The sequence below is a fragment of the Marinobacter mobilis genome, from assembly GCF_900106945.1.
GTDB lineage: Bacteria > Pseudomonadota > Gammaproteobacteria > Pseudomonadales > Oleiphilaceae > Marinobacter > Marinobacter mobilis.
Genome location: NZ_FNNE01000003.1, coordinates 114,316 through 170,704 on the forward strand (window position 1 = coordinate 114,316; position 56,389 = coordinate 170,704).

At 56.8% G+C, this 56,389-nt stretch carries 56 protein-coding genes (1 of these 56 cut by a window edge); 18 read left to right on the forward strand and 38 right to left on the reverse strand.

The window, feature by feature from the left end; genetic code table 11:
• Positions 1–117 precede the first annotated feature (117 nt).
• Genes BLV11_RS05370 through BLV11_RS05385 form a run of 4 tightly spaced genes read left to right on the forward strand, consistent with a single transcriptional unit; the run spans position 118 to position 4,766 of the window.
• Positions 118–915: a C39 family peptidase gene (locus BLV11_RS05370; RefSeq protein ID WP_091811948.1), complete on the forward strand. Its 798-nt coding sequence runs from the start codon at positions 118–120 to the stop codon at positions 913–915.
• Positions 916–972: 57 nt separating this feature from the next.
• Positions 973–1,983: a flagellar protein FilC gene (locus BLV11_RS05375; RefSeq protein ID WP_091811949.1), complete on the forward strand. Its 1,011-nt coding sequence runs from the start codon at positions 973–975 to the stop codon at positions 1,981–1,983.
• A 38-nt stretch (positions 1,984–2,021) separates the two neighbouring features.
• Positions 2,022–3,647, forward strand: coding sequence for an OmpP1/FadL family transporter (locus BLV11_RS05380; protein ID WP_091811950.1), 1,626 nt, complete (start codon positions 2,022–2,024; stop codon positions 3,645–3,647).
• A gap of 36 nt (positions 3,648–3,683) precedes the next feature.
• Positions 3,684–4,766 carry a MalM family protein gene (locus tag BLV11_RS05385; RefSeq protein ID WP_091811951.1) on the forward strand — a complete coding sequence of 361 codons (1,083 nt, stop codon included), beginning with the start codon at positions 3,684–3,686 and terminating at the stop codon, positions 4,764–4,766.
• Between the two features lie 2 nt (positions 4,767–4,768).
• On the opposite strand, the gene BLV11_RS05390 is transcribed toward BLV11_RS05385, so the two are convergent.
• From BLV11_RS05390 to BLV11_RS05400, 3 genes are read right to left on the reverse strand one after another with little or no spacing between them, the layout of a single operon-like run.
• Positions 4,769–5,806 (reverse strand): polysaccharide deacetylase family protein, encoded by a 1,038-nt coding sequence (locus tag BLV11_RS05390; protein ID WP_091811952.1) that lies wholly within the window; start codon positions 5,804–5,806, stop codon positions 4,769–4,771.
• 40 nt (positions 5,807–5,846) lie between these two features.
• On the reverse strand, positions 5,847–6,524 hold the full coding sequence (locus tag BLV11_RS05395) for a DNA-J related domain-containing protein (protein WP_091811953.1): 678 nt from the start codon (positions 6,522–6,524) through the stop codon (positions 5,847–5,849).
• A gap of 27 nt (positions 6,525–6,551) precedes the next feature.
• Entirely contained in the window at positions 6,552–7,196 is a 645-nt protein-coding gene (locus BLV11_RS05400; protein WP_091811954.1) for a TetR/AcrR family transcriptional regulator, read from the reverse strand.
• A 71-nt stretch (positions 7,197–7,267) separates the two neighbouring features.
• Between BLV11_RS05400 and ttcA the strand changes: the two genes are divergently transcribed.
• Positions 7,268–8,221 (forward strand): tRNA 2-thiocytidine(32) synthetase TtcA, encoded by a 954-nt coding sequence (ttcA, locus tag BLV11_RS05405; protein ID WP_091811955.1) that lies wholly within the window; start codon positions 7,268–7,270, stop codon positions 8,219–8,221.
• Positions 8,222–8,597: 376 nt separating this feature from the next.
• Positions 8,598–10,418 (forward strand): phosphogluconate dehydratase, encoded by a 1,821-nt coding sequence (edd, locus tag BLV11_RS05410; protein ID WP_091811956.1) that lies wholly within the window; start codon positions 8,598–8,600, stop codon positions 10,416–10,418.
• Between the two features lie 27 nt (positions 10,419–10,445).
• On the opposite strand, the gene BLV11_RS05415 is transcribed toward edd, so the two are convergent.
• From BLV11_RS05415 to ccoN, 9 genes are all read right to left on the reverse strand, one after another.
• Positions 10,446–11,129 carry a sulfite exporter TauE/SafE family protein gene (locus BLV11_RS05415; RefSeq protein WP_091811957.1) on the reverse strand — a complete coding sequence of 228 codons (684 nt, stop codon included), beginning with the start codon at positions 11,127–11,129 and terminating at the stop codon, positions 10,446–10,448.
• Positions 11,129–11,359, reverse strand: coding sequence for a cbb3-type cytochrome oxidase assembly protein CcoS (ccoS, locus tag BLV11_RS05420; RefSeq protein ID WP_091811958.1), 231 nt, complete (start codon positions 11,357–11,359; stop codon positions 11,129–11,131). Before ccoS ends, BLV11_RS05415 begins: the two co-directional genes overlap by 1 nt.
• Positions 11,360–11,406: 47 nt before the next feature.
• Positions 11,407–13,851: a heavy metal translocating P-type ATPase gene (locus BLV11_RS05425; protein ID WP_091811959.1), complete on the reverse strand. Its 2,445-nt coding sequence runs from the start codon at positions 13,849–13,851 to the stop codon at positions 11,407–11,409.
• 6 nt (positions 13,852–13,857) lie between these two features.
• Positions 13,858–14,373, reverse strand: a complete 516-nt coding sequence (locus BLV11_RS05430) for a FixH family protein (RefSeq protein ID WP_091811960.1) — start codon at positions 14,371–14,373, stop codon at positions 13,858–13,860.
• A gap of 39 nt (positions 14,374–14,412) precedes the next feature.
• The gene (gene ccoG / locus BLV11_RS05435) at positions 14,413–15,843 is read right to left on the reverse strand and encodes a cytochrome c oxidase accessory protein CcoG (RefSeq protein WP_091811961.1); all 1,431 of its coding nucleotides are present in this window, start codon (positions 15,841–15,843) and stop codon (positions 14,413–14,415) included.
• Positions 15,844–15,989: 146 nt separating this feature from the next.
• Entirely contained in the window at positions 15,990–16,880 is an 891-nt protein-coding gene (gene ccoP, locus BLV11_RS05440) for a cytochrome-c oxidase, cbb3-type subunit III (RefSeq protein WP_091811962.1), read from the reverse strand.
• Complete coding sequence (locus BLV11_RS05445) at positions 16,877–17,062, reverse strand: cbb3-type cytochrome oxidase subunit 3 (protein WP_091811963.1); 186 nt, start codon at positions 17,060–17,062, stop codon at positions 16,877–16,879. Before BLV11_RS05445 ends, ccoP begins: the two co-directional genes overlap by 4 nt.
• A 5-nt stretch (positions 17,063–17,067) precedes the next feature.
• A complete protein-coding gene (gene ccoO / locus BLV11_RS05450; RefSeq protein WP_091811964.1) occupies positions 17,068–17,676 on the reverse strand; it encodes a cytochrome-c oxidase, cbb3-type subunit II in 609 nt (202 codons plus the stop codon).
• A 17-nt stretch (positions 17,677–17,693) separates the two neighbouring features.
• Entirely contained in the window at positions 17,694–19,124 is a 1,431-nt protein-coding gene (gene ccoN, locus BLV11_RS05455; protein ID WP_091811965.1) for a cytochrome-c oxidase, cbb3-type subunit I, read from the reverse strand.
• A gap of 229 nt (positions 19,125–19,353) precedes the next feature.
• Between ccoN and BLV11_RS05460 the strand changes: the two genes are divergently transcribed.
• The gene (locus BLV11_RS05460; protein WP_342707416.1) at positions 19,354–20,016 is read left to right on the forward strand and encodes an alpha/beta family hydrolase; all 663 of its coding nucleotides are present in this window, start codon (positions 19,354–19,356) and stop codon (positions 20,014–20,016) included.
• On the opposite strand, the gene BLV11_RS05465 is transcribed toward BLV11_RS05460, so the two are convergent.
• Together BLV11_RS05465 and BLV11_RS05470 are read right to left on the reverse strand one after the other, a co-directional pair.
• Positions 20,002–21,864, reverse strand: coding sequence for a sensor domain-containing diguanylate cyclase (locus BLV11_RS05465; protein WP_091811966.1), 1,863 nt, complete (start codon positions 21,862–21,864; stop codon positions 20,002–20,004). The two genes, BLV11_RS05460 and BLV11_RS05465, sit on opposite strands and share 15 nt — an antisense overlap.
• A gap of 105 nt (positions 21,865–21,969) precedes the next feature.
• Positions 21,970–22,254: an antibiotic biosynthesis monooxygenase family protein gene (locus tag BLV11_RS05470; RefSeq protein WP_091811967.1), complete on the reverse strand. Its 285-nt coding sequence runs from the start codon at positions 22,252–22,254 to the stop codon at positions 21,970–21,972.
• 129 nt (positions 22,255–22,383) lie between these two features.
• On the opposite strand from BLV11_RS05470, the gene tusA reads away from it, so the two are divergent.
• Positions 22,384–22,623, forward strand: a complete 240-nt coding sequence (gene tusA, locus BLV11_RS05475) for a sulfurtransferase TusA (protein ID WP_091811968.1) — start codon at positions 22,384–22,386, stop codon at positions 22,621–22,623.
• Positions 22,624–22,660: 37 nt separating this feature from the next.
• On the opposite strand, the gene dsbD is transcribed toward tusA, so the two are convergent.
• Positions 22,661–24,577 (reverse strand): protein-disulfide reductase DsbD, encoded by a 1,917-nt coding sequence (dsbD, locus tag BLV11_RS05480; RefSeq protein ID WP_091811969.1) that lies wholly within the window; start codon positions 24,575–24,577, stop codon positions 22,661–22,663.
• 139 nt (positions 24,578–24,716) lie between these two features.
• Here dsbD and BLV11_RS05485 point away from each other — a divergent pair, with 139 nt between their 5' ends.
• From BLV11_RS05485 to pdxB, 3 genes are read left to right on the forward strand one after another with little or no spacing between them, the layout of a single operon-like run.
• Positions 24,717–25,274, forward strand: a complete 558-nt coding sequence (locus BLV11_RS05485; protein WP_091811970.1) for an elongation factor P hydroxylase — start codon at positions 24,717–24,719, stop codon at positions 25,272–25,274.
• A gap of 22 nt (positions 25,275–25,296) precedes the next feature.
• Complete coding sequence (locus BLV11_RS05490; protein WP_091811971.1) at positions 25,297–26,637, forward strand: DEAD/DEAH box helicase; 1,341 nt, start codon at positions 25,297–25,299, stop codon at positions 26,635–26,637.
• Positions 26,638–26,661: 24 nt separating this feature from the next.
• Positions 26,662–27,810 (forward strand): 4-phosphoerythronate dehydrogenase PdxB, encoded by a 1,149-nt coding sequence (gene pdxB / locus BLV11_RS05495; RefSeq protein ID WP_091811972.1) that lies wholly within the window; start codon positions 26,662–26,664, stop codon positions 27,808–27,810.
• A gap of 10 nt (positions 27,811–27,820) precedes the next feature.
• Here pdxB and BLV11_RS05500 read toward each other — a convergent pair whose 3' ends face one another.
• The 4 genes from BLV11_RS05500 to BLV11_RS05515 all read right to left on the reverse strand — a co-directional run bounded on the left by BLV11_RS05500 (position 27,821) and on the right by BLV11_RS05515 (position 30,974).
• Positions 27,821–28,003 carry a PA1571 family protein gene (locus tag BLV11_RS05500; RefSeq protein WP_091811973.1) on the reverse strand — a complete coding sequence of 61 codons (183 nt, stop codon included), beginning with the start codon at positions 28,001–28,003 and terminating at the stop codon, positions 27,821–27,823.
• 268 nt (positions 28,004–28,271) lie between these two features.
• Positions 28,272–29,153, reverse strand: coding sequence for a protease HtpX (gene htpX, locus BLV11_RS05505; RefSeq protein ID WP_091811974.1), 882 nt, complete (start codon positions 29,151–29,153; stop codon positions 28,272–28,274).
• Positions 29,154–29,276: 123 nt separating this feature from the next.
• The gene (locus BLV11_RS05510) at positions 29,277–29,747 is read right to left on the reverse strand and encodes a hypothetical protein (protein WP_091811975.1); all 471 of its coding nucleotides are present in this window, start codon (positions 29,745–29,747) and stop codon (positions 29,277–29,279) included.
• Positions 29,748–29,759: 12 nt separating this feature from the next.
• A complete protein-coding gene (locus BLV11_RS05515; RefSeq protein WP_091812242.1) occupies positions 29,760–30,974 on the reverse strand; it encodes a pyridoxal phosphate-dependent aminotransferase in 1,215 nt (404 codons plus the stop codon).
• 257 nt (positions 30,975–31,231) lie between these two features.
• On the opposite strand from BLV11_RS05515, the gene BLV11_RS05520 reads away from it, so the two are divergent.
• The gene (locus BLV11_RS05520) at positions 31,232–31,717 is read left to right on the forward strand and encodes a glutathione peroxidase (RefSeq protein WP_091811976.1); all 486 of its coding nucleotides are present in this window, start codon (positions 31,232–31,234) and stop codon (positions 31,715–31,717) included.
• On the forward strand, positions 31,714–32,190 hold the full coding sequence (locus BLV11_RS05525; RefSeq protein WP_091811977.1) for a MarR family winged helix-turn-helix transcriptional regulator: 477 nt from the start codon (positions 31,714–31,716) through the stop codon (positions 32,188–32,190). Before BLV11_RS05520 ends, BLV11_RS05525 begins: the two co-directional genes overlap by 4 nt.
• Here BLV11_RS05525 and BLV11_RS05530 read toward each other — a convergent pair.
• Entirely contained in the window at positions 32,144–34,405 is a 2,262-nt protein-coding gene (locus BLV11_RS05530; protein ID WP_091812243.1) for a hybrid sensor histidine kinase/response regulator, read from the reverse strand. The two genes, BLV11_RS05525 and BLV11_RS05530, sit on opposite strands and share 47 nt — an antisense overlap.
• A gap of 99 nt (positions 34,406–34,504) precedes the next feature.
• A complete protein-coding gene (locus tag BLV11_RS05535; protein ID WP_091812244.1) occupies positions 34,505–35,281 on the reverse strand; it encodes a hypothetical protein in 777 nt (258 codons plus the stop codon).
• A 287-nt stretch (positions 35,282–35,568) separates the two neighbouring features.
• On the opposite strand from BLV11_RS05535, the gene BLV11_RS05540 reads away from it, so the two are divergent.
• Complete coding sequence (locus tag BLV11_RS05540) at positions 35,569–36,564, forward strand: LysR family transcriptional regulator (RefSeq protein WP_091811978.1); 996 nt, start codon at positions 35,569–35,571, stop codon at positions 36,562–36,564.
• Between the two features lie 30 nt (positions 36,565–36,594).
• Here BLV11_RS05540 and BLV11_RS05545 read toward each other — a convergent pair whose 3' ends face one another.
• The 8 genes from BLV11_RS05545 to cspD all read right to left on the reverse strand — a co-directional run bounded on the left by BLV11_RS05545 (position 36,595) and on the right by cspD (position 43,603).
• Positions 36,595–37,560: a GNAT family N-acetyltransferase gene (locus BLV11_RS05545; protein ID WP_091811979.1), complete on the reverse strand. Its 966-nt coding sequence runs from the start codon at positions 37,558–37,560 to the stop codon at positions 36,595–36,597.
• Positions 37,557–38,708: a cupin domain-containing protein gene (locus BLV11_RS05550; RefSeq protein WP_091811980.1), complete on the reverse strand. Its 1,152-nt coding sequence runs from the start codon at positions 38,706–38,708 to the stop codon at positions 37,557–37,559. Before BLV11_RS05550 ends, BLV11_RS05545 begins: the two co-directional genes overlap by 4 nt.
• A 2-nt stretch (positions 38,709–38,710) precedes the next feature.
• A complete protein-coding gene (gene purB, locus BLV11_RS05555) occupies positions 38,711–40,078 on the reverse strand; it encodes an adenylosuccinate lyase (RefSeq protein WP_091811981.1) in 1,368 nt (455 codons plus the stop codon).
• 65 nt (positions 40,079–40,143) lie between these two features.
• The gene (gene hflD, locus BLV11_RS05560; RefSeq protein ID WP_091811982.1) at positions 40,144–40,785 is read right to left on the reverse strand and encodes a high frequency lysogenization protein HflD; all 642 of its coding nucleotides are present in this window, start codon (positions 40,783–40,785) and stop codon (positions 40,144–40,146) included.
• Positions 40,782–41,912 carry a tRNA 2-thiouridine(34) synthase MnmA gene (gene mnmA, locus BLV11_RS05565; protein ID WP_091811983.1) on the reverse strand — a complete coding sequence of 377 codons (1,131 nt, stop codon included), beginning with the start codon at positions 41,910–41,912 and terminating at the stop codon, positions 40,782–40,784. Before mnmA ends, hflD begins: the two co-directional genes overlap by 4 nt.
• Before the next feature lie 48 nt (positions 41,913–41,960).
• On the reverse strand, positions 41,961–42,410 hold the full coding sequence (locus tag BLV11_RS05570; RefSeq protein ID WP_091811984.1) for an NUDIX hydrolase: 450 nt from the start codon (positions 42,408–42,410) through the stop codon (positions 41,961–41,963).
• Complete coding sequence (locus BLV11_RS05575) at positions 42,407–43,051, reverse strand: pseudouridine synthase (RefSeq protein WP_091812245.1); 645 nt, start codon at positions 43,049–43,051, stop codon at positions 42,407–42,409. Before BLV11_RS05575 ends, BLV11_RS05570 begins: the two co-directional genes overlap by 4 nt.
• Positions 43,052–43,312: 261 nt before the next feature.
• Positions 43,313–43,603, reverse strand: a complete 291-nt coding sequence (gene cspD, locus BLV11_RS18615) for a cold shock domain-containing protein CspD (protein ID WP_091811985.1) — start codon at positions 43,601–43,603, stop codon at positions 43,313–43,315.
• Positions 43,604–44,091: 488 nt separating this feature from the next.
• Between cspD and clpS the strand changes: the two genes are divergently transcribed.
• The 3 genes from clpS to BLV11_RS05595 all read left to right on the forward strand — a co-directional run bounded on the left by clpS (position 44,092) and on the right by BLV11_RS05595 (position 48,004).
• On the forward strand, positions 44,092–44,451 hold the full coding sequence (gene clpS, locus BLV11_RS05585) for an ATP-dependent Clp protease adapter ClpS (protein WP_091811986.1): 360 nt from the start codon (positions 44,092–44,094) through the stop codon (positions 44,449–44,451).
• A gap of 18 nt (positions 44,452–44,469) precedes the next feature.
• Positions 44,470–46,740 carry an ATP-dependent Clp protease ATP-binding subunit ClpA gene (clpA, locus tag BLV11_RS05590; protein WP_091811987.1) on the forward strand — a complete coding sequence of 757 codons (2,271 nt, stop codon included), beginning with the start codon at positions 44,470–44,472 and terminating at the stop codon, positions 46,738–46,740.
• 232 nt (positions 46,741–46,972) lie between these two features.
• Positions 46,973–48,004, forward strand: coding sequence for a putative solute-binding protein (locus BLV11_RS05595; RefSeq protein ID WP_091811988.1), 1,032 nt, complete (start codon positions 46,973–46,975; stop codon positions 48,002–48,004).
• An 87-nt stretch (positions 48,005–48,091) separates the two neighbouring features.
• Here BLV11_RS05595 and infA read toward each other — a convergent pair whose 3' ends face one another.
• From infA to BLV11_RS05640, 9 genes are all read right to left on the reverse strand, one after another.
• Positions 48,092–48,310 (reverse strand): translation initiation factor IF-1, encoded by a 219-nt coding sequence (gene infA / locus BLV11_RS05600; protein WP_014421226.1) that lies wholly within the window; start codon positions 48,308–48,310, stop codon positions 48,092–48,094.
• A gap of 146 nt (positions 48,311–48,456) precedes the next feature.
• Positions 48,457–49,170 (reverse strand): arginyltransferase, encoded by a 714-nt coding sequence (locus tag BLV11_RS05605; protein WP_091811989.1) that lies wholly within the window; start codon positions 49,168–49,170, stop codon positions 48,457–48,459.
• Complete coding sequence (gene aat, locus BLV11_RS05610; RefSeq protein ID WP_091811990.1) at positions 49,171–49,884, reverse strand: leucyl/phenylalanyl-tRNA--protein transferase; 714 nt, start codon at positions 49,882–49,884, stop codon at positions 49,171–49,173.
• A gap of 69 nt (positions 49,885–49,953) precedes the next feature.
• Entirely contained in the window at positions 49,954–50,907 is a 954-nt protein-coding gene (gene trxB, locus BLV11_RS05615) for a thioredoxin-disulfide reductase (RefSeq protein ID WP_091811991.1), read from the reverse strand.
• A gap of 198 nt (positions 50,908–51,105) precedes the next feature.
• Positions 51,106–52,017: an AAA family ATPase gene (locus BLV11_RS05620; RefSeq protein WP_091811992.1), complete on the reverse strand. Its 912-nt coding sequence runs from the start codon at positions 52,015–52,017 to the stop codon at positions 51,106–51,108.
• A gap of 6 nt (positions 52,018–52,023) precedes the next feature.
• On the reverse strand, positions 52,024–52,938 hold the full coding sequence (locus tag BLV11_RS05625) for a carbon-nitrogen hydrolase (RefSeq protein ID WP_091811993.1): 915 nt from the start codon (positions 52,936–52,938) through the stop codon (positions 52,024–52,026).
• A gap of 6 nt (positions 52,939–52,944) precedes the next feature.
• Positions 52,945–53,934, reverse strand: a complete 990-nt coding sequence (locus BLV11_RS05630) for an agmatine deiminase family protein (protein WP_245725926.1) — start codon at positions 53,932–53,934, stop codon at positions 52,945–52,947.
• A 245-nt stretch (positions 53,935–54,179) separates the two neighbouring features.
• Complete coding sequence (locus BLV11_RS05635; protein WP_091811995.1) at positions 54,180–54,482, reverse strand: hypothetical protein; 303 nt, start codon at positions 54,480–54,482, stop codon at positions 54,180–54,182.
• Positions 54,483–54,561: 79 nt separating this feature from the next.
• Positions 54,562–55,134, reverse strand: coding sequence for a PilZ domain-containing protein (locus tag BLV11_RS05640; RefSeq protein ID WP_091811996.1), 573 nt, complete (start codon positions 55,132–55,134; stop codon positions 54,562–54,564).
• A gap of 113 nt (positions 55,135–55,247) precedes the next feature.
• Here BLV11_RS05640 and BLV11_RS05645 point away from each other — a divergent pair, with 113 nt between their 5' ends.
• Positions 55,248–56,389: the 5' portion of a lipoprotein-releasing ABC transporter permease subunit gene (locus BLV11_RS05645; protein ID WP_091811997.1), read on the forward strand. The gene runs 103 nt beyond the window's last position; 1,142 of the gene's 1,245 nt are visible here — the first part of the coding sequence; its start codon is at positions 55,248–55,250; its stop codon lies off the right edge, out of view.

The following is a 56,389-nucleotide window of genomic DNA, read 5'->3' on the forward strand; positions in this document are numbered from 1 at the left end:
GTGGGCTCGGTATCCATGCCGTTGTCTGGCAGTGCCAGACATCCCGATACAAATAATAAAACTGGTCGATCAATGGACTCGATCCGACCAAAACGGCTGCGGAGTTTTCCCTAAGACATGTTCCTGGTGCTCGCTGGTTCCCTGATGACTCTGGCAATAGTGGAAAAGATCACTGTTGTTGAGCCTATTGAACGGGATGTTGTTGTCATTGAACAGACTGTTGCGCCGGGTATCGAGTTGCGTACTGACACCCGGGTTGAACCGCTGGTCGAGCAGCGCTACCGGAATATCGTCCGTCAGGCCTATGACTACAGTTGTGGCAGTGCGGCACTGACAACGGTGCTGGCCTATTACCTGGGGCGTAACCTGGGGGAACGGCAGGTCATGGAGGGGCTGCTCCATTACGGCGAAAGTGATCGGATCGTTGAACGCCGGGCATTCTCAATGTTGGACATGAAGCGGCTGGTCACAGCGCTGGGATACCCCTCTGGCGGGTTCCGGGCAACCATTGATGATTTGCTTGAGCTTGATCACCCCGCCATCGTTCCGATTCACCATGCCGGTTTCAAACATTTCGTGGTTTTGCGGACCATCCGGGATGGCCGTGTTTATCTGGCCGACCCCTCGGTGGGCAATATCTCTTTCACGCTCAGTCAGTTCGAAGAGAAGTGGGACGACAACGTGCTGTTTATTGTCTTTCCCGGCAGCGAGAAACCGGTTGATGCGTTGGAGCTGAGGGAAGAAGACCTTCGTTTCATCGATGACCAGACCATCACCGAGCTGACGTTTCAACAAATGCCAGAGTTCTACGAAGCGACTGAACGCCGGATACAGAACTTGCTGGAAATGCAGAAGAACAACCCCGACGGCAGTGTGGAAAACACCCGCAAGCAACTTTACTACCGTCGCAACTAAAAGCCCGGAATCCAGACCCGGGTCAGGACAAAAAACAAGCAGGAATAGGGAGCTGGGATGAATCGTTGGTTCGTGCGAGGATGTGTCCTATGGTCGATGACCGGGCTGGCACCGGTCATGGCTGTGGCCCAGGAAAACAGTGTTGACCGGGCCCGGGAGGCGTTGGCGCAACAGGAAGGAGATGAGGACTCATCCCAACAGTTGGAAGAGGTGTTTCAGGCCGCGGAAAAAAACTACTCGCTGCAGAAAAAAGGCACCCATTCACTTAACTATTCGCTGGATTACTCCTACACCGGCGACCAGCGCCTGGATATCGAGATTACCGATGGTTCGGTCCGTAACCTGGATATCGTGCCATCAGCGACCCATAGCTTCACCAATGCGTTTTCCTACGACTATGGCCTGTTTGATAACCTCACTGTAGGCACCCGCGTACCCCTGGTGGTCAAGTACGATACCCAGGATGAGCTGAATGTTTACGATTTTGGTGATATTTCCTTTACCGCGCGCTGGCAGCCACTGGCCTATGTGCCCGGCAAGATGTCGACCACGCTGTTTACCAGCTTCTCCACCAAGACCGGTGTCAGCCCCTACGAAATCGACATCAAGCGTCAGCTTTCCACCGGCAGTGGGTACTATTCGATTTCCGGTGGCGCCAGTCTCTCCAAGGTGCTTGATCCGGTCGTGATTTTTGGCTCGACCAGCCTGAGCTATAACCTGCCGGCCGAAGACCTGGATCAGGTCCGTGGCGCCCGGATTCTGGAGCAGGTGGATCCAGGCTTCAGTCTGTCCGGTTCCGCCGGATTTGCCTATTCACTGTCCTACGACATCTCCCTCAGTGTCTCTGCCCAGATCAGCTACAGCGATGAGACCGTGCTGTCGTTCAACGATGGTACCGAGGCTGTTGCCCAGGATCAGGTAACCGGTTTTCTCAGTATGTCGCTGGGAACCCGGGTCAGCGATACCACCATTATCAACACCAGTCTGGGTATCGGTCTGACTGAAGACGCTCCGGACTTCTCTCTAGGGTTGTCCCTACCCATTAACATCTCGGGCCTGCGTGACTGATCGCAGCCCATGACGCTATTCGGGAAGGGAAGTATTTCATGGGAATTGTGAGCCACAAGAAACGGATTCTCGGGGCGATGGCCGTGTCGGTCCTGTCCTGTGCTGCCCACGGACAGCTGGCACAGAACCTGACCATTCATCCAAAGGCCCTGGCTCTGGGAAATGCGGTCACCGCTGATCCACCGGGAATCATGGCGATTCACTATAACCCTGCGGGTCTGACCAAGCTGGATGACCGCCAGCTGGAAGTCAACCTGATGGGAGTTTACCTTGACGTTGACGCTGATTTTCACGCACCGGATGGGTATGAAATCTTCGGTATTGACGGATTGGAAACCGATCCTCTGACGGGAAAGCAGAGAGACCCGGTCGCCAACACCAGCAGCCACACCAACAACGTCGCCCTGTATGTTCCGGGGTACGGCATCCTGCGGACCCCACCGGGGCCGGCGGTCGCGCCGTCTGCAGGGTTCACCATTAATCCCCCCGGATCAAAGCTGACCTGGGGTACCGCTTTCTACCTGCCTATGGCTGCGGGTTTCTATCGCGACAAGGACGATCCTGGTCGGTACCAGCCGCAGGCAACTGCGCTGCAGCGCACGACCTACCTGTCGCCGACGGTGGCCTATGAGATCAACGACGACTGGTCGGTGGGTATGGGTATCCACCTGTCTCACATGGGGATCGCGGCCGACCAGTACATGCGCGCGCCGAATATGCTGCTCGGGGTGGCAGAGATCCTGCAGGACGCCTTCAACTGTGAATCCGGTGACGAGCCACTGCAGCCCTGGATCGCACTTTGTGGGGGGAACGTCGGACCCTGGGATGACATCGGGGCGCTCAGCGTCAACCTGCAGGAAACCATTTCGCCGACCTATGCCCTCGGTGTGATGTGGGAGCCGACCGACTGGTTCAGTTGGGGCGCGAGCTACACATCAGAAGCGGAAATGAATCTCAAGGGCACTTTTGAGATCGAGTACACCGAGGATTGGTCCGGCTTCTGGCAGCGCCTGAACGGATCGGTGCTGGGGGCGATCACCTCGGCCATTCTGAGCCTGCCGTCCGGTGCCCCGAGAGAGGCGGGTAACGTCAGCATGGACCTGGTCTATCCCCAGCATTTCCAGACCGGTATCAGTGTCGATGTTCACCCGAAGCTGACCCTGAACGCGGACATCGGCTGGACTGATTACAAGCAGTGGGACGCCTTTGTCTTCCAGTTTGACCGGAACCTGGAATTCCTCAACGCGGCGCGGATCCTGTCTCCGGAAAATGCTACCTCGAACAGCCTGCGATTGCCTCTGGGCTTCAAGGATCAGTGGAACTGGGCGTTCGGTATGGAATTTCATGCCTCCTCGCGGCTGGATCTGCGGGCAGGTGTGGAAATCCGGGATTCCGTAATTCCGGATGACCAGCGCTCCATCATGGCTCCGTTTGGCGGTGCCAACCTGTACAGTGTGGGCATGGGCTATCAGTGGGACAAGGACACGGTTATCGACATGAACCTGAGTTACCTCCAATCCATTGAGAGCATTCCCGCGAATACCAGTTGCAACGTCAACTGTGACAACATCACCAATATCATCTATAACCCCTACGCCGGGCTGGATATCAAGACCTCCCTACGGGTCGTCATGGCGGGCCTGAGTTTCCGGACCAAGTTTTAGGGGCCGGGCCGGGGGGTGTTCTTAGTGCGGTGGTTTATGGTCTCTCGTTTGCATTCACGATGGTTATTGCTCGGGGTCCTGGCGGTATTCGCTTCGGGCTGTCAGCTCCACCGGACCACGCCCGCCGCGGCGGCAGATGGCCAGCGTTACTACACCTGGGTCGATGAACAGGGCCGGGTCCGCCAAAGCCCGATCCAGACCGAAGCGGCGTCACCTGAACAAACGCGCAGCATTGAAGAGGTCATTGACGACGTCAAGGCTGAACAAGCGACGGGAACTGCGCAGGGAGAAGGCGCGACAAGCGGGGCTCCGCTGCGTCAGGCAGACCCGGAATATAACCTCAGCAATTACCCTGACGGCAATGAACTTGCCGAAGCTGGCTTCATTCGTGAGGGAGACCGTTTACCCTACTTCACCTGGCGTGATGCCCAAGGCAATATCCGGGTCAGCTACTTCCAGCCGGATAGTCAGGCGTTCTCGGGGAATACCCGGGAATTACCGGGTCTCAACCTGACTCCGGCCAGCGTTCACCTTGAATCCGATCGGGCACCGGCCCTGCCGGTCTCTTCCTCTGGACAACTTCCTGAAGCCTTTGCCGTTTTGGGCATCGAAGCGCCTCAGCAAAGTTACTTCGAGCGCTGGCGGGCGCATTGTTGCGATGGTCTGGGGTTGCAGCAGACAGAGTCGTGGCAGTTGGGGAGGGAGTTCCGGGTTCTGGTTGAGCCATCATCGCCAAACTGGCCGTTACTGGAGGGCGACAGTCATTATCGTCTTATCCAGCTCCCCAGGGAGGAGGACATGCCGAGTTTTGTGCTTCGCCTGAAATCGTTTAACCGGGACGGGATGTTTGTACCTTCACTGGCGTTCCTGGACAGCAGCCTGCGCCCCCTGAGGGTTGTGACCGACCTGGTGCCGGAATACCGGCCGGAAAACTGGCATCGACTGGGCTTTCTCGATATCAGGGTGCCCGCGATGCCTCAGCAAGGGGAACGCTGGCTGCTGATCTTCACCCGGAGCTCTGATGTTGCCGGGCAAACGGTCATTGAGACCGAGCGTGGCCCCAAGGTTATTTCCCACACCGCCACGGGCATGCTCAGTCTGTCGGTGTCATTACCCTGACTTCAATCTTCCGCTTGGCTGAGGTCCAGCCAGCTCTGCGATAGCCAGAAATAACGACCATTCCCAGCCGGGTACGTGCAGTTGTAGCGAAAACGGCGGCTGGAAAAGGGCTGTGGCGCCCGCACCGATACCTGTTGCCAATCTTCGTCGGCAGCGACTGAGATGCGTCCGTGGCCGGAGGCAAAGCAGGTCAGCAGGTTCTGATCAAAGTGCTGGGGCAGGGTAAGACTGAGGGTAGGTGGGTTGGCGGTAATGGGACTGTCTGGCAGATGACTGGCGTCAATGGGGAAGGCCTTGCTGAGCAGCTTGTCCTTCAGTGATGTGAGCTGCCCGAATCCGGTTGCCATAGGGAACCGGGGTAGGCGGGTAGCGACGGAACTGACGCCGACCGCCCCCGACTGCTGACCGTAGCCGTACCAACCGCGCTCTGCAACGAGTTGTTCCAGCTCTGCTGAAAACTCGCCATAGGGATAGGCAATCATGGCGACGTCCGTCCCCAGATGCTGCTTCAGGGCAGCTTGGGCATTGTCGAGGCTGGCAGAAACCCGAGCTTTCCAGCTTGTTGCTGATTCTTCAGGGCGACGGACCAGATGGCTATGGTCTGCGCTGTGATTGGCAATGGTGACGAGCGTCTGTGCGTTCAGTTCAGTCAGCTGTTGCCAGTTCAGGTAGCCCTGATGGCCAACGCTGTCGGTATTGACGAAAATGGTAAATGGCAGGTTGCGTTCCAGCAACAGGGGTACGGCATTGGTCAGTACCGAACGGTAGGCGTCATCAAAGGTGATGGCGAGCTGCTGGCTGTCGTTGAGTTCGCCACGGAGTGCGGCCCGGGAGCCGGTCTCAAGAGGAACAACCTCAAGGTCAAGCTCTGCAATCATATCCAGCTGGGCCCTGAACAGCGACTGACTGGTGCTGGTGGATGGCGGCGTAGCATCGCTGACATGATGATATTGCAGTATGACCAGATCGGCCCGACAGACGCCGGCAAACAGCAGACATAGAAAAAAGGCCATCATCTGTCGGGTATAACTTGGCGTCATCGTATTGGGTGTCCTTGTTATTTGATCCTGAAGGGGAACATCAGCGTTTACCCGCCTTGCAAAAATGCGCCCGAAACAGGGCAAAGGCTTCGTTGAGCTGCTGAATTTTACGGGTATCGCCACCGCGATCGGGATGGGCTGTCATGACCGCTCTGCGGAACTGGTGTTTTACCGGTGCGAACTGTTCGGGAACCGAGTCAAAACCAAGGGTTCTGGCTGCCTTTTGCAGATCCGAATGAGCGACTGGACGGCCCTGATGGCCACTCCAGAAATCGTCCATCATCTGCTGAATACGGCTGTCTGACAGTCGGTACTGATCGAGATCCAGATAAAATTCCCGCAGCGTGTCCTGTTTTCCTGGGAGTCCCTGACCGGCTACGGTGGCCTGGCACTCGAGGTAAATCTCAAGGGGGGAGATTGCGAGCTTCTCACCCTGGGCGGCCAGGGTATCCCGCAGCCGGTAGAGGCTGTGGAACAGCAGGAAGTGCACGGGAAATAGGCGAGTCGGGTCGGCGTAGTCGACCTCGTCCACCAGCAACCACGGTTCGGCCTGCAAGGCCTTGATCAGCGCAAGTTCAGACAGGGGAGCGGAAGCCCCGCGCAGTATATGCTCGACCGCGACCATGAGATGCTGGATCTGATCCTCCAGTCTCTCCTGATCGGCACTGTCGGCGGGCCGTGTTGCTGTACTGTTGTCAGGATTGGTGAGTGCGCTCATCCGTACAGGGTATGAAACCTCAAGGGTTCAGGAAAGTTTTTCCATGCGCTCGAGACCTCCAAGAAACAGCGTCGCCGCAAACCGGGCCGCCCGGTCTGCTTCCTGCTGAGCATTTTCCGGCTCCTTGCTCGCACGCATGGCCACTTTGAGGCTTATTTCATAAGCTACCCCAAAGAACGACGCACACAGATACTCGGCATCCACTTTGGGGAGCAGGCCGTTGTCGATTGCGGCGCGAACATCCTCTTCCAGCGATAGCATCGCCATGCCCAGTACACCGGAGCCGAACAGCTCCTTGATGGCCTGATCATTGCGGTGGGCCAGTTCATAGACAAGCGGATCGCGGGCGGTGGCATCGAACAGGGCCTGATAAGTGGAGCAGACGAACTGTTCCGCGCTTTGGGCGGTTTGACGACGTTCACTGAGGTTGCGGTTAAGGTGGTCCAGAAAATCCGTCAGCAGAGCAATGAAAATGTCCTGCTTGCTGGAGAAGTAGTTATAGAACGTACCTGCGGCGAGGTTGGTCTGGCGGACAATATCGCGGATGGTGGTATTGTCGTAGCCTTTGTCGCGGAAGCAGCTGCGGGCCGCCATGAGGATGGCGTTGCGGTTATTGATCCGGTTGCGTTCCCGTTTGCCGGGAAGCTTGGGAGCGGTCTTTAACATATCCATATCGTATCCTGTCCTTGGATTGGAGGCGCGCGTATAATGCCCTGCTCATTGACTGACTGATCGTGTTTGCCATGTCCGAATTAACGACCCTGTTCGACCCCAACACCGACCTGGATGCGTCGAAAACTCCGCCACAGAGCGATGCTGTGGGTGAAGCCGACCGCAAACAGAAACTGCAGCTCAACAAGCTGCAGAAACGGCTTCGCCGTGAGGTGGGGCAAGCCATTGCCGATTTTTCGATGATTGAAGCTGGCGATAAGGTCATGTGCTGTCTTAGTGGTGGCAAGGATTCCTATGCCATGCTGGATATTCTGCTCAATCTCCAGAAAAGCGCACCGGTCTCGTTTGAACTGATTGCTGTCAACCTGGATCAGAAACAGCCGGGATTCCCAGAGGAAATCCTGCCAGAGTACCTGTCCGGTCTCGGTATTGAATACCACATCATCGAGAAAGACACGTACAGTATTGTCAAAGAAAAGGTACCGGAAGGGAAGACCACCTGTGGCCTTTGTTCACGCCTGCGCCGCGGCATTCTCTATAATTTTGCTGAAGAGCATGGGGTGACCAAGATTGCGCTCGGACACCACCGGGACGATCTGCTGGAAACCCTGTTCCTCAACATGTTCTACGGCGGCAAACTGAAGACCATGCCACCGGTGCTTCACAGTGATGACGGACGCAACACGGTCATTCGGCCTCTGGCTTATTGTCGTGAGAAGGACATCGCCGAATACGCCGGCCTGCGCCAGTTCCCGATCATCCCGTGTAATTTGTGTGGATCCCAGGAGAACCTGCAGCGTCAGGTGATCAAGGACATGTTGCAGGGTTGGGATCAGCAGAATCCCGGACGGCTTGAAACCATGTTCCGTGCCTTGCGAAACGTCGAGCCTTCCCATCTGGCGGACACCTCATTGTACGACTTCCGCAATGGCCGCAGAACGACTGGCGTCGATTCCCCGGATTCCGTGCAATCGTCGGAAACTGAATCGGCAGACTATGGCCGTGTCGATATTCTGAACCTCTGACCGGAGCGACTCCGCTTCGGCTCCCAAAGCCTGCTTGCCTGGCCCCTGACCGGGGCCAGGCAACGTCCGCAGTTAACACCCGTAGCCAATCCAAGTCTTACTCCGGCCGCAGACGGACGTCGTTAAATGCTCCAGTCTGGTGCGCCTGGCGACGAGAGCTGAACCGGTCCCGTAATGGACGGTCTCAGTATTGTTATGGTGAATGCGTGCTCTGGCGCGATTGTTCTGGATTTCTGGTGCCTGATATTGTCATTGGCATCAAAGATGCTGGATTCGTAGCGAGGATCAAGTGACTGCAGGTGCATGAGCTCGCTTTGCCTGTAAACTGGTCAGAGAGCAGAGCATCAGGCATCAAGCTGCGATTGAGGAGATAAACATGCACCCCCAGGTGAACACGGTCACCCAGCGGATCATTGAGCGGAGTCGCGATTCACGTCAGCAATATCTTGGCCGCATGGCAGCCCTCAAAGATCAATCCCCCAATCGGTCGGCCTTGTCCTGCGGTAATCTGGCCCACGGCGTAGCCGCTTGCCAGCCATCCGACAAAGCGGCCCTGAAACTGATGAATCAGGCCAATCTGGCGATTATTTCTTCCTACAATGACCTGCTGTCAGCGCACCAGCCCTACGAACGATTCCCGGATCTGATTCGGGAGGCCGCCCATGGCATGGGAGCGGTTGCCCAATTTGCCGGTGGCACGCCGGCCATGTGTGACGGTGTTACCCAGGGCCAGCCCGGTATGGAGCTGAGTCTGTTCTCCCGTGATGTTATTGCCATGAGCACTGCGGTTGCCATGAGTCATAACATGTTTGATGCCATGGTCCTGTTAGGGATCTGCGACAAGATCGTGCCGGGACTTCTGATTGGTGCCCTGAGTTATGGTTATCTACCTGCGGTACTGGTTCCGGCAGGGCCCATGCCGTCAGGGTTGCCGAACAAGGAAAAACAGCGGGTTCGTCAGCTCTATGCCGAAGGCAAGGTTGGTAAGGACGAATTGCTTGAAGCAGAAAGCCAGTCCTACCACAGTCCTGGCACCTGCACCTTCTATGGAACGGCAAACAGCAACCAGCTGCTGGTGGAAGTGATGGGCCTGCATCTGCCAGGTGCCGCGTTTATTCATCCCAACACGCCGTTGCGGGATTCATTGACCAGAGCGGCTACCGAGCAGGTCATCCGTCTGTCACGCCCTAATGGCGGCGCACTGGGCCTGGCTGACATGGTGAATGAAAAGGCCGTCGTCAATGGTTTGGTGGCCCTGCTGGCCACTGGCGGATCTACCAACCACACCATGCACTGGATCGCTATCGCTCGTGCGGCTGGCATTATTATCAACTGGGATGACTTCGCTGACTTGTCATCGGTGGTGCCTTCATTGACACGGATTTACCCCAATGGCCAGGCCGATGTGAATGCTTTCCACGAAGCGGGGGGCACGCCTTTCCTGATCCGCGAACTGCTGAGCGGCGGTTACCTCCACAATGATGTCGAAACGGTGATGGGCCATGGGTTGGAGCACTATGCGCGGATGCCGACTCTGGATGGCGGACAGTTAAACTGGGCGCCGGTTGTCAAGGCGTCGCAGGACACGGAGGTTCTCCGTAGCGTCGCTGAGCCGTTTGCACCGGATGGTGGCCTTAAGGTGTTGGATGGGAACCTCGGTCGCGGTGTGATCAAGGTATCAGCCGTAGCTGAGGAGCACCGCCGGGTCGATGCGCCAGCGGTGGTCTTCGACGATCAGAATGACATGGTGTCGGCGTTCGAGGCTGGTGAGTTGAACCAGCACTGTGTCGTCGTGGTCCGTTTCCAGGGACCGAAAGCCAATGGTATGCCGGAGTTGCACAAGCTGACCCCCTATCTGGGAGTGTTGCAGGATCGCGGTTTCCAGGTGGCCTTGGTCACCGATGGGCGTATGTCTGGTGCCTCCGGGAAAGTGCCCGCGGCCATCCATGTATACCCTGAAGCGCTGGATGGGGGCGTACTGGCGCGGGTGCGGACTGGTGATCGTATCTGTCTTGACGCGGACTCCGGTACTCTGCAACTGGAAGTGCCGGGCGATGAGCTCAATGCACGGGAGCAAGCCTGCGTGGACCTGAGGGAGCACCGGTTCGGGTTTGGGCGAGAACTGTTTGGCTGGATGCGTCGGTCGGCAGGGCACCCTGAGGAAGGGGCAAGTTTTTTCTGGAATCACGACGCCTGAAGGCCATATGAATCCCGGGTTTGGGGATCAGTGCAGCGCACCGAGCGGCAGGGTCCAGAGGCCAAACGCGATCAGAAGCAGGCCGGTGAGTTGGCGGAACTGCCGGTTGTGCTGTAAGCGCTTGAGCGCATTCGCTGCCATGCCGGTGATTAACATCGAGGGCAGGGTGCCGAGCCCGAAAAACAGCATGGTGGTGGCGGCTTGAGGCACGGAGGGTTGCAGAGCCGCCCAGCCCAGGGTGCTGTAAACCAGACCGCAGGGTAACCAGCCCCAGAGCGCGCCCAGTGCAAGTGCCTGGAGCGGATGCTGAACCGGAATCAGGCGTTTGGTTAGTGGGGAAAGTTTTTTCCAGACCGGCGCGCCGACTTTCTCGACATAACGGATGCCTTGCCACCACTGGCCCATCGACAACCCCATCAGGATCAACAGCACCCCGGCCAAGGTGCGCAGAAGTGGTGCGAGCTGGACCCATTGCTGGGCCGCGCCTGTGCTGAGCAGGGCGATCAGGGTTGCGATGGCCACGTAACTGCCAATCCGGCCACCATTGAACGCCAGCAACATGGCTGCCTGGCGCAGACGGAAGCCCCGGCCGACAGGTATTGTCATGGACAGGGAGGCGCTGATACCACCGCACATGCCCAGGCAATGGGTGCTCCCGAGCAGTCCGATCAAAAATGCGCTGGGGTAACTGAGGAGCAGCTCGCCGGACATCAGCCAGACTGTTTTTCGTTGTCTGCAGCCGCGGCGGCTTTTTCGTCGTCCCGTTTGGCCGAAGGACGGGCGTCATCAGGAATCATGTCCTGGTCATCATCGTACAGAATACGGTGGGCGGGTCCTTCGAGGTCGTCATACTGGCCGTTCTTGACGGCCCAGGAAAACAGGAAAATGCCCAAGGCGACCAGAATCAGCGTCACCGGTATCAGAATTAAAACGATTTCCACGATATTACCTCGTTAAACGGTTCGTGCAGATCAGCGGTGGCTACCGGTCAGGTCTCTGACAGTTCGGTGCCGGCCGTGATGGCGGTGTTGTCACGGCGCGGATTTGGATCCTTGCCCAGCCGCAAGGCGTTGAGGACCACGACCAGCGAGCTGAGTGACATGCCAATGGCGGCCAGCCATGGAGGTATCATACCAGCCGCAGCCAGCGGCAGTGCACAGAGGTTGTAGCCCAGTGCCCAGGTCATGTTCTGGCGGATGACCCGGCGGGTGGCATTACTGGTGCGGATAGCCTCCACGATCTGCCGGAGCTGACCATTTAGCAGCACGGCATCGGCGCGCAACTGGGTCAGGTCGGCAGCGGACCCCATGGCGACTGAAATAGAGGCGCCTGCCATGGACGGCAAGTCATTGAGGCCATCGCCCACCATCATGATGTGATGACCCTGTTCCTGCATCGAACGCAGCCGGGCCAGCTTGTCTTCCGGGGTTGCCTGACCGTAGGCTTCATCAAGGCCGAGCAGGTTGGCAATGTAGGCGACGTGCCCGGAACGGTCGCCACTGAGCAGTACCGTTCGGATGCCGAGGGTGTGAAGGGCTTTCAGGGCTTCGTCAGCATCTTGCCGTGGCCGGTCGTCTAGCACAAAGCAGGCAAGCCACTGACTTTCACTGGCGAGCCAAATAGCAATACCGTGGCCGGTTTCCAGGCTTGGCTTGGGCTCCCGGGTATGGGCGGCAACAAAATCGATGTGACCGATGGCCACGGACTGCCCCTGCCAGGTGCCGGTAAGCCCTCCGCCGACGTGATTTCTGGTGCCGGTCAGCGTGGCCGGTCGATGGCTCGAGAATGCCTGGGCTATGGGGTGTTCAGACTGTTGTTCGAGGCCTGCGGCCAGCTCTAGCGCGTCCATCTCGGAGAGTGGGCCCAGCAGGTGGGTGCTGACCAGCGAGAGCTTCCCTTCCGTCAGCGTACCGGTTTTATCGAATACCACGGTGTCCACGGTGTGGAGTAATTCAAGGGTGTGTCCGCGGGTAGGCAGAAACCCAAGCTTGCGCAACTTGACGGTGGCGCTGGTAATGGCGGTAGGGGTCGCCAGGGAAAGCGCGCAGGGGCAGGTAACAACAAGGACTGAAAGGGTGATATCGAAGGCGTTGTCGGCACCGGCGAGCCACCAGCCAATCCACACCAGCGGCGCGAGTATCAGGATACGGCTGACAAACATCCCGGCAACCCGGTCAGCCATCCTGGCCACCTGGGGTTTTTCCGATTGAACCCGGTCAAGTATGCGGAGAATGCCTGACAAGCGGGTACTCGCCCCGGTTTTTTCGACCCGGATATGCAGCGGGTGCTCGCCATTAACGCTGCCGGCATGGACCAAATCACCGCTGGTTCGTGTTTCCGGCAGGTACTCGCCTGTCAGTGCCGCTTCGTTGACGGTTGACTGGCCGCTCAGAATAACCCCGTCTACCGGGAGTGTTTCACCGGGTTTGACGACAATCACATCACCGGCACAGAGTTCATGGGTCGCCACCAGTTCGATGTTTTCACCGACCTTGCGGCTGGCGACCTGGGGCTGGCTCCCGGCAAGGGCGTTACCGGTCAGACCGGCACGGTAGCGTGCCTGCATTTCAATATAGCGGCCAAGGGAGAGCAGGAAGGTAAACATGCACACTGATTCAAAATAGACCTCCTCTCCGCCGACCACGGTGACCCAGGCGCTGGCCAGATAGGCCAGGCCGATGGCCGTGGCAACGGGCACGTCCATGGTCAGGTGCCGGCTGCGTATATCCCTGAGTGCATTCTGAAAAAACGGACGGGCGCTGTACAGCACCACGGGCGTTGCCACCAGCAGGCTGAACCAGCGAAAGAGCTGGATGAACGTCGGCGAGAGGTCATTGATCAGTTCAAAGTACAGGGGAAAGGCCAGCATCATGCTCTGGACAGTGCCGATACCGGCAACGCACAGGCGAATCAGCGCACTTCGTTTTTCTGCTTTGAGCGCCTGTTCGGCCTCGTCGGCCTTGTAGGGGCGTGCGGTATAGCCCAGCTCATGAATGGCGATGACCAGCTCGCTAAGGGAGGTCTGTTCCGGCGACCACACCAGCCGGGCACGTTGGGTCGTATGGTTGACCGAGAAGGAGCGAACGCCAGACTGGTGGGTAAGGTGATTTTCCAATAGCCAGATACAGGCTGCACAGGTGATCCCCTCGATCAGCAGCTGTGCCTCCATGCCGCCTTTCACAGGCAGGACAAAGGATTGCTGGACCAACGGGTGGTCCAGTTCGCGTATCTGCTCAAGTTCACTTGCCGTCAGCGACTTTGGGGTTACTGCAGGCGCGGTTCGGTGTTGATAGAACCCGGTGAGACCTTCCTGGTGGATGGTCTCACACACGGAGCGGCAACCATAGCAGCAGAACTCTCGGGTCTGGCCATCCAGTTCCAGAGTAATGGGAGGCTGGCTGCTGGCTTCCTCACCACAGTGGAAGCAACGCATGGCGGGTTAGCCCTGGTCTTGCACTGTCACCCCGAGCTCCAGTGAGGTACTGGAAGGCAGGGCAATTTCTCCTTTTAGGCGCCAGTCGTTTTCCGGCCCCCTAAGATCCAGGTACCAGCGTCCATTCATATCATGGGGCAGCTGGCCCCGATAGGAATGCTCACTCTCCGGCATCAGCTGAACGGTTCGATCCTCGCCTTCCAACGTCGGGTGGAACAGGTTGAGCACCAAATAGGGATGATCTGCAGCATCGGCCTGCCCTTGCAGGTTGACGTATACCGTCTCCTGCTCGAAGGTGAGCTCGGCCAGCAGGCCTAGTTCTGCCGCCCGTTCATCGCGGGCCAGTTCCATATTGATGCCGCGGCCCTCCTTGGAGTAGTCATCGCTGACCATGGAGTTCTCGGACGTGATCGCCATGGTGATCATGAAGATGCACCAGATGATGGCGGCGGTCGGGAAAATCAGCAGAAACCAGAACCAGGGTTGCCGGTACCAGGGGCTGATGGGCTGTTGTTCACTCATAACGGGTCTCTCGGGGGGAGGGCCCCGGTAATCCAGGGATTACCGGTTAGGCCCTACAAATCGGCTTTCAGTGGTGATGTTCAGAGTCTCGTCGGTAAGTGACTTCATCTGGAACGTGATGGTGGTGTTGCTGTCGACAATCGCTTCCGGATCTACCTCAACAACCGCAGGCAGTGAGGCGTGCTCACCACTTGCCACGGTGACTTCGCTGCGGGTGCTGAGGTTAATGGTTTCCATGCCACTGACCGAAATACGGTAGGTTTGTGGGACCTCAGACATATTGGCGATCTTGAGGGTGTAGGAGTTCTCGACCAGGCCCTGGCCGTTATAGTTGAACAGCGAACCCCGGTCTCTCAGTACATCAAGCTCTGCCGGCACACGGGTCATCAGGGTAAAGACGATGGCACCGACCATGGCAAGCAGCACCGCGCCGTAACCAAAGGTGCGAGGGCGGGCAAGTTTTGACGGTTTGCCTTCAAGCTCACTCTCGGTGGTATAGCGAATGAGTCCCTTCGGATAGTCCATTTTTTCCATGACCTCGTCACAGGCATCAATGCACAGGGCGCAGCCGATGCATTCGTACTGGAGTCCGTCGCGAATATCGATACCCGTTGGGCACACCTGCACACAGAGACCACAGTCGATACAGTCTCCCAGCCCCGCCTCATCCTTGTTAACGGATTTCTTGCGGCCACCGCGGGGCTCGCCCCGGTTCGGATCGTAGGAGACAACACGGGTATCGGGGTCAAACATGACGGATTGGAAACGGGCATAAGGGCACATGTACAGGCAGACCTGCTCACGCATCCATCCGGCATTCAGATAGGTGGCAACGGTAAAAAACATGACCCAGAAATAGGCCCAGCCGTTGGCGTTGAAGGTAAACAGATCAACGATCAGTTCACGTATAGGGTAGAAATAGCCGACAAACGTGAGGCCGGTTGCAAGGGCGATAAACAGCCAGACCGCGTGTTTGAGGGATTTCTTGAACAGTTTTTGCGGAGAGTTGGGGGATTTGTCCAGCTTCATCCGCTTGTTCCGGCTACCCTCAATCCGCTCTTCGACCCACATGAAGATAAATGTCCACACCGTCTGGGGGCAGGTGTATCCGCACCAGACGCGGCCGAATAGAGTGGTCACAAAGAACAGGCCGAAGGCAGAAATGATCAGCATGCCGGACAACAGAATGAAGTCCTTCGGATAGAACGTAGCGCCGTACAGGTGGAATTCACGACCCGGAAGGTCGAAATAAATCAGGGGGGCGCCATCGATGGTGATCCAGCAAAACGCAAAGTACATCCCCATCAGCGCCATCAGACTGAAGAAGCGGATGCGTTGGAACAAGCCGTGGACTTCTTTTACGTAAATCTTCTTGCGGCTGGCGTAAAGCTCGACGGTCTCTTGTTTGTTGTTATTGTTGGAGGCGTCAGTCTTGGGGTCGATCTGTTTTACCGGTATTTGACTGCTCATCGTTACCTCCCATCAGGGGCTGCATCTCTGAGGATGCTTGTAGTCTTTTCAAGGCTGGGCCCGGAATACCCGGACCCAGAGTTCAAAAGACTCAAAACCTTTGAGCCGGGGCGAGGGCGCTGCCGCGAAGACAGCGCCACGCGCCTTTACTTCGACAGGCTGTAGACGTAAGCGGCCAGAATGTGGATCTGGTCTTCGCTGAGTCGACCGCCCTGAGCCGGCATCTGGTTCTGGCGACCGTGGAGAACGGTCTCCTGGATGCGCTCATAGGTACTGCCGTAGAGCCAAGTGTTATCGGTCAGGTTAGGTGCGCCCATGGCCTGATTACCCTTGGCATCGACACCGTGGCATGCGGCACACGCCTGGCCGAACAGCTGTTCACCGGCCTTGGCAGCTTCTGCGTCCTGAGCACGGTCACTGAAGCTCAGTACGTAGTTGACCACCTGATCCACCTGCTCGGCATTCATGCCTGGCATCATGCCCTTGGCTGGCATGGCGCCCTGACGACCATGGGTAATGGTCTGCAGAATAGCTTCAGGTGTACCGCCGTAGAGCCAGTCGTTGTCGGTCAGGTTGGGGAAGCCAAGAGAGCCTCGACCCGCCGCACCATGGCACAGGGCACAGTTGTTGGCGAACAGGCGTTGTCCCATTTTCATGGCATCTTCATCCTGAGCCAGGTCAACGATCGCTGTGTCGCCGTAGCGGGCGTAAATTTCGCCGTAACGGGCGTCAGCTGCCTCAACTTCCTTTTCCCACTGGTTGTGCTGGGTCCAGTCCAGGAAGCCCTTGTAGCTGCCCAGGCCCGGATAGGCCGCCAGGTAACCCAGGGCGAACACGCAAGTGGCCAGGAAAAGGTAGAACCACCACTTAGGCAGCGGGTTGTCGTACTCCTCAATGCCATCGTAGGAATGACCGGTGGTACGATCAGTTTCAGTGTCGGTTGTCTGGCCTTTACGGGTTGCCCACAGCAGCCACACGCAGCCAAAGATGGTACCGAGCACGATCGCGCTGATCCAGATGCTCCAGAAGGTACTCATTGTTTCTTCTCCGTTTTTTCGTTTTCCAGGGTACGGCGATCGATATCGTCATCATCGAAGGGCAGATGGGCTGCCTCATCGTTGGCTTTGCTGCGGCGGGCGCTGTACGCCCACCAGCAAATACCGAGGAAAGCGATCATGACGAGCACGGTGTGTATACCGCGTACCTCATTAATATCCATCGGAATCACCGTTTGGTTGAGATCACAGTGCCGAGCTGCTGCAAGTAGGCAACCAGCGCTTCGATCTCGAACTTGCCTTCCACCTGGGCGGCTGCACCGGCAATCTGCTCGTCGGTGTAAGGTACGCCCAGAGTCTGCATGGCTTGCAACTTGGCGGCGGTGCCAGATGCGTCGACCTTCTCGTCAAACAGCCATGGGAAAGCTGGCATGATGGATGTTGGAACAACGCTGCGCGGATCGTACAAGTGCATACGATGCCATGCATCGGAGTAACGTTCGCCGACACGGGCAAGGTCCGGACCGGTCCGCTTGGAGCCCCACAGGAAGGGGTGTTCGTAGACGAACTCGCCGGCAACGGAGTAGTGGCCATAGCGCTCGGTTTCAGCACGGAACGGACGGATCATCTGGGTATGGCAGACGTGACAACCTTCACGAATGTAGATGTCACGACCTTCCAGCTCCAGCGGCGTCAGCGGTTCCAGGCCAGCAACCGGCTCGTTGGTTTCCTTCAGGAAGAACAGGGGCACTACCTCAACCAGGAAGCCGCCGCTGATCACCAGTACGATCAGCAGGGCCATGAGCCCGAGGTTCTTTTCAACAATATCGTGTCTCATTGGTCTCTCTACTCCTCTCAGGCTACCTGGGCGGCGCTGTTGTCCAGGGCTACGGCGTCTTTCTGACGTACAGTCTTGTAGACGTTGTAAGCCATGATCAGCATGCCGCTGACGAACACGACGCCACCGAGGAATCGAACAAAATAGCCAGGTGCAGAGGCTTCCATGGATTCTACAAAGCTGTAGGTCAGGGTGCCGTCGCTGTTAACCGCACGCCACATCAGGCCCTGCATGATGCCGTTGACCCACATCGCGACGATGTACAGAACGGTACCAACCGTGGCCAGCCAGAAGTGCAGGTTGATCAGGGAGACGCTGTACATCTGACGCACGCCCCACAGTTTGGGGATTAGGTGGTAGATAGCGCCAATACTGATCATGGCAACCCAGCCCAGAGCACCGGAGTGTACGTGACCAATGGTCCAGTCGGTGTTGTGTGAGAGTGCATTGACGGTCTTGATGGCCATCATCGGGCCTTCGAAAGTGGACATGCCGTAGAACGACAGGGATACCACCAGGAAGCGAAGGATCGGGTCAGTGCGCAGTTTGTGCCAGGCGCCAGACAGCGTCATCATGCCGTTGATCATGCCGCCCCAGCTCGGAGCCAGCAGAATCAGGGACATGACCATACCGGCAGTCTGTGCCCAGTCAGGCAGGGCGCTGTAGTGCAGGTGGTGACCACCAGCCCAGACGTAAGTGGCGATCAGAGCCCAGAAGTGCACGATAGACAGGCGGTAGGAGTACACGGGACGTTCTGCCTGCTTCGGTACGAAGTAGTACATCATGCCCAGGAAGCCAGCAGTCAGGAAGAAACCGACCGCGTTGTGTCCCCACCACCACTGCATCATGGCATCAGTAACGCCGGAGTACAGGGAGTAGGACTTGAATGCGCTGACCGGCAGTTCCAGGTTGTTACCAACGTGGAGAACCGCAACGGTAATAATGAAGGCGCCATAGAACCAGTTGGCAACGTAGATATGAGGAGCTTTACGCTTGGTTACGGTACCAAAGAAGACAATGGCATAGCTTACCCAAACCAGGGTGATCATGATGTCGATCGGCCATTCCAGCTCAGCGTATTCCTTGGTGCTGGTGAAACCCTGCGGCAGAGTCAGGACGGCTGCCACCAGAATGGCTTGCCAGCCCCAGAACGTAAACTGAGCCAAACCGTCGGAAAACAGTCGTGTCTGACAGGTACGCTGTACCACGTAATAGGACGTTGCGAACAGGGCGCAACCACCGAAACCGTAGATTACGGCGTTGGTATGCAGCGGCCGCAGGCGACCGAAGTGGGTAAAGGGCAGGTCCAGGTTCATTGAGGGCCAGACGAGTTGAGATGCGATCAACACGCCAAGGCTCATCCCGATAATACCCCATACCACTGTCATGATGGCGAACTGTCTCACCACCTTGTAGTTGTATGTCAGGTTTGGATTTACTGTGCTCATAGCCTTACCAATGGATTTAGAGTGGGGAAATGTGCGGGCGCAAGTATGGAGAAACCGTGACGGCTTTGCAATGACTCAGGTCAACTCCAGACCGGCAGTCAAAGTCCCTCAAATCAGTCACATGGCCTTGACTCCGGGGGAAACATCCGGCGTGGCCATGTTATGCTTTTGCGCCCAGTTATGGGGGTTTTTTATTGGTGTCAATATGATAGTCGCATTTGGAGGTTAGGTGAACTCTACTGACGGATATATAGACAAAGCAGGAAGTAGCGACTTTGGTGCGGTGCTGATCCTGGCCCATGGTGCCGGTGCGCCCATGGACTCACCGTTCATGGAGCTGTTGGCGCGGCAACTGGCAGTGCAGGGAGTCACGGTTGTTCGTTTCGAGTTTCCTTATATGCAGAAGCGTCGGGAAGATGGTCGAAAGCGTCCACCGGACCGGGCCGAGAAACTGTTGGCTGCCTTTGTAAATACTGTTGAGCGGGTCAGCGCAACGCTGTCGCCGGATCAGGCCCTGTATCTTGGTGGTAAGTCCATGGGCGGGCGAATGGCCAGCCTGCTCGCGGCCGATACCCATTTGAAGGGGGTGTTTCGTGGGGTCGTGTGCTTTGGCTATCCGTTTCATCCGCCGGGCAAACTCGATAAGTGGCGTCTTGGGCATTTTGACGACCTATGGTGCCCTGTCAAAATCCAGCAGGGCACCCGTGATCCCTTTGGGAAGCTGGATGAGGTAGCTGCGCAGTCGATGCCCGGTAGGGTTTCCATTGACTGGTTGGAAGGAGGTAATCATGACTTTCTGCCTCCGAAAAAACTGGACCATACCCAGGACATGCTGATCGGGCAGGCTGCGTTGAATGCTGCGACCTTTATGAAGACGCTAAACCAGGGCTGATCGGGCGTCGGTCAACCGGACGGCAGCCGGATCGATCTCGGTTCGGTCGCGACCACCTTCCTTGGCCCGATAGAGAGCCTGGTCGGCCCGCTCAAAGGTTGCCGCGATGGTGTCGCCCGGGCTCAGGATGGCAATGCCGGCACTCATCGTCACTTGATGTCGGCTGCCATCCGGTGCCGTTACCGGAGAGCTGCGGATGTCGTCCAGTACCGCGTCGCTAACCCGCTGAGCCCCTGAGGCGTCTGTTTCCGGCAGAATCAGTGCAAACTCCTCGCCACCGTAACGGACGGCGACATCTCTCGGCCGGCAGATGTTACGTTCGAGCACCTGCGCGATCGCCTTCAGGCAGGTGTCGCCAAAACCGTGCCCAAAGCGGTCATTGATCGTCTTGAAATGGTCAGCGTCAACGAGAACAAAAGCGACCGGTTGTCCGGTGCGGTGCGCTTCCCGAGCCAGTTCGATCAGGCGATTGTCCATGTAACGGCGATTGTACAGTCCGGTGAGTTCATCCCGGGTGCTGAGCGCCTCGAGTTGGCGGTTTGCGTTCTCAAGGTCATGCATGGCCGCTCGGAGCTGGGTGGTTCGCTCATTGACCTGTCGCTCCAGTTTCTGTTTGGCGCTGCACTCCACCTCGAGCAGTTTCAGGTTAAGTTCGCGCCAGCGTTGTACCATGGCGTAATTCAGCAATACCACCTGGCTGCCGATGGCTCCCTGCATGACAATCTCGTGGGTGAGAAAGTCTGGGAGATAGCCGAAGGCTGCCAGGGCGTAGCTGATGGTGCCGAGGACCATGGTCGACCATGACAGGACGTACCACCGGGCATGACTCAGGCCCTGACGCCAACGTGCAATGCCGATGAAGAACAGGTTGCAGATGACGATCAACGCTACCGGGGCGATGGTCTTGATGGCGGTGGTATAAGACAGGTAGGGCGCCAGAAACAGGAGGGTGACACCGGCCAGACTCTGTATGGTCAAAAGCCTGGAGGTGAACGTTTTCCTGTCCAGTACATCCAGAAACGAGCGGCCAAACAGGTTCATCGACAATGCGCACAGCGCCATGCTGATGGGAATGGCGGTGTTGGCGAGATCCGGGTTGTAGGGCCAGAGGTACTGGTAGGCGAAACCGCCCATGGCGAACAGGAACATGCCCAGTCCAGCCATATAGAACGCATTATAGAAGTAGTAGGTGGTTCCAGAGCTGACAAACAACAGCAGATTGAAGATCGAAAAGATAAGCAGCGAACCGTAAAACAGGCCGTGGGTCAGGGTGAGTTTGTTGCTGGAACTCACCAGTTCATCCGGGGTGACCAGGGCAATGGGAAGATTCACGGCGCCACTGCTGTGGAGGCGAATGGATACCTGTGCGGTTTCCCCTTCTCTCAGGGATACCGGCAGCAGGTAATAGCGGTAATCCACCCCTCGACTGAAAAACGGCATGCGATCACCGGTTGTGATCACGCGGTGGTCCGACGGTGCATCAAGATGGAACTCCACATGATCCAGTGGTGCGTAGTCCAGTTTCAGGTACCAGAAGCCCGGTGTTGTGGCGCCGTTATGGATATCGATGCGAAGCCAGTAGTAGTCCTCGGACTGCGGGAAGGCCAGATCCTCACCTTGCGCTGATCGCCAGCTCAGGGTGTCAGGAAGCTCCCCCGTCGATAGGGTTTTCCAGTGGGGTGAGGTTTTCGGTATGGCTATATAGCAGGTAAAATCCAGCAATCTGGCCCGCTCGTCAGCCACTGACGCATCGATTTCCGGGCAAAGCTGCTGAGCCCTTGAGGGTTCCGCGTAGGTGCTGGAAGTACCGAGCAGCAGGGCGGTGAGTAGCAGGAAATACCTGACCATTGAGTGCATCCGTATTCAGCCAGCGGGCGAAAAGCCGGTAGTGTAGCAAGAGGATGCACAGCAATGATGTTAAACAGTTTGGAATTACAACAAGCCTCTGGCCTGTCAGCACTGCTCCAGGATTGTGATTTTTTCGTCGCGATCCATCATTGGCAGGATGGCGCTCATCAACTCCTTACGGGTGTCTGAATGAAACCAGCGGTCCCATTCGGCAGCCGAGCGCCAGTTGGACAGAGTGAGCCGGTGATTGGGATCTGCGGCGTCGTACAGGGTTTCACCAGAAATGAAGCCGGGGGCACTGACGGCTTGCTGCAGAACGCTGCGAGAGTGTTCTTCATACGCTGACTCAAGGGTCTCGGCGATATGACGTTCGATCAGGACTCGAATCATGGCAATCTCCGGGTTGGCAATGAATGTTGGACGTTACCCGGGCATAATTTCCCGGCTGCTTTTTTAGCTGGTTATACACTATAAATTAGCACGACAGTGTGAAATTTCACTATAAATTAGGGGGTTGAGTTGAATATTCCTGAGCACCAGGCAGAACTGGACGCGCGCGGGCTGTTTTGTCCGGAACCGGTGATGATGCTTCACAACCGGATTCTGGAGGTGCCGGAGGGCGGCATTCTGAAGGTCATGGCGACGGATCCCTCCACGACAAGGGATATTCCGCGTTTCTGTCAGTTCTTGAACCACGAGCTGGTAGCAACTGAGCAGAGTGACCAGGACTTCGTCTATTACATTCGTCGTGGGGCCTGACCGCGGCAGTTTGAATCGACAGGTGGTGGCGCTGACATCAGCGTCGTTCCAGTTTGGCTATGTGGTTGAGAAACTGTTCCTGATCCATCTCACCCAGAACGCGAAGGTTCTCTGCCTCACGGCCATTGGCCTGGTAGAACAGGATGGCCGGCGGGCCAAATAAGCCGAGGCGATTCAGCAACGCCTGCTGTTCAGGCGTGTTGTCAGTCACATCGAATTGTAGCCATTGGTGGTTTGAGAGGGCTGACTTGACCTCAGTCGTATCGAAAACCTGCCGTTCCATAACTTTGCAGGAAATGCACCAGTCGGCGTAAAAGTCCAGCATGACAGGGGTGCGGCTGTCAGCCGCCCGTTGTAATGCACGCTCCAGTTCCGCAGGTGAGTTCAGCCTCAGGAAATCGTCATGCTCCGTGCGAGGGGCTTCCATCGCCTGCACTGCGGCAGTCTGAGGGATAAACGCCGACAACGGTTTCAGCGGATCGTGGGCGCCGCTAAGTGCGCCAGCGAGTAGGGCGATACCGTAGGCAAACAGTACCAGACCAAGGCCTTTCCAGGTTCGCTCCCAGCCTGCGCGGGCCTTGTCAAAGGCGCCCAGTTGAACGCCAGTGACGGTGGCAAGAAGTCCCCACAAGGTCAGGGTTGCCCAAGAAGGAATCAGGCGCTCGACCAGCCATACGGCAACGGCCAGCAGCATGACGCCGTAGAAGGATTTGACCACGTTCATCCAGGGGCCGGTTGCCGGCAACAGGCGACGGCCGCCAACGGCGACCAGTATCAGCGGAATGCCCATGCCTATGCCCAGGGAAAACAGGGCGATTCCGCCAAGGGCGGCATCCTGGGTCGTGCTGATATATAAAAGGCTGCCAGCGAGAGGAGCGGAAACGCACGGTGATACCACCAGAGACGACAGTGCACCAATCGCAAAGATACTGGCAACCCGGCTGCCGGTTAATTGGTGGCTGGCATGATTGAGTCGGTCACGGAGAAATCGTGGCAGTTGCAGATCGTAGACGTTAAACATGGAGAGCGAAAACGCCACAAACATCGCAGCAAAGGTGCCGAGTACCCAAGGTGATTGCAGTTGTGCCTGCAAATTGAAACTGGCCCCGAGAAGCCCTGTGATGACGCCTGCGGCAGCGTAGGTCAGCGCCATGCCGATGACATAACTGGACGAAAGCAGCAGGGCGTGAGCATGGGTCTGAGTGTTCCGGCTGGAGACCAGCGCGGAGATAATGGGCACCATGGGGAGTACGCACGGCGTAAAGGTCAGGCCAAGTCCCAGCAGGAGGAAGATGGCTGCGATGGTGGCGGTGGAACTGCTGGCCAGGAAGCTCGCCAGCCCAGTCGCGCTTTCGGTATCAATTGTATCCTCGGGTCCATCGGTTCCGGTGGGCGACAGATTACCGGCCTGGCTGGCAGCAGTACCTGGGTAGAACAGCACATCCCGGGTTTGTGGCGGATAGCAGAGGCCGGCATCCGCGCACCCCTGATAGCTGACCTGCAGGTTGGCTTCGACCGTATTTGCCGGAAGGATTACCGGCACGGTTGCTGTCACTGCCTGATGGAATACGGTGACCGGACCGAAGTAGGGGTCGTCCTTGTTTTCTCCGGGCAGAGAAAATTCCGGGGTGGCCAGGGTTACGCCCTCGTCGAGGGCGGTGACGGTAATCCGATCCTGATACAGGTAATGGCCGGGGGTGACGTTCCAGGTCAGGATCAGTCGGTCGCCGTCGCTGGAAAAGGAGAAGGGCAGTGCTTCATCGACGGGAAGAAATTCGCTGCTGCTGGTACTGCTGAACAGTCCGGAGCCGGTGCCACCAAGTGCCAGGGCGCTGGCTGGCACCAAAGAGCATGCCGTGAGCAACAGCGCACAGAGCCAGCCTGTGGGCCGGTTGCGGGGGGCATGACAGTAACGATTAAAACTTGTTTCGGGCTGGACGCTCACTAAGGCCATAAACGGAACTGCTTCTCTTGAAATTTGGGGCAATGTCGGGATTATACCGACTCTGCCAGAAAGTCATCGAATGGACTCCGCGCGCGCGGATAAGTTCCCACTGGTATTGAATTCATTAAACACGCACAATAGCGGACGCATGAAACACCATCCAAACGATCTTATCATGCTGTTTAACGACCTGTTCCGGGAAAGCTTCCGGACGATCCTGGTCCGCGGCACTGATGAACCCGAATATCTGCCCGAAGTTGAAGGTGGCGGGCCTGCGAAGGTCATTTTTGCTCATGGTTATTATGCCAGTGCCCTGCATGAAATTAGCCACTGGTGCATAGCTGGTGACTATCGGCGCACGTTGGTGGACTATGGTTACTGGTACTGTCCGGATGGCAGAACTGCGGAACAACAGCAGTGTTTTGAACAGGTAGAGGTCAAGCCACAGGCATTGGAATGGCTGTTTTCGGTTGCGGCCGGATTCCGCTTTCATATCAGCGTGGATAATCTCAATGGTGGTGGCGCCGTTGACGGCGCTGGCTTCAAACGCAGGGTGCGGGAGCAGGCTGATCGCTATCTGACTAATGGGATGCCGGGGAGGGCAGAGGCCTTTTTTCGGACCCTGATGCACTTTTATGGCATGGCCGACCGGTTTTCCTCAGCGTGGCAAGCTGAATTTCCAGACACGGCGCCCGTACACTCATGACCGCAAGGTATCCTGACTGAATATGACAACCTCCAACCCGCAGACTGCATCCACCACGGATGCTCCTGAAGAACAGCAAACACTAACTCCCGAGTCTCCAGCCAGCGGCAGCAGCGTCCGTTTTTCCGATCTCCACCTGGATTCCCGGCTGCTCAATGCGATTACCGAAATCGGATTCACGCATTGTACGCCAATCCAGGCCGAAACATTGCCGTTCACCCTGGCGTGCGAGGACCTGATTGGTCAGGCTCAGACGGGCACCGGCAAGACGGCTGCCTTTTTGATTACAGCGATTCAGACGCTGCTGGAAACTCCGATTCCCGAATCAGAGCGCTTTGCTTCCGAGCCGAGAGTTCTGGCACTGGCGCCGACCCGCGAACTGGCTATGCAGATTGCCAAGGATGCGGAGAAGCTTTGCGGCTACACCGGTCACAATGTAGTGACGGTTGTTGGCGGCATGAACTATGACAAGCAGCGGGATCAACTCCAGAACGAGATTGTGGATATCCTCGTTGCCACACCGGGTCGTCTGATTGATTTCCTGGGCTCTCAGGACGTTTTTCTTGATCAGCTCGACATACTGATTCTGGACGAAGCCGACCGCATGCTGGACATGGGCTTCATTCCCGACGTCAAGCGGATCATTCGCAAGTGTACGCCGAAGGAAGAGCGTCAGACCCTGTTGTTCAGTGCTACCTTTAACCAGGATGTACTCAACCTGGCGTCCATGTGGACCCGCAACGCCGAGTTTGTCGAAATCGAGCCGGAACAGAAAACGGCGGAGCGAGTTCAGCAGACCGTCTATCTGGTCAGCGAAGACGACAAGCTGACGGTGCTGGTGAACTATCTGAAGCGTCCGGGGGTGGACAAGGCCATTGTGTTCGCCAACCGCCGTGACCAGTGTCGCGATCTTGAGGAGAACCTGCGCAACCAGGGCGTTCAGGTCGCGATGATGTCAGGGGAAATAGCGCAGAACAAGCGCCTGAAGACGCTGGATCAGTTCAAGCGTGGTGCCATCCAGGTGTTGGTGGCAACCGACGTTGCGGGTCGCGGTATACACGTCGATGGGGTGACCCACGTGTTCAACTACAACCTTCCCGATAACGCCGAAGACTACGTTCACCGTATCGGACGTACCGGGCGGGCTGGTCAGCATGGCGTATCCGTCAGTCTGGCCGGTGAGGATGATTCCTTCTCCTTGCCCGCTATTGAGTCCTATATCAGCCAGAAGCTGACGTCGACGGTTCCGGAAGAAGATTTGATGGAAGCACTGGCCAAGCCGGCAATCAAACGGCGGCGCAGCAGTGGCGGCGGTGGCCGGAGGCCATCGGGTAACCGTGGGCCGCGGCCTAGAAGATCCTGAGCGAGCATTTAAGGGAAGACCAGCATGTTGATCGTAGCTGACGAGAACATTCCGTTAGTGGATTCCTTCTTTGGTGATTTTGGTCACATCCGAAGGGTGTCTGGTCGCCTGATGTCGCCCGAGGATGTCGCAGATGCGGACATCCTCCTGGTTCGTTCCGTCACCCGTGTTGATGCAAGCTTGCTTGAGGGCAGTCGCGTCAGGTTCGTTGGTACCGCGACCATCGGTACTGATCACATTGACCAGGACTGGCTGCAAGCCAATGACATCGCTTTTTGTGCTGCTCCGGGCTGTAATGCCAACAGTGTGGTGGAGTATGTGCTCAGCGTTCTTGCTTTGCATGCGGAACGCCGGGGACTCAATGACTGGACCGAGCTGTCCGTGGGTATCGTTGGTGTTGGTAATGTCGGAGGTGAGCTGGCCAGCAAGCTGGAGCGCCTTGGCTTTACCATCAGGTTGTGCGACCCCCCAAGGGCAGAGCAGGAGCCGGATGGCGAATTTGTCGGGCTCGATGAGGCGCTTGCCTGTGACGTGGTCACTCTGCATACGCCACTGACGAAGTCGGGCGCGCATGGTACCTATCATTTACTTGACGCTGATCGGCTGAGAACGCTCAATGGCTCCCAGCTCCTGATCAATACCGGCCGGGGAGAAGTGGTTGATAACCCGGCACTGCTGGATTGTCTTGGTCAGCCCGACGCACCGACGGTGGTTCTTGATGTTTGGGAGAATGAGCCCTCCATCATGCCCGAGCTTGTCGAGAACGTGTGGCTGGCTACTCCGCACATCGCAGGTTACAGCCTGGAGGGCAAGTTTCAGGGCACGGAAATGATCTATCAGGCAGTTTGTCAGTATCTGGGCTTTCCAGTGCGTAAGCAGGCTGGTCAGTTTCTCCCCGAACCTGCATTGAGCAAGCTGTCGTTTACCGGCTCAGCCAAGGATGAGGCGGCAGCATTCATGGCGATGCGTTGCTGCTACGACCCGCGTCGTGACGATGCTAATCTGCGTCTGGTGATGGCCGGCAGTCAGGACGAACGGGGGCCAGCCTTCGATCGTTTGCGAAAAGAGTATCCCGTAAGGCGGGAGTTCAGTAGCGCCAAGGTACAACTCAAAGGCGCCAGCAAAGTCTTGCGGGACACCTTCAAGGCACTTGGATTCAAACTGAAGATTTAGAGCGACGCCGTCAGGCCGATTTGCGGATGTTGGCGGAATGCTCAGGCTGGGTCTGGATAAGCGAATCCAGGGTCTGACGCACCATGGTGTCAGTGATGGGCACTTCGCGACCGTCCGATAAAACAATGGCTGCGCCGTTCATCCAGGGTTCTGCAGACTGCTTCTGTTGCATCACGGTGTTGTCCTCTCTCATTGTTGTTCCTCATCGAGTTCGGGGAGCGACTCATGCACTCCCGACGCACCATTCCTTCGGTACTTCCCAACACTACGCCCTGATTATGTCGGAAATATGACCGGGCGAGTGTGAACCTATTGGCAGTATCTGTGGAGAAAAACACGACCGCTATCCGACAAAGGGTGTAGACCCGATAGACATTATGGGTAGGGCTAGTGGCAGCTGCCATTGAGAGAGTGCCGTCAGGCCCCGGGAGGGAGGCCTGACGATCATGGCTGAGGTGTGCTCAAAGATTGGCCTGTTGCAGGGCAGCAATCCGCTGTTCCAGCGGTGGGTGGGTCATGAACAGCGCACTCAACCCGCCACGATGACCACGGTTGATACCAAAGGCCTGCAGGGTATCCGGCATCTGGTCAGGCACCTCGCTTTCCTGACGCAACCGGTTCAGGGCATTGATCATGGCGCCGCGGCCAGCCAGTTGGGCGCCGGCAATATCGGCCCGGAATTCCCGGCGACGGGAGAACCAGAACACAATAGTACTGGCGAGAATGCCAAGAACCAGCTCCGCCACGAGGCTAACGATGAAGAAGCCTGGCCCGTGGCCGTTTTCGGAACGGAACACCGCCCGGTCAACCACTGAGCCGATAACGCGGGATGCAAAAATAACAAAGGTATTTACCACGCCCTGGATCAGGGTCAGTGTCACCATGTCTCCATTGGCCACGTGGCCGATTTCATGGCCGAGGACGGCGCGAATTTCGTCTTTATCGAAACGTCTCAGCAGCCCCTCGCTGACGGCAACCAGAGATGCGTTGCGGTTCCACCCGGTTGCAAAGGCATTGGACTGGGCCGCGGGGAAAATAGCGACTTCCGGCATGCCGATCCCGGCTCTTTGGGCAAGCTCAGCAACGGTGTTTAAGAGCCAGCGCTCTGCCGCCGTATTCGGTGTGCCGATGACTTTGGCGCGGGTGCTCCATTTGGCCATGGGTTTGGACATGAACAGGGAAATCAGTGCGCCGGCAAACCCGAAGACCGCTGCGAACGCCAAAAGGGGGCCATATTGAATGCCGTTGTGTGCAAGGTAGCTGTCGACCCCCAGGAGCTTCAGGGTGATGCTGGCCACCAGGACTACGGCCAGGTTGGTGGCGAGAAATAAGAGTATTCGCATGAACGCTTCCCTTTTAGGACCTTACCGATGAAAACCGCTTACCTCGGGTAAGCCGCTAACGGAGATATCGGGGCGGGAAAGGGAAGCTTCAAGATTCTTGAGGGAATTTAATGGAGCCTGAACTCAGTGTCTGAGCGAGTCGCGGAAAAAGATCTCCTGCATGACATTGCTGAGTCTGGCGGAATGCCCCATTCGCAGGGTTTCGCGGATGATGTGAATGTGAGTGGCAAGGTCGGCGCGAACTGACGGTGGTAACGAATCACCGTGGGCAATGACTTCAGGTTCAATGCTGGCGATCAGGGTTGGACTGGCCGGGGCGCTCAGGCGGCTGAATGCCTGCTGAGTGAGTACCGCCTGATCCAGGGCCTCTTGGCGGATGGTATCGACGTAACGGAGCAGACCTTCTTCCTCCAGCCACAGCAGGCTGCCGAAACAGGCCATGTGACGGCGGCTGTGGAGGCCGAACTCATCCGGCTCGTCCGGCCCGGCAATATCCTCAACGAACAGATTTACCCGCCGGGGAAACGCATTGTAAAGCTGCACCAGCGCAATGGCGGTGTCCTTGTAAAACTCCTCGATATGAATGTCCGCCACGCGGTACTCCGGTTACTGCTGGTAAGTGGAGAGGAAGTGGGCCAGGCGCTTCATGGCATCTTCCAGAGAGTCCTGCCTGGGCAGGAAGACCACCCGCAGGTGCTGGCGGTCGTCGATGTTGAAGGCCGAGCCCTGAACGAGCAGGATTTTTTCCTGCAACAACAGGTCAAGCACCAGCTTTTCGTCGTTGGCGATCGGGAAGCGTTTAGGATCGAGTTTGGGGAACAGATAAAGCGCGCCCTTGGGCTTGACGCAGCTGACCCCGGGAATGTCGTTCAGCAATGACCAGGCAGTGGTGCGCTGCTCGTAAAGCCGGCCACCAGGGGCCACCAGGTCGTTGATGGACTGGTAACCGCCCAGTGCGGTCTGAATGGCCAGCTGAGCCGGGACGTTGGCGCAGAGCCGCATGTTGGACAGCATTTCAATGCCTTCAATCAGATCAGTGGCCCGGTGTTTGGCACCGCTGATGATCATCCAGCCAGAACGATAGCCCGCTGCGCGGTAGTTTTTCGACAGACCGTTATAGGTCATAAACAGCACGTCGTCCGCCAGGGAAGCGGTGGAGATATGCTCAACGCCATCATAAAGAATCTTGTCGTAGATCTCGTCGGAAAGCACAATCAGATTGTGTTTGCGGGCGAGTTCAATCACTTCCAGCAGCAGTTCACGGGAGTACACGGCCCCGGTAGGGTTATTCGGGTTGATCAATACGATAGCCCGGGTGCGGGGAGTGATTTTCTTTTTGATGTCGTCAATATCGGGAAACCAGTCCGCCTGTTCATCACAGCGATAATGCACCGGCTTGCCACTGGAAAGGGTGACCGCAGCTGTCCAGAGTGGGTAATCGGGGGCTGGGATGAGGACTTCATCGCCGGTGTTGAGCAGCGCCTGCATGGACATCACGATCAGTTCGCTGACTCCGTTGCCGAGGTAAATATCATCGATATCGACCTTGTCGATGCCACGCTGCTGGCAGTAATGCATGACGGCTTTACGGGCTGAAAAGAGCCCCTTGGACTCAACATAGCCCTGGGCCTGATGCATGTTGTAGATAACGTCCTGCTGGATCTCTTCAGGTACATCGAGTTCAAAGGCTGCCGGATTACCAATGTTCAGCTTCAGGACCCGGTGGCCTTCTTCTTCGAGGCGACGCGCCTCACGCAGAACCACGCCACGGATTTCGTAACACACATTATCGAGCTTGGCGGATTTCAGGTAGTTCTGCATAAGGTTCAGCTTCCGGTTGATCATCGTAAAACCATTATTCTATCGGAGCAGGTGCCTGCGGCAACAGTTCAATAGTGATCAATTGTGGCAAAAATAGTACAGAAGCCAATTATTTAACCGGTACAGGGCGGGTTGGGGGTTTGTAATGACTCTGAACTTCGATTACTGTAGATAAATATTGTGCACAATTTAATTTTGGAAAATATAATTTAGCCGCTGAACGCCGTCGGGTGATCGCGGCCCCTGAAGGAGATGGTATGGCAACGCAATCGATTTACGATATTGAGGTTCAGGACATTAAGGGCACCAACTGCTCAATGGCGGATTATCAGGGAAAGGTCCTGCTGATCGTCAACACGGCCAGCAAATGTGGATTCACGCCGCAGTTCGAAGGGTTGCAAACGCTGTACGCTGACCTGAGTGAGCGTGGTCTGGAGGTGCTGGGCTTTCCGTGCAATCAGTTCATGAACCAGGATCCTGCAGACAACGATGCCATCAGCCAGTTCTGTTCCCTGAATTACGGTGTGGATTTCCCGATGTTCGGGAAAGTTGAAGTAAACGGTCCGGGAACCCACCCGCTGTATCGTTTCCTGAAATCCGAGGCGAAAGGGTTGTTGGGCTCTGAGAACATCAAATGGAACTTCACCAAGTTCCTGCTTAACCGTAACGGCAAGGTCGTCAAGCGTTATCCGCCAACCACCAAGCCGGAAGCGATCCGCAGAGACATCGAAAAACTGCTATGAGTGATCCCGCAAGCGCGCCAGAGCAGGTGCTGGCCCTAGATAACCAGACCTGTTTCGCGTTGTACGCGGCCAACCGGGCAATGACTGCGCTGTATCGCCCGGTGCTGGCCACGCTGGGGCTGACCTATCCGCAGTACCTTGTGATGCTGGTGTTGTGGGAGGCGGAGTCGCGTGAAGGGGCCGTGAGGGTGTCGTTTGTCGGCCAACGGTTGCGGCTTGATACCGGAACACTGACCCCCTTGTTGAAGCGCCTTGAAGGTCAGGGGCTGATTCAGCGCCAGCGGGATGCGGACGACGAGCGTGTGGTTCAGGTTGCTCTGACCGGTAAGGGGCGCTTGCTCAAGGCGCAGGCGCGGGAGGTTCCTGGGCAGCTATTGTGTGGCAGCGGTCTGGATCCGCAACGGCTGGCCAGTCTCAGGGATGAGCTCAGGAGTCTGCTGGTGTTACTGGATGAGGCCCCCAGCGGCGGATGACCGAGATCAGGTCGTCACGGTTGTAGGGCTTGGTGATGTAGTCGTTCATCCCGGCGAGAATGCAGTCGTCCTTGTCACCTTGCATTACATTGGCTGTGACGGCAATGATCGGCAGCTCCTGCCACTCGGGGTTCTGGCGAATCTTCCGAGTGGCCGTATAGCCATCCATGACTGGCATCTGGCAATCCATCAGTATCAGGTCGAAGTTCTGTTTCTCCAATGCCTTAAGACCCAATTCGCCGTTTTCTGCAATCTCCACCCGGTGACCCAGTTTTTTGAGGATGGTGCTGGCGAGAAGTTGGTTGACCTGGTTGTCCTCCACCAGCAGTAAATTCAGTGGCACAACGTCTTGATCGCTTGCCTGCGCCGGAGCGGAAATTTCTCCACGTGGCGGGGCGGGAAGGCTGAGGCAGCGGTAGAGGGCTTCACGCTTGAGCGGAAGCGAGAGGGTGAACTGGGTTCGCGGGGCCGTAACCGACCCGGTGTTGTTCAGCCAGATCACGCGTCGGGCGCCGGCCTGGCTGGCCAGAGTCTGGGCATCGCGGTCGCCGTGTGCAATCAGCATCGGTCCGTCTCCGGCATGTTCTCGCCCATGAATTGGAATGTTCCAGGCTCTCAACTGGCTTTCGAGCGCAGTGGTATGCGGGAAATCCTCGGGAACCACGAGGGTTACGCCATCCCGCAGAAGATCCTGAGGAAGATCGAAGGCTTCCTGAATGGCGGCCTCTGGCTGGTGAACGGGCAGGGGGAGAATAACGGTAAAATGGGTGCCCCGATCTGGCTCGGAATCGAGCACAATCTTGCCGTGCATTCGTTCGACCAGTTGCCGGCACAGGGTCAGGCCGAGGCCAGTGCCTCCGTAGAGTCGGGTGGTATCGGGGTTAGCCTGGGCGAACGGAGAAAAAATACGGTTGAGGCCTTCGGAAGACATACCGATACCCGTATCAATCACTTCCATGCGTACCGTGCCATTGGCGTGTTTGGCGCGGATCTTTACTTCACCGGTATTGGTGAACTTGATCGCGTTACTGAGCAGGTTGTTGAGAATCTGGCGGGTACGGGTGGGGTCTCCCAGGTAGCTTTCGGGTAACTTGGGGTCAATCTCCGTGACCAGCTCGATGCCTTTGTTTCTGGCTTGCTGGGCGTGCAGGGTTGCGCACTCCTCAATGAGCCGGCGGAGGTTGAACGGGATCACCTCCAGGTTGAGTTTTCCAGCTTCTACCTTGGAAATGTCGAGAATGTCATTCAACAGACCGAGCAGGCTCTGGCCGGCCTGGTATGAGATTTCCAAACGTTCCCTCTGTTCCTTCTCCAGATCACCATCGAGTGCGAGCGAGAGCATGCCAAGAACGCCGTTCAGGGGTGTGCGGATCTCGTGGCTCATGTTGGCGAGAAAGCTGGCCCGGGCCCGGGCCCGCCGGACAGCGTCCTCCTTGGCCTTTATCAGGGCCCGGTTACCCCGTTGCAGAGCCTCATTTTTTTCGGAGATCTCTCGGGTACGATCAACCACTTCCGACTCCAGTTGGCTGGAGTAGTTCTTCATCGCTGCTTCAGCCGCCCGTAATTGGTCAAGGCTGCTGTCAATTGTTTCCAGGTGTTTGTTGATGATTTCAACCATCAACCCGATCTCATCCCGCCGATGATTGCGAGGAATCGGAAGGCGTACTTTTTCGGGGGACTTTGCTTCAACCCGGCTTAATGCTTCAACGACCTTGAGCATGGGCTTGGTGAGCATGAAGTAGAAAATGAACAGAAGCATGATCGATAACACCATGCTTTTGATAAAACCGCTCACCACGGTGTAACCGGCCCGTTGCAGGAATCCGAGACCGTAATAGTAGGTGTCAATGGTGACGGCCAGCTTGCCAAGTGGGATTTCCCTGAGCTGGGGCACGCTGAGCTCATCGTTATAAAACCGGCTCGACCTGAACAGGGCGTCGCTGAGCCAGCGGTATCGGGAATCGGGGCTGCTGCGGCTGGCTGCTGCCAGGGTAAAGCCATCGGGGTCAATAATTCGGGCGTCGATGATTGCAGGGTGCTTCAGCAGTCCGTCGAGCAGCTCCTCGGCCAGTCGTACGTCGATGTTGTAGGCAATCTGGGAGGCAGGGCTGCGGGTAATATCGATCAACGCGCGGATTTCTTCATCCATGGCCTCACGGGCATTGAAGAAATCCAGGGTTACCTGGGTAAGGTTCAGAACCAGCCCAAGCGCCATGGCCAGCAAAACGGTATTGCGGGTCAGCCGGAAGGATAGGCGTTTGGTCAGCGGCGTGTTCAATGCTTAATGGGTCCTGGTGTCGGAATAGGCGAGGGTTCAGTCGTCGTAATCGGCTTTCTTCTTCCAGCTGTCATCTTCCAGGAAGGTATCCCACTCCTTATCGAGCCGGTTTTGCTCTGCATCTCCCGCCTTTGCTGCCTGAGCCTCATTCGCCATGGCTTCTAGTTCCTTGATGCGGATACGCAAGCTCTTGACCGCTTTCGCCGCCAACGGGTTGTCCTTGGATTTGCCCATCTCTGTGCTGGCAAGGTGATACTCGTGAATGGCCTTGCGGATCGCGTTGTGTTTCATGTGCTCGCGGGCCTGAAAGATGTGCAGATCGGCGTGGGTCTTGTGGACCAGGAAAAGCACATATCTGAGGTTTTTCTTGGCCGACGCTTTATCGGTTTGTCCGGATTTGTGCATGGTCTCGATGAGGGCAAAAAGGTTCTTTAACAGCTCTTTGACCTGGTTCGACTTTTCCGGTGAGTCAATTCGAGTGGGCGGACGTTTGTCTTCGCCCTTGCTGACCTTCTGTTTCAGTTGTTGGGTATCCGCGAGCCATTCGGCCACCGGTTTTTCGCTTTTGAGGGAGATCAGACTCTTGCAGGCGGTTTCCATTCGCTGAAGCAACAGCAGCTTGAGATCGGTGGTCAGGTATTGCCCTGGCAGTTCGGTCAGCAGGGATTGCGCGCGCCTGTATGTGTCTTCCAGGGTCGCGATCTTCCGCATGCGCTGAATCCGTGCCTTTTCCCTCAGCTGGCTTGCGACAATGGCCACGATAGAGATGGCAACGATGCCTGCTAGTGCCAGAACAATGGTTGTCGTGTTCATGTCAAAAACCACGCTGGAGTAGGATGAATAACCAGAAACGGAGGCGTCGAAACCCAACCGGGCTGTTGATCACCGGCCTGAGCATCTGGAGGACGCTTCGTCCCTGTCTAAAGTAAAGCATACAGAATTTCATACAACTTGCCGAAAGATTAGCAGAAAATCCCCAGAGGGTAGCCGTGCTCCCGGTTACTTTTGGCTTTATATCATTTCAGTGTATTGGTAGTCTGTAACCAATAAATATGGTGAATGTCGGGCTGCCATGAGGCCTGATGCCTGTGAGGTGAAGTATGGATCTGTCCCGCGTCGACCTTAATCTGCTGGTTTACCTGGATGTGTTGCTGAGGGAGCGAAATGTCACCAAGGCCGCCAATCACCTTGGTATTACCCAGCCTGCCATGAGCAATGGTTTGCGCAGACTGCGGGACCTGTTTGCCGACCCCCTGCTGGTCAGGACCAGTGAGGGGATGAGCGCAACCGAGCGGGCGACAGAATTGCAGCCGCTGGTGCGCAGCATCCTTTCGGACATTGAGCAGGCTGTACAGGAGAAAACGCCATTTTCTGCGGGTGAAAGCCAGCGGGTGTTTCGCATCATGGCCAGTGACTATGCCGAATCCTGTCTGATGCCGCGGGTACTGCGGCGAATTCGCCAAGAAGCGCCTCATGTCACCCTGGACGTCCTGACGCCCAGTGATGTCAGCTTCCTGGACGTTGAACAGGGCAGGCTGGATATGGCGATCAACCGCTTTGAGAAACTACCGCAGTCCTTTCATCAAAAGACATTGTGGACTGAATACTTCGCCTGTCTGATGAATGCCCGCAACCCTATTCTGAGCGATTCCTTTACCCTGGCCACGTACCTGGATGCTAGCCATATCTGGGTCAGTAAAACCGGATTTGGGGTCGGGGTCGGGGTTAACCCGAAAGATGTCCAGCGCCTCGGTTGGGTCGATGAAGCCCTTGCGCTGATTGGGCATAAACGGCAGATATCGGTCTTTACCCGTCACTACCAGGTGGCCATGTTGCTGGCCGAACAGCACGACTTGATAGCGACGTTGCCCTGCCGGGCGGCCTGGCTGCAGAAAGACAACCCGAACCTGGTCGTTAAGACCCCGCCGTTTGTGATTCCGCCGTTTGAACTGAAAATGGCCTGGAGCCCGTTACTTCAGCATAATCTTGACCACCAATGGTTACGGCGACTGATTGTTGAGGTGGCTGAAGAGGTGGACGCGGAATTTGCGCCTTTTGGAGGTCGTTTTGAGGGTGACGCCGGGAGATTGTCCTGACCGCTGGGTAATGGGCCGGAAAGGGCTGGCTCAGATGGAAACGGGGCGGAATTCCCGGGAGACGGTTCCGGCATCCCACATGCGCTGGAAGCTTTCACCCAGCAGTTTGGCTCGCCCTCCGCTGGCCAGCTGAACAAAACCGGACGGCCGGCCAAAGTCGTGCCGGTATAGAACGGCCTTGCCATCGACCACGATAAACGGGTTGTCATCGTAAGGGTAATCTTCATTGATCAGGCGCAGCTCTATCTTGCTGGGAATCCGCTTCATCAGTTCGATGATCTGGTGGCGTTTCTTGACCAGGGGTTTGTCATCGTGGATCAACAGGCGGATTTCGCTGAGACGGTGGCGACGGGCCAGCGCAGAGACAATTTCACGGAACCGGAAGCGGTCATAAAGATCGTGTTCCAGTTCCCGGTCATACAGCCAGAGTTTCTGGGCGGCCTGATTGGTCATCGTATCCGTCAGGGCGATCAGCTCAGCTTCGCTATCGAACAACCAGCTTTCTTCATCCTTGCCCACAATCAGCGGTGACTGGCGAGTGCCCAGCTGGGGCAGGACCAGTGAGGGGGCGAGGCAGCGCATGTCAACGTGTGGAATGCCGGCGTCGTCGTAAGGCGCAGAGCAGACATGGAAGCCGCAGGACTCATAAAACGGTACTGCGTGAACCTGGGCCGACAGGAAGAGGTCCTGAAATTGGGGGGCGGCATCGTTCATCATCCGTCGCAGCAACAAGGCTCCGATACCCCGGCTGCGATAATCCGGGAGGACGGCCATACGGCCGATATGAGCCGTATCGGTCACTGACGGGAACATGCGGCTGACGCCAATGGGCGTGTTGTCTGGAAGCACGGCCAGATAATGGTCTGCGATCTCGTCAGTATCGTCCCACTCCAGTGCAGGTGGTACGTTCTGTTCCTCGATGAAGACCTGCTGGCGGATATCCTTTAGCGCCTGTGGCACTAACTGCCAGCTGTATTTTCGAATCCGGATGTTCATTCGAAATACAGGCTGCCCTGGTTGTGGAGCGCCGTGACCAGCTCTGCCAGGGTGGGGTCGCTGACCAGGTGTGCCAGCTCTGCGGAATCGAGCACCGAGCTCTGGCACAACATGGGGGCCAGCGGCTGAGCTACACCCTTAAGCACGTAACGCTCGCCATCAACGAACAGTGCCGTTTCTCCGTCCAGCGGGTAATAGGCAAACCGGGAGCCTTCATTCCAACGCAGCGACTCGCCTTCGGCCAGTCGTTCGGTCAGAACCTCAGGAAGCAGCGGGTCATCCGAGGGCTGGACGATGTCGTGGCTTTTGGGCGCGGTGGCATATTGGCCAAACCAGAACGCCAGTTGGCGTCGATCGGATACGGCCTCCGTCACCATGGCGGACAGCTGATCAATGACACCGCCGGAAATGGTGCCTGGATTATCCTGGGGCTTCAGATCCGGGTCTGAATAGTGGGCGGTGGCGTCGGTCTGACTGCAGAGGAAATCGGTAAAGCCGGTGAGGACGTCGTCGACAGTCGGTGCTCTGAACCCGATAGATAGCGTAATGCAATCGTTTTCAGCAATGCCGTGATGACCGACCCCTGGTGGCAGGTAGAGCATGTCACCGGGCTCCAGGGTTACTGTTTCCTCGCCGTCCCAGGCACTGAGAATGCGCAGGGGCGTGCCGTCAACCCGGGGAGAGGTGTGGTCACAATGTCCGCCGAAGGTCCATTGACGGCGCCCCTCGGCCTGCAGAAGAAAGACATCATACTGGTCGTAGTGGGGGCCGACACTGCCCCCTTGCGGGGCGTAACTGGCCATAATGTCATCAAGACGCCAGTTAGGGATGAAGCGGAATTGCTCAAGCAGATCGGCAATCTCCGGTACCCAGTGGTCCAGCCCCTGAACCAATAGGGTCCAGTGAGTGGTCGGTAATGACTCAAACCGATCGGGCTGGAACGGGCCGTTATGGAGCTGCCAGGGGCGTCCGTTATCATTTTCGATAATGATCCGCGATTCAACGGCATCTTCGCAGGCCAGCCCTGCCAGTTCATCGGCCGAGACCGGGCATTGGTAATCAGGTAGTGCCTGGCGGATGACCAAAGGCTTTTTCTGCCAGTAGTCGCGCAGGAATTCCTCAATGGTCAATCCGCCGAGCAGTTCCATGATCAGATGGCTCCCGCCTGCTCTTTGGCATTACCTACGTAGGTTGCCGGGGTGAGCGCCCGCAATTCAGCCTTCGCCTGCTCCGGGATTTCCAGGGTATCGACAAACTCCAGGATGACCTGAGCGGTCATGGTCTTGCCACGGGTCAGGGCCTTCAGTTTTTCGTAAGGCTTTTCGATGTTGTACCGACGCATAACCGTCTGAATGGGCTCGGCCAGCACTTCCCAGGCGTTGTCCAGGTCTTCATCCAGTCGAGCCGGATTGATCTCCAGCTTGCCGAGTCCCTTGAGGGACGCCTCATAGGCAATCAGGCTGTGGGCGAAGCCAACCCCAAGATTACGCAGCACGGTGGAGTCGGTGAGGTCACGCTGCCAGCGTGAAATAGGCAGTTTGGTCGACAAATGGCCAAACAGGGCATTGGCAATGCCCAGGTTGCCCTCGGAGTTCTCGAAGTCGATTGGGTTGACCTTGTGAGGCATGGTGGAAGAGCCAACTTCGCCTTCCACGGTTTTCTGCTTGAAGTAACCCAGCGAGATGTAGCCCCAGATATCCCGGTCAAGATCAATCAGGATGGTGTTGAAGCGAGCGATGCCGTCATACAGTTCGGCGATATAGTCATGAGGCTCGATCTGGGTGGTGTAGGGGTTCCAGTCCAGGCCCAGGCTTTCAACGAATTCCTTGGCGTTGGTGGCCCAGTCGATGTCCGGATAGGCCGACAGATGGGCGTTGTAGTTACCCACCGCACCGTTGATCTTGCCGAGGAGTTCTACACTCTTAATCTGCTTCAGCTGCCGTTGCAGACGGTAAACCACATTGGCCAGTTCCTTGCCAACGGTGGTGGGGGAGGCGGTCTGGCCGTGAGTGCGGGACAGCATGGGCTGGTCAGCATGGGTCTTGGCCAGCTCGGCAATCTTGTTGATGACCTGTTCCATGGCTGGCAGCAGGCCTTCGTGCAGGCCTTCACGCAGCATCAGCGCGTGGGACAGGTTGTTGATGTCTTCCGATGTGCAGGCAAAGTGAACGAACTCGGTCGCGGCATTGAGTTCAGCCACATCGGCGATTTTTTCCTTGATGAAATACTCCACCGCCTTGACGTCATGGTTGGTGGTGCGCTCAATGGTTTTGACCCGCGCGGCGTCGTCCAGGCTGAAGTCATTGATGATTGAGTCGAGGATGCCGTGGGCTTCCTCTGAGAATGCAGGGACTTCAGCGATGCCCGGATGCTCAGCGAGCTTCTGCAGCCAACGGATTTCGACGGTAACCCGGTTTCTGATCAAGCCGTATTCACTAAAAATGTTACGGAAAACGCTAACTTTACTGCCATAGCGTCCATCGACCGGTGAAATGGCGGTCAGGGCGTTGAGTTCCATCGAAAACCTCTCAAATCATCAAAGAAAAATCGGGCCCCATATAATACACCAGGCAGCCCGGGGATTCAGTCGTAAACCGATTGATTCGCCTGCTCGGCGAGCCTCAAGGCTGTATTCATGGTCTTGCGACGAGTGAAGATCAGGCGCCAGCGCCGGCCACCGGTCTGGCGCCAGAGGACGGCTGAACGGATGCCGGCAAGCAGCAGTGAGCGGATGCGGGCGGCATTCTCGTCCATTTTGAGCACGTTGGGGTCGCCAACCACCTGGATTCTGGGCTTCAGGGTGCTGATGGTGTCGGAGTAGACCGTCGCCAGGTTGCTCATCAGGTTGCTATGGCTGAAGCCAAAGTGATCGGCTGTATGGCGGGCTTGCTCAATGCGGGTGCCGATGACGTCGAGCATGTCCCGGTTACTGTTGAGCCGGGATTCCAGCTGGATCAGGCTGAGCCCGTAGCGGAGTATCTCAACATCCTGTTTGCGACTCTGATTACTGAATACACTGTTCAGGGTTGCCAGGCCTTCCCGCAGGTTCTTGAGTTCGCCATAAACTTCCAGGGTTGAACCTGGATCGGTGATGAACAGAGACTTGATGCTTGTTTCCAGACTCGGGGGCGCGCAGCGTCCGGTATGGGCGATTTGCTGAACCAGCGCAGCGGCCTGGAACACCCCGGCGAGCGCAAGGGTCTGATCCTCAATGGAGCGGCTCATGCTTCCGCCTCGTTATCGCGCCAGGTTTGCTCAATGACGCCGCCACCGAGGCAGATATCGCCATCGTAAAAAACCACGGACTGTCCTGGCGTCACGGCACGCTGTGGCTGGTCGAACACAACCCGGTAGCCATCGCCGCCAGCAACCGCGCTGACCTCGCAGTCCTGATCCGGCTGGCGGTATCGTGTTTTCGCCTTGCAGCGGAAGGTGTGCGCCGGGGCTCTGCCGGCGACCCAGTCAATGGGCCCACTGACCAGACCCCGGGAGAACAGCAGGGGGTGTTGTTTTCCCTGTACGGCGATGAGGATGTTTCGCTCGAGGTCCTTGCCGGCCACGTACCAGGGGTCGTCGTTGAACTCCTTGAGTCCGCCGATACCCAGGCCCTGCCGCTGGCCAATGGTGTGATACATCAGCCCCTGGTGGCGACCAATAATGTGACCTTCGGGTGTCTCGATGTTGCCTGGCTGGGCCGGAATGTACTGTTTTAGGAAATCACGGAATTTCCGTTCGCCTATAAAACAGATACCTGTTGAGTCTTTTTTGTCATGGGTGATGAATCCCTGTTCTTCGGCAATGCGACGAACTTCAGGTTTCTCCAGCTCCCCGACAGGGAACAGTGTCCGGGCAATGCGGTCGCCAGAAACCGCATGCAGAAAGTAGCTCTGGTCCTTGTTCGGATCCAGGCCCTTGAGCAATTGTGCTTTACCGGGGTTGGCCGGATCCGGGCGCTGGCGGGTGTAATGTCCGGTGGCAATATAGTCAGCGCCGAGGGTAACCGCGTAGTCGAGAAACGCCCGGAACTTGACTTCCTTGTTGCACAGGATGTCAGGGTTGGGCGTGCGGCCGGCCCGATATTCCGACAGAAAGTGCTCAAATACCCGGTCCCAGTACTCAGCGGCAAAGCTGGCGGTTCGCAAGGGGATATCCATGGCGTCAGCGACCGCCTGGGCATCTGCCAGATCATCCATCGCGGTGCAGTATTCGGTACCGTCATCTTCGTCCCAGTTCTTCATAAACAGGCCTTCGACCTGATAGCCCTGGGATTTCAGCAGCCAGGCTGCCACGGAAGAGTCAACACCGCCGGACATGCCGACAATTACTCGGGTATTTTCGGGTGCTTTGGTCATCACTTCGCCGATCAGCGTAAAAGCGGGAATTCTACCACTGATACCCCATTACGTCTGCGTTTCCACAATGACGCCTAAAGGAAAGCGGCGGCCATTTCGGTAATCTTCTATGCATTTCAGCACCAGCGGGCTTCGAAGTTTTCCGGGTTCCTTCGTTATTTCTTCAAGGGACAACCAATGGGCGGCGATAATGCCGTCGTCGAGTTCATCGGTCACCTTGCTCAGCGCCTTGGCTGAAAAGCACAAACGGTAGTACGTAACGCCATTGGCGGGGGCGAGGTAGGTGTAGAGCCCGAGAAAGTGCTGGAGCTCCACTTCCCACCCGGTTTCTTCGAGGGCTTCACGGCGGGCCGCATGCTGGATGGACTCACCTTCTTCTATGTGCCCGGCCGGCTGGTTGTATACGATTCTGCCGTCACTGTTTTCTTCTACAAGCAGGAACCGACCCTGCTCATCCTCGACAATAACCGCAACGGTTGCGTGTGGGGTCCAGGTCATTTGGCTCGGGATCTCCGGTTTGGGGGTGGCTGGCGACGGTTCCGGGTGTCTTGCTGAGTCCTTCGCCTTTGTCTCGTGCCGTTTGTTTGTTCAACGGGAATGTGAATCTGCAGGGCTGTGCTTTCTCCGGGCTGCAGGTTTTCCAGGCTCCATTCACCGATTCGGGCCCTGATCAGCCGAAGTGTCGGAAATCCAACCGCAGCGGTCATGCGCCTCACCTGACGATTGCGACCTTCGGTGAGGGTCAGCTCAAGCCAGGACGTGGGCTGGTTGGCGCGTTCCCTTATTGGCGGCGTGCGAGGCCAGACGTCTGGCGCCTCCATCCGCTGGGCCTGAGCCGGGCGGGTTAGCCCGTCTTTGAGTGTGACGCCGCGACGAAGCTGGTCCAGGGCAGTGTCGTCAATGATGCCATCCACCTGTACCCAGTAGGTCTTTTTCATCTTGTTGGCAGGGGATGCAATACGGTGCTGCAGCTTGCCGCTATCGGTCAATAGCACCAGACCCTCGGAGTCGTAGTCGAGGCGCCCGGCTGGGTAGACGCCCGCGGCTTCAACATAGTCGGCAAGGGTTGCCCGTCCCTGGTCATCAGTAAACTGGCACATGACTTGAAAGGGCTTGTTAAGTAATACCAGGGTAGCCATAGGTTTGGTGGTCAGTGTCCGCTGATCGGGGGTGGGTTCCCGGGGCATCGGGCGATACTGAAGCCCGCCGTCCCGGCAGGGAACTATACCTTAGCGAAGTTGCAGGTTGAAACAGACCATAGGCGAGGAGGGGGCTGCAGGGAAGACTCCCGGTAACGGAGGCGCCGATCACCTTGGGCTGTATTATTCAGACACAAAAAACAGCCCCGCAGTGCCTGGACTACGGTGGTGTGGCGGTCAAACTGTGCCTGAAGGTGTGTTTCAGGCGTTTACAGCGCGAGGGTGCTGGGTCACATTGGAACCGTGGGATGACTGTTCATCACCACTATTTTCGCGCTTTGCTGGCTGATCCGCCGGAATAATGTTGACAGCGTGAACGCCCTTGTCGCTGGGCTTCTTGTCAAAGGTGACTGACTGACCCGCCTTGAGGGTTTTATACCCGTCCATCTGCACCGATGAAAAATGTGCAAACAGGTCGTCACTGCAACCATCTTCGATAATGAAGCCGTAGCCCTTGGCGTTGTTAAACCACTTTACTTTGCCTGTTGGCATTTTGAACTCCCCTGTTCCGTCATTATCTGCCAGTTATTATTGATTTTTCAGCGGCCAACGACTGCCCCTGAATCAACCGGGAAAACCTGGCTGATGTCGGCGGCAGTCATATTGCGCTGCTGGCATTGCGTAAAGGCCTTGCGCTGGTGCTGGTTGGCATTTCCATCTCAGCCCGCACGCTCTTGTAACTCATTAACCTGACTTTTGACCTTACTTCCGGCCTAACCCAAAGCAGCCGTTTTCAGATGTATCAGTTTCAGTTACATAAGTTACAGGAGTTAACGCAATTTAACATTCCAGTGGTTACTCTCGGTCAAACTTTGGACATAGTCAATAGTCAAGGGGCCTGAATCACTGGTTGGAGGGTATTGATGGGCGTTATGATGTCCGTATTGATAACCCGCTCACGCTGTTTTCAGGTATGGCCTTGAAAATAGAGTGGGGCGAATCCACTTTGTTTAAAGGGCATCGATTTCCGGAAACGAATCATGCGGACTATCCAGAATTCTCTACTAGTATTAAATCAGGGAGGCGAAGAGGAACCTGGTCGCCAGGACGATCTCAGCCTAGCCCCGGAAAAGCCGGCACTAAAACGGCCGGCCCGCTTCCGGGTTGTATTGTTGAATGATGACTACACCCCCATGGATTTTGTGGTGGATGTATTGATGACATTCTTTGGAATGAACGAAGAAAAGGCGACGCAGGTCATGCTGCTCGTCCATACTCAGGGAAAAGCCGTATGTGGGGTGTATACCCGTGACATCGCGGAAACAAAAGCTGCACAGGTGAACCAGTATTCCTCGGAATGCGAGCATCCGCTGCTGTGCGAGATTGAACGTGCGGACTGATAGAAGTTGGGGTGGCCCATGCTGAGTAAAGATCTTGAGAACACGCTGAATACGGCTTTTAAAAACGCCCGTGACAAGCGCCACGAATTTATGACCGTGGAGCACCTGTTGCTGGCATTGCTGGACAATGACTCGGCTTTGACCGTGCTTAAAGCATGTGGCGCAGACCTGCAGCAGTTGCAGGATGAACTTGTTGAATTTGTAGATTCAACCACACCGCTGATTCCGAGCAGCGACAGCGAACGGGAAACCCAGCCAACACTGGGATTCCAGCGGGTACTGCAGCGTGCAGTATTCCACGTACAGTCCTCTGGCAAGAAGGAAGTGACCGGTGCCAATGTTCTGGTAGCCATTTTCAGTGAGCAGGAAAGCCAGGCAGTGTACGTGCTTAAGAAGCAAAACATTGCCCGCATCGACGTGGTGAACTTTGTCTCCCACGGGATTTCCCGTGTACAGGGGGCAGAAGATCAGGAGGGTGCGGATCAGGCTTCCCATGAGGACACGGCAGAAGAGGGGGGCTCCCATAAGCCTCTGGAAAGCTACGCAACCAACCTCAATGAGCTGGCTCGTCAGGGGCGTATTGACCCTCTGATCGGGCGTGAACATGAGGTTGAGCGCGTGGTGCAGATTCTGGTCCGCCGCCGCAAGAACAACCCCTTGCTGGTTGGAGAGGCTGGGGTCGGTAAGACCGCCATTGCTGAAGGTCTTGCCCGCCGGATTGTGGACGGTCAGGTGCCGGAAATCATTTCCGATGCAGTGGTGTATTCCCTGGATCTGGGTGCGTTGCTGGCAGGAACGAAATACCGCGGCGATTTCGAGAAACGTCTCAAGGGGCTGTTGGCAGAGCTCAAGAAGGAGCCGCATGCCATCCTGTTTATTGATGAGATACACACCATCATTGGCGCTGGCTCGGCATCTGGTGGAGTGATGGATGCCTCTAACCTGCTCAAGCCAATGCTGAGCTCCGGCGAGATGCGCTGCATAGGCTCCACCACGTTCTCCGAGTTCCGTGGAATTTTTGAGAAGGACAGCGCATTGGCCCGTCGATTCCAGAAAATTGACGTCAACGAGCCGAGCGTTGAGGACACCTATCAGATTCTCAAGGGGCTCAAGCCCCATTTCGAGAAGCACCACGACCTGAAATACACCGACAAGGCGCTTCGTACGGCTGCCGAACTTGCAGATCGTTACATCAGCGACCGTCACCTGCCGGACAAGGCAATTGACGTGATTGATGAAGCCGGTGCTCGTCAGCGACTGCAACCGGCGGCCAAGCGTAAGAAGGTCATCGGGGTGTCGGCGATTGAAGATGTGGTGGCAACCATTGCGCGAATTCCGCCGAAAAATGTTTCCACCAGTGACAAGGATCTGCTGCGTAACCTTGAGCGGGACCTGAAAATGGTCGTGTTCGGTCAGGACAAGGCGATCGAGTCGCTGTCGACGGCGATCAAGCTGGCCCGTGCCGGGCTGAAGGCACCTGAGAAACCCGAAGGTGCGTTCCTGTTTGCCGGTCCCACTGGGGTTGGTAAGACCGAGGTTACCCGGCAGTTGGCGAAGGTGCTTGGCATCGAGCTGGTGCGCTTTGATATGTCCGAATATATGGAGCGGCATACCGTTTCGCGTCTGATCGGTGCACCCCCTGGTTATGTCGGTTATGACCAGGGCGGCTTGCTCACAGAGGCTGTTAACAAGCATCCCCATTGTGTGTTGCTGCTGGATGAGATCGAGAAGGCGCACCCGGAAGTCTTTAACCTGCTGCTGCAGGTGATGGACCATGGAACGCTGACCGATAACAACGGTCGCAAGGCAGATTTCCGTCATGTGATTCTGGTGATGACGACCAATGCGGGTGCGGAAAGTATGGCAAGGCGCTCGATCGGCTTTAGTGAGCAGGACCACACCACCGACGGTATGGAAATTATCAGTAAGACATTCACGCCGGAATTCCGGAACCGTCTGGATGGAATTATCCAGTTTGGCGATCTGGACAAACACACCATCACCCATGTGGTCGACAAGTTCCTTACCGAGCTGCAAGCCCAGCTGGATGAGAAGCACGTCGTGCTGCATGTCGATGAAGCTGCCAAGGGCTGGCTGGCTGAAAAAGGCTACGATGTCACGATGGGAGCTCGTCCGATGGCACGGCTGATTCAGGATCGGATCAAGCGGCCACTGGCTGAGCAGATCCTGTTCGGCAGTCTGTCTGAGCATGGTGGTGAAGTGAATGTCAGGCTTGAAGGTGATGAACTGGTTTTCGAGTACGAAAATGAGCCGGCTGAAGCCGTCTAGGGGCGAAACGCCCGGGCATCACTGACTGCTGATGCAGAGATTAAAAACCACACCCTTTCAGGTGTGGTTTTTTTTTGATTTTGTTGACCTGTCTGCAGAAATTTTCGGTTATTCCTGTCAATCCCTTCCGCTCACCAATCTGCCATCTTACGCCTTCGCTTAAACATTTTCGGATTAGTGCTTGTTTGCAAAGGTATCCGGAAGGAAAAAACAACAACAAGAGGTGGCATGTATGCGGTTGTTCCTTACCTTGATGACCAGTGTTCTTTTGAGTTCGGTTGCATCAGTAACCCAGGCTCAGAGCGTCGAAAGCAAGGCGTTCTGTGTTTTTGATGTGGCGGGCGCCAGCGGCTATGTTTACCAGACTCTCCAGACCTATCAGCGCCATGCAATTGCCGAGGGCGTGCGCCTGCGTATGCAGCCTTACACCGATGAAGATCAGGTGGTGGCTGATTTTCGCGCCGGTGAATGCGACATGATCGCGGTGACTGATATGGGGGCGAGAAAGTTTAATGGCTTCACCGGTTCGATCAGTGCGATTGGCGCCATTCCCCGTTATGAAGACTTGAAAGTGCTGATGTACATTCTGGCCAGCCCGCGGGTCGCGCGACACCTTGAGGCCGACGGGTACGAAGTCATGGGCGTGGCGCCGATGGGGGCAGCCTATCTGTTCGTTAACGATCGCTCAATCAATAACGTCGATGCATTACGCGGTAAGCGGGTGACGATCTTTGAAGGGCATGAAGATGCCCGACATATGATTCGTTTTATTGGCGCCGAGCCGGTGGATGCCAAGATCTCGAACTTCGCCCAGTTGTTTAACGACGGTCAGGCGGACATCAGTTATGCCCCAGGCGCTGCTTACGAGGTTCTGGAGATGTTTCGGGGTATGGGGGAGAGCGGCGGGATCGTGCGCTACCCGGTAGGGCAGGTTACGGTTCAGTTGTTCGCCCGTAGCGGAACCTTCGATGAAAGTTTTGTACGCGAATCCCGTCGAATCGTGTCTCGCCTCTATCCAGAGGTCATGAGAGTCATACGTGAGTACGAAGATGCCATTCCCGAAGAGCGTTGGGTGGATATCCCCCCTGAAGCCATGCAGGACTACCAGGAAATGCTGCGGGGCGTTCGCGTCGAGATGCAGGATTCTGGGCAGCAGGCGCTGGCGTCTATCGCCTACAACGAGGATATGATGACCATTCTTAGGAAAGTGCGCTGTTACACCAACCCGGGGGCAGACGAGTGTTCATCAGAGGATCGTGAATAAAGCGGTGCCCGATTAGTCGCCATCAAAAAAGCCCTGGCTGTATCGGTTTGACGCGGAGCCGGGGCTTTCAGATGTCGCAGGCGGATATTAACGGGCGCGGTAAACGATACGGCCCTTGCTGAGATCATAAGGTGTGAGCTCAACCTTTACTTTATCGCCTGTAAGGATGCGGATGTAGTTCTTGCGCATCTTTCCGGAGATGTGAGCAGTCACAACGTGGCCGTTGCTCAACTCGACCCGGAACATGGTATTAGGAAGGGTGTCGATAATAACGCCTTCCATTTCAATGACATCTGACTTTGCCATTCAGTACGAACCTCGCTTGGGATGGACTTTCCGTAACTTGAAGTTGCGCAATTCTGCCTGAAATGTAGCCGTTTGGCAAAACAAGCCGCGACTAAGGGCCTGCATTACCTGCTCCGGGCCAAATTTACCGGTCCGGAGCTTCGCCGTCAGTCCTGTTTCAAGGGCTGCCAGCGACCTTCGATCAAGGCCTCAATTGGATGAAAGCGGGTCTTGTAGTTCATCTTTCGACAGGCCTTGATCCAGTAACCCAGGTACAGGTAGGACGCGCCCCGGCGGCGAACCTCTTCAATTTGCCAGAGCACGGCAAAGGTGCCAAGGCTTCGTTTTTCCTCATCGGGGTCGAAGACGGTGTAAATGGCCGAAAGACCATCCTCCAGTGCATCAACCACTGCCAGGCCAATCAGTCGGCCCGTTGAACGAATCTCAAGAAACCAGGTATCGGTGGCACCTTCAACGAGGAACGAGGTGAACTGCTCCCGGGACGGTGGGTACATGTCGCCATCGGCGTGGCGCTGGACGATATAGCGCTGGTATAGGTCGTAGTATTCTTCGGTAAAGCGGCCTGGTGCGAGCGTGCAGGTCAGGTCGGCATTCCTGCTCAGAACGCGTCTCTGGTTGCGGTCATGCTCGAAATGCTCGGTATCAATGCGTACCGGAATGCACGCCGCACAGGCTTCGCAGTGCGGTCGGTAATAATGGGAGCCGCTGCGACGAAAGCCAAGACTGGTGAGCTGGCTGTACAGGCGTTTGTTGATATCGGCTCTGGGGTCCACAAACATCGTTGTGGCTTCCCGGCCTGACAGGTAGCTGCAGTCGTGTGGGGGCGTGGCGAAAAATGCCAGGGTTTTCAGATTGCTCATTCACACCTCCGGCCCCGGCCATCGCCACTGGAAAATCCAGCTTTTCTGGGTAGGGTCACGGTCGACACTTGCCCCTAGTATAGATAAAAAATCAGTCCTTGGAATGGACCGGGCTCCCATCGACAACAGGTGAGGGCTTTCCACCTGGCAGTCCAGCAGATCATAGCCCCATGCCTTCAATTGATGGGCGAGGTGGACCATCAGTACCTTTGAAGCGTTGGTTTCCAGGGAGAACATGGATTCGCCGAAGAAACAACAGCCCAGGGCGATGCCGTACATGCCGCCCGCCAGCTGACCGTCCTGGTTCCAGGCTTCGATGGAATGAGCGATGCCAAGTTGATGAAGTTGAATGTAGGCGTCCTTCATCTCGTCGGTGATCCAGGTACCCTCAACACGGCTTTCCCCGCACACCCGTATAACCTCCTCGAATGCCTGATCTGCAGTGATGCGGAAGCGGTTCTGGTTAAGGGTTCGTCTCAAGCTGCGAGAAACGTGAACTTCTTCGGGAAACAGCACACACCGGGGGTTGGGAGACCACCAAAGGATCGGCTGATCGTCGCTGTACCAGGGAAAAATGCCGTTGCGGTAGGCCAGTTCCAGCCGTTTTGGCGACAGGTCACCGCCGAGCGCCAGTAATCCGTCTGGATCTTCGAGAGCCTCATCGGCTGGGGGAAACCAGAGCTGGTCGGGATCTAGCCAGGGTAGGGTCGTCATGGGGCGGTTCTGGTGCGGGGGCTGACGGGGGCATTTGTTCGCCCCCGTCGATCCCGGGCTGGGTCAGTATCAGTCTTGCTGGTCCAGGAAGCGCTCGGCATCCAGTGCGGCCATGCAGCCGAATCCAGCTGAGGTTACGGCCTGCCGGTAGACGTGATCAGCTACGTCGCCTGCGGCGAAAACACCGGAAATGCTGGTTTCAGTGGCCATGCCCTCAAGGCCTGACCGGATCTTGAGGTAGCCGTCGCGCATATCGAGCTGGCCAGCGAACAGGTCGGTGTTGGGTTTGTGGCCGATGGCGATGAAAACACCGGCAAGGTCGATGTCTTGGGTTGAACCATCCTCATTACTCTTGATGCGCATTCCAGTGACGCCGGTTTCGTCCCCGAGAACTTCATCCAGGGTGTGATTCCAGACAATGCGGATGTTTCCATTCTTTTCTTTTTCAAACAGCTTGTCCTGCAGGATTTTCTCTGCGCGCAGGCTGTCACGGCGGTGAACGAGGGTCACTTCCTCAGCAATGTTAGCCAGGTAAAGGGCTTCTTCAACTGCGGTATTACCACCGCCTATGACTGCAACCTTCTGCTTGCGGTAGAAAAAACCGTCGCAGGTGGCACAGGCAGAAACGCCTTTGCCTTTGAAGGCCTCCTCGGACTCCAGACCCAGGTACATCGCTGAGGCACCGGTCGCCAGAATCAGTGCATCACAGGTGTACTCACCGCTATCACCCTTGAGCCGAAAAGGACGGCTCTGCAGGTCGGCTTCGTTGATGGTGTCGTAAACGATGCTTGTTTCGAACCGTTCCGCATGGGCAAGCATCCGCTGCATCAATTCCGGGCCCTGAACGCCATTGTTGTCCCCGGGCCAGTTATCCACATCGGTCGTGGTGGTGAGTTGGCCGCCAACCTCAATGCCCGTGATCAGGGTCGGGTTCAGGTTTGCACGGGCTGCGTAAACGGCGGCAGTGTAACCGGCCGGGCCAGAGCCAAGGATGATCAGGCGGGAGTGTTTGCTATCGGTCATGGTGTGTCTCTCAATGCGTGTCGCGGTTGAAGATCGGTTCGTGTACGGGGCGACGGAACCGGCTGGCCGGTCGTTGGCAGAAATCCAATACCAGACATAGGGCCATTCACGAAAAAATAAAGGGTGTGGAAGCCTAACATGTCAGAACGGTTTTGGGGGGCGGAAATCACGACATCTGATGATCCGGCCCAGGTTTGATTACTGGATCACCGCTACCTGAGTAAGCAGCTGGCGAACCCGGTCGCTGCCATTGCCAGATTCGCCCTGATCCAACCGGTGTCCGGCAACGGCAGGGAAAACGGCCTGAATGTCATCAGGCAGTACGTGATGGCGGCCATCCATCAAGGCCCAGGCTCTTGCAGCACGGACCAGTCCGAGTCCTGCCCGGGGTGACAGTCCGTACATCAGTCCGGGCATTCTGCGACTTTCTTCCAGCAGGCGCTGTACGTAATCCAGCAAGGCCGGGCTGGTGGTAACCCGGTCCACACCGTCCTGAAGGGTCTTGAGGTTCTGCTCTGACAGCTGTGGCAGCATGCGCTCGGTCAGTACACGGCGGTCTTCGCCTTCCAGCAGTTCGCGCTCTGCGCGTGGGTCGGGATAGCCGAGCTGAAGGCGCATCAGGAAGCGGTCGAGCTGGGATTCTGGAAGCGGGTAGGTGCCGCCTTGTTCCACCGGGTTCTGGGTAGCAATGACAAAAAACGGTTGGGGCAGTGGACGAGTCTCGCCTTCGATGGATACCTGGCGCTCCTCCATGGCTTCAAGCAATGCGCTCTGGGTTCGGGGAGAAGCCCGGTTGATTTCGTCGGCCAGCACCACCTGAGCGAAGATCGGGCCCGGGTGGAAGACCAGAGCCCCGGCCTCCTTGTCATACATCGAAAAACCAAGCACATCGGCCGGCAACAAATCGTTGGTGAACTGGATGCGCTGGTAACTCAGTCCCATGATCCGGGCAAGGGCATGAGACAAGGTCGTCTTGCCCATGCCGGGAATGTCTTCGATCAGCAAGTGGCCGCGTGCCATCAGTCCACAGACAGCCAGTCGAACCTGCCGCTCCTTACCGAGCAGTACCTTATTGAGCTGGTCAACGACGTCATCGATGAGCTTTTTCATGGGGTGTCAGTCCCTTACCCGCTTCAGAATGTCGCCGTAGGCATCAATGCGCCGGTCTCTCAGGTAGGGCCAGATTCTCCGGACGGACTCACTGCGACCGGTGTCGATATCAACGGTCAGAACCTGTTGGGATGAGTTATCCGCTCTGGCAAGGAATTCTCCCTGGGGACCGCAGATAAAACTGTTACCCCAGAAGCGGATGCCATCACTTTGGCCGCTTGGGTCGGGCTCAGTACCGATACGGTTGGGGGCAATAACCGGTAGATTATTGGCGACGGCATGGCCGCGCTGGACGGTCACCCAGGCTTCAAGCTGGCGTTCCCGCTCGGCGTCGTCATCACTCATATCCCAGCCGATCGCTGTGGGGTAGATCAGCAGCTCTGCGCCCGCCAGTGCCATCAGTCGAGCCGCTTCCGGATACCACTGGTCCCAGCACACCAGAACCCCGAGTTTGCCAACCGACGTCTGGATAGGGGTAAACCCGCTGCTGCCGTTGTTGAACGAGGCATCTCCCGGGGTGAAGTAGAACTTTTCATAGAACCCGGGATCATCCGGGATGTGCATTTTCCGGTACAGGCCGGCAAGGCTGCCATCGCGTTCAAACACCACCGCTGTATTGTGGTACACGCCGTTCATCCGACGCTCAAAGATGGAGCCTACCAGCACGATCCCGAGTTCCGCCGCCAATTTTGAAAGGTGCCCACTGGTCGGACCGGGAATCGGTTCCGCCAGTTCAAAGATGGCGGTGTCTTCGGTCTGACAGAAATACTGGGTTGCGTGGAGTTCCTGTAAAACAACGAGCTGGGCGCCGCCTTTGGCGGCTTCTCTGATGAGGGTTTCGCTGGTTGCCAGGCTTTCCTGCTTATCGGTGCTGCAGGTCTGCTGTATGGCCGCAACCCGAAGGGTGGGAGAAGATGTCATGTCCGATTACTCCGCGGGAATCTGCATGGTGACGCAATGCAGGCTGCCATGCTGTTTGATCAGGGGGCGACACTGGATCGGGACAATTTTCCGATCAGGGAATAGTGAAGCCAGGGTCTCGATCGCTTCGCCATCTTGCGCTACACCGTAGACCGGCAGGAGAACCGCGCCATTGATGATCAGAAAGTTGGCATAGGTCGCGGGCAGGCGTTCGCCATCGTCGTCGTGAATGGCGTCTGGCCAAGGCAGCGGTGTCAGTTTGTAGGGCTGGCCGTCGGGCTGGTGGAAATTCCGGAGCTCTTCCTCCATGGCCTTGAGGGCGTGGTAGTGCTCATCCGTCTCATCGGGGCAGGCAACATAGCAGATGGTGTCGGCTGCGCAGAGTCTGGCCAGGGTGTCGATATGGCTGTCGGTGTCGTCACCGGCGAGATAACCGTGGTTGAGCCACAGGAAATGCCGCGCTCCAAGCAGTTCTGACAGGGCCGCTTCAATGGCGGTGCGATCCAATTCCGGATTGCGGGTGGGCGTCAGCAGGCACTCGCTGGTGGTCAGCAGGGTGCCCTGGCCGTCAGATTCAATAGAGCCGCCCTCTAGCACGAGGTCAATAGCTCGCATCGGCAAATCACCGAATGCTCCGGCTTCGGCCAGCTTGCCGTTGATCCGGTTGTCTTTTTCGTAGGCGAACTTGCCGCCCCAGGCGTTGAAGGCAAAATCCAGCAACGACAGGCCGGTGGGCGTCCGGACACTAATGGGCCCATGGTCGCGGGCCCAGGTGTCATCAGCGGGTGCCTGCAGTACCCGGACACTGTGTGGCAGGTTGTTGTCCTGTATGTATGTTTCAAACAGGGCTGAAAGGGCGTTTACCTTGTTGGCGTCTTCGCAACTGACAACCAGGTTTTCAAATTGAAGTACAGCCTTGGCGATGTCCAGGAAAACTGGCTCGACCTCACCAAGGATGTCTCGCCAATCGGTTCCGGCGTGGGGCCATGTCAGCATTACTGCTTTCTGGGTTTCCCATTCGGCAGGCATTACGGAAGTAGAGCTCAAATCGCAACCACCTTACAGTCTGAAGTCGAGGGCTGAACGCTATTTCATATCGCGGCCTTGCTGCCCCTGGACGGGGTGGCCGGATTCTGCGTTCAAAGGCTGTCATTCTAACGGCTCCGGCGGGTGACGTCAGGATACCGGAAGCCGTTTTTTGTTACCGATAGGTATTCGGCGATGGCTGGTCTGTAACCGAGTTATCGACGGGGTTTCATTACCGTATGGATAACATGGCTGCCTTCAAAGTAAACGATGAATTCAGGGTACTCCCAGCTGCTGATCGGCGGAGTGCCAACCGGCGCACTTACGGTGATGGGCGCACCAAGGCGGGCACGGACGGAGTCCTGGCTCTGGCCGGTTTTCGGCAAGGCGTGAGTTGCCGAACGGTCGGCCTGGTTCATGACCGGGACGGCCAGCTCTTCGGCGACGGCCGGGGCGGAAAGTCCCAGCACCAGGGTGGTGGTAAGCGCGATCAGGCCAGACGATGCCTTCTTATACATGGGGCGTTACTCCTGAATGATTGTCTCGTTTTATTTGATAGTTCTACTTAGGGTGACAGTTCTACTTAGGGTGATAGTACTACTTCTGGCGCTGACGAATCTGCCATCGCATCACATGCCGTGCTATCTGCTGGCGGTCGCCGTCGTGGATGCGTATGAACTCGCCACGAATCCAGTATTGGCCATCCTCCTGCCGGGTGCATTCTGCGACCCGTGCAACAGCCTGGGGGCGGAACATTTCCGGTGGGAGCGTCATGCGAACGGCCAGCTGCTCGCCAACCTGAACGTGACCACTTGATGACGTAAAGGCAATGCCGCCTTCGCTAAGGGTAACCTCCTGCCATTGCTGTGGTTGCAACGGATTTTGTTCAAAGGTCATAATGCGCGCCAGAATATCCAGCTTGCCATTCAGGGACTTGATCAGGGTGGTCATCAGCCGGTCCTTTTCGGCCAGGCTTGCCAGATGAACCTTGATATCCTGGTCGAGCCGACGAAGTTCGAGCCGCAGTTCGTCCAGATGGTTTTCGCTGAACGGATCCGGGTTGCTGTTGTCATCGACAGTCAGTGGGCGAATCTCAAGGCCAATCCTGTCCCTGATGCGAAAGTAGTCGCGCTGGTCACATATTGCCCCTGTCGACGGCTCTTCTGGCATACTGCGCTCCGTATGAATACATTTTTTGTTATGTTACACAAGTTTAGCAGCTTCTTGGCGGTCTGTGAGCCGACAGAAGAATCCACCCATCAGGTGTAAACAGGCCTTGCCACATGTTCAGACCGCTGTCCCTTTATGTTGGGCTACGATACACCGCGGCCAAGCGGCGTAACCACTTCATTTCCTTTATTTCCATGACCTCGATGATCGGGCTGATGCTGGGGGTGGCGGTGCTGATTATCGTACTCTCGGTGATGAACGGCTTTGACCGGGAGCTCAAACAGCGCATTCTCGGTATGGTGCCACACGCGGTGATCCGCGGAGCGAATGATGTGATGGAGGATTGGCAGTCGGTGGATCGGGCCGTTACTGAAAATCCACACATTCTTGCTGCAGCCCCCTTTGTTCAGGGGCAGGGCATGGTGACGGGCCATGGCAATGTACGCGGGGTCGCCCTGAACGGGATTGTGCCCGAGCAGGAGCGAGAGGTTTCCATCATTGAAAATCATATGGTGGATGGCAGCCTTGATGATCTGCGCAGCGGCGAATTCGGCATCATTATTGGCCGGACACTGGCTGCCAGTCTGCGGCTCCAGATCGGTGACCGGGTGACGGTGGTGCTGCCCGAAGCCTCGGTCTCGCCCGCCGGCGTATTGCCGAGGCTGAAGCGTTTTACCGTCAAGGGAATCTTCAGCGTTGGTGCCGAGCTTGACGGAAACTACACCCTCATTCACATGGACGATGCGTCGAAGTTGATGCGAACCAATGGAAAGGCCCAGGGAGTGCGGTTGTTGGTGGATGACCTGTTCCGGGCACCACTGGTGGCTGAAGAGGCTGCGTTGTCTTTGGGCGGGCGCTACTTTGTGTCCGACTGGACCCGGTCTCATGGCAATCTGTTCCAGGCCATCCGTATGGAAAAGACCATGATCGGACTGCTGTTGATGTTTATTGTCGCAGTGGCTGCCTTCAACATCGTCTCGACCCTGGTCATGGTGGTGACGGACAAGACGTCTGATATTGCGATCCTGCGTACCATGGGGGCGACTCCTGGCCGGATTATGCGCATTTTCATAATTCAGGGCGCGGTGATCGGTATCGTCGGAACACTGGTGGGCACAACGCTGGGCATTCTGGGTGCTTTCAATATCAGCGCATTCATCAGTTGGCTGGAAGGCTTCCTTGGCCACAAGTTCCTCAATGCCGATGTCTACTTCATCAGTTACCTGCCGTCCCAGTTGCAGTGGGCCGACGTCGC

Bases quoted from the DNA above. Each gene is read 5' to 3' on its own strand.
- BLV11_RS05370 (WP_091811948.1), top strand. From the start codon at position 118: ATGTTCCTGGTGCTCGCTGGTTCCCTGATGACTCTGGCAATAGTGGAA.
- BLV11_RS05375 (WP_091811949.1), top strand. From the start codon at position 973: ATGAATCGTTGGTTCGTGCGAGGATGTGTCCTATGGTCGATGACCGGG.
- BLV11_RS05380 (WP_091811950.1), top strand. From the start codon at position 2,022: ATGGGAATTGTGAGCCACAAGAAACGGATTCTCGGGGCGATGGCCGTG.
- BLV11_RS05385 (WP_091811951.1), top strand. From the start codon at position 3,684: ATGGTCTCTCGTTTGCATTCACGATGGTTATTGCTCGGGGTCCTGGCG.
- BLV11_RS05390 (WP_091811952.1), bottom strand. From the start codon at position 5,806: ATGACGCCAAGTTATACCCGACAGATGATGGCCTTTTTTCTATGTCTG.
- BLV11_RS05395 (WP_091811953.1), bottom strand. From the start codon at position 6,524: ATGAGCGCACTCACCAATCCTGACAACAGTACAGCAACACGGCCCGCC.
- BLV11_RS05400 (WP_091811954.1), bottom strand. From the start codon at position 7,196: ATGGATATGTTAAAGACCGCTCCCAAGCTTCCCGGCAAACGGGAACGC.
- ttcA (WP_091811955.1), top strand. From the start codon at position 7,268: ATGTCCGAATTAACGACCCTGTTCGACCCCAACACCGACCTGGATGCG.
- edd (WP_091811956.1), top strand. From the start codon at position 8,598: ATGCACCCCCAGGTGAACACGGTCACCCAGCGGATCATTGAGCGGAGT.
- BLV11_RS05415 (WP_091811957.1), bottom strand. From the start codon at position 11,129: ATGTCCGGCGAGCTGCTCCTCAGTTACCCCAGCGCATTTTTGATCGGA.
- BLV11_RS05425 (WP_091811959.1), bottom strand. From the start codon at position 13,851: ATGCGTTGCTTCCACTGTGGTGAGGAAGCCAGCAGCCAGCCTCCCATT.
- BLV11_RS05430 (WP_091811960.1), bottom strand. From the start codon at position 14,373: ATGAGTGAACAACAGCCCATCAGCCCCTGGTACCGGCAACCCTGGTTC.
- ccoG (WP_091811961.1), bottom strand. From the start codon at position 15,843: ATGAGCAGTCAAATACCGGTAAAACAGATCGACCCCAAGACTGACGCC.
- ccoP (WP_091811962.1), bottom strand. From the start codon at position 16,880: ATGAGTACCTTCTGGAGCATCTGGATCAGCGCGATCGTGCTCGGTACC.
- BLV11_RS05445 (WP_091811963.1), bottom strand. From the start codon at position 17,062: ATGGATATTAATGAGGTACGCGGTATACACACCGTGCTCGTCATGATC.
- ccoO (WP_091811964.1), bottom strand. From the start codon at position 17,676: ATGAGACACGATATTGTTGAAAAGAACCTCGGGCTCATGGCCCTGCTG.
- ccoN (WP_091811965.1), bottom strand. From the start codon at position 19,124: ATGAGCACAGTAAATCCAAACCTGACATACAACTACAAGGTGGTGAGA.
- BLV11_RS05465 (WP_091811966.1), bottom strand. From the start codon at position 21,864: ATGGTCAGGTATTTCCTGCTACTCACCGCCCTGCTGCTCGGTACTTCC.
- BLV11_RS05470 (WP_091811967.1), bottom strand. From the start codon at position 22,254: ATGATTCGAGTCCTGATCGAACGTCATATCGCCGAGACCCTTGAGTCA.
- dsbD (WP_091811969.1), bottom strand. From the start codon at position 24,577: ATGGCCTTAGTGAGCGTCCAGCCCGAAACAAGTTTTAATCGTTACTGT.
- BLV11_RS05485 (WP_091811970.1), top strand. From the start codon at position 24,717: ATGAAACACCATCCAAACGATCTTATCATGCTGTTTAACGACCTGTTC.
- BLV11_RS05490 (WP_091811971.1), top strand. From the start codon at position 25,297: ATGACAACCTCCAACCCGCAGACTGCATCCACCACGGATGCTCCTGAA.
- pdxB (WP_091811972.1), top strand. From the start codon at position 26,662: ATGTTGATCGTAGCTGACGAGAACATTCCGTTAGTGGATTCCTTCTTT.
- BLV11_RS05500 (WP_091811973.1), bottom strand. From the start codon at position 28,003: ATGAGAGAGGACAACACCGTGATGCAACAGAAGCAGTCTGCAGAACCC.
- htpX (WP_091811974.1), bottom strand. From the start codon at position 29,153: ATGCGAATACTCTTATTTCTCGCCACCAACCTGGCCGTAGTCCTGGTG.
- BLV11_RS05515 (WP_091812242.1), bottom strand. From the start codon at position 30,974: ATGCAGAACTACCTGAAATCCGCCAAGCTCGATAATGTGTGTTACGAA.
- BLV11_RS05520 (WP_091811976.1), top strand. From the start codon at position 31,232: ATGGCAACGCAATCGATTTACGATATTGAGGTTCAGGACATTAAGGGC.
- BLV11_RS05525 (WP_091811977.1), top strand. From the start codon at position 31,714: ATGAGTGATCCCGCAAGCGCGCCAGAGCAGGTGCTGGCCCTAGATAAC.
- BLV11_RS05530 (WP_091812243.1), bottom strand. From the start codon at position 34,405: ATGGCGCTTGGGCTGGTTCTGAACCTTACCCAGGTAACCCTGGATTTC.
- BLV11_RS05535 (WP_091812244.1), bottom strand. From the start codon at position 35,281: ATGAACACGACAACCATTGTTCTGGCACTAGCAGGCATCGTTGCCATC.
- BLV11_RS05540 (WP_091811978.1), top strand. From the start codon at position 35,569: ATGGATCTGTCCCGCGTCGACCTTAATCTGCTGGTTTACCTGGATGTG.
- BLV11_RS05545 (WP_091811979.1), bottom strand. From the start codon at position 37,560: ATGAACATCCGGATTCGAAAATACAGCTGGCAGTTAGTGCCACAGGCG.
- BLV11_RS05550 (WP_091811980.1), bottom strand. From the start codon at position 38,708: ATGGAACTGCTCGGCGGATTGACCATTGAGGAATTCCTGCGCGACTAC.
- purB (WP_091811981.1), bottom strand. From the start codon at position 40,078: ATGGAACTCAACGCCCTGACCGCCATTTCACCGGTCGATGGACGCTAT.
- hflD (WP_091811982.1), bottom strand. From the start codon at position 40,785: ATGAGCCGCTCCATTGAGGATCAGACCCTTGCGCTCGCCGGGGTGTTC.
- mnmA (WP_091811983.1), bottom strand. From the start codon at position 41,912: ATGACCAAAGCACCCGAAAATACCCGAGTAATTGTCGGCATGTCCGGC.
- BLV11_RS05570 (WP_091811984.1), bottom strand. From the start codon at position 42,410: ATGACCTGGACCCCACACGCAACCGTTGCGGTTATTGTCGAGGATGAG.
- BLV11_RS05575 (WP_091812245.1), bottom strand. From the start codon at position 43,051: ATGGCTACCCTGGTATTACTTAACAAGCCCTTTCAAGTCATGTGCCAG.
- cspD (WP_091811985.1), bottom strand. From the start codon at position 43,603: ATGCCAACAGGCAAAGTAAAGTGGTTTAACAACGCCAAGGGCTACGGC.
- clpS (WP_091811986.1), top strand. From the start codon at position 44,092: ATGCGGACTATCCAGAATTCTCTACTAGTATTAAATCAGGGAGGCGAA.
- clpA (WP_091811987.1), top strand. From the start codon at position 44,470: ATGCTGAGTAAAGATCTTGAGAACACGCTGAATACGGCTTTTAAAAAC.
- BLV11_RS05595 (WP_091811988.1), top strand. From the start codon at position 46,973: ATGCGGTTGTTCCTTACCTTGATGACCAGTGTTCTTTTGAGTTCGGTT.
- infA (WP_014421226.1), bottom strand. From the start codon at position 48,310: ATGGCAAAGTCAGATGTCATTGAAATGGAAGGCGTTATTATCGACACC.
- BLV11_RS05605 (WP_091811989.1), bottom strand. From the start codon at position 49,170: ATGAGCAATCTGAAAACCCTGGCATTTTTCGCCACGCCCCCACACGAC.
- aat (WP_091811990.1), bottom strand. From the start codon at position 49,884: ATGACGACCCTACCCTGGCTAGATCCCGACCAGCTCTGGTTTCCCCCA.
- trxB (WP_091811991.1), bottom strand. From the start codon at position 50,907: ATGACCGATAGCAAACACTCCCGCCTGATCATCCTTGGCTCTGGCCCG.
- BLV11_RS05620 (WP_091811992.1), bottom strand. From the start codon at position 52,017: ATGAAAAAGCTCATCGATGACGTCGTTGACCAGCTCAATAAGGTACTG.
- BLV11_RS05625 (WP_091811993.1), bottom strand. From the start codon at position 52,938: ATGACATCTTCTCCCACCCTTCGGGTTGCGGCCATACAGCAGACCTGC.
- BLV11_RS05630 (WP_245725926.1), bottom strand. From the start codon at position 53,934: ATGCTGACATGGCCCCACGCCGGAACCGATTGGCGAGACATCCTTGGT.
- BLV11_RS05635 (WP_091811995.1), bottom strand. From the start codon at position 54,482: ATGTATAAGAAGGCATCGTCTGGCCTGATCGCGCTTACCACCACCCTG.
- BLV11_RS05640 (WP_091811996.1), bottom strand. From the start codon at position 55,134: ATGCCAGAAGAGCCGTCGACAGGGGCAATATGTGACCAGCGCGACTAC.